Source organism: Halovulum marinum (genome assembly GCF_009697225.1).
GTDB classification, from domain to species: Bacteria; Pseudomonadota; Alphaproteobacteria; order Rhodobacterales; family Rhodobacteraceae; genus Halovulum; species Halovulum marinum.
In genome coordinates, this window is the sequence record NZ_WIND01000011.1 from 57672 (window position 1) to 112921 (window position 55250).

General features: G+C 68.9%; 56 protein-coding genes and 1 pseudogene (2 of these 57 cut by a window edge). 26 read left to right on the forward strand and 31 right to left on the reverse strand.

The features are described from left to right. Both GE300_RS13745 and GE300_RS13750 read right to left on the reverse strand, forming a co-directional pair. Nucleotides 1–1544, reverse strand: the 5' portion of a protein-coding gene (locus GE300_RS13745; protein ID WP_154447144.1) for a bifunctional sulfate adenylyltransferase/adenylylsulfate kinase. 163 nt of this gene lie to the left of the window's left edge; the window shows 1544 of its 1707 coding nt (coding positions 1–1544); its start codon is at nt 1542–1544; the stop codon falls past the left edge of the window. Nucleotides 1545–1775: 231 nt separating this feature from the next. Continuing rightward, complete coding sequence (locus tag GE300_RS13750; protein WP_233417018.1) at nt 1776–2288, reverse strand: hypothetical protein; 513 nt, start codon at nt 2286–2288, stop codon at nt 1776–1778. 302 nt (nt 2289–2590) lie between these two features. Here GE300_RS13750 and GE300_RS13755 point away from each other — a divergent pair, with 302 nt between their 5' ends. After that, nucleotides 2591–4456 carry a polysaccharide biosynthesis protein gene (locus tag GE300_RS13755; protein WP_154447145.1) on the forward strand — a complete coding sequence of 622 codons (1866 nt, stop codon included), beginning with the start codon at nt 2591–2593 and terminating at the stop codon, nt 4454–4456. A 15-nt stretch (nt 4457–4471) separates the two neighbouring features. Here the strand turns inward: GE300_RS13755 and GE300_RS13760 are convergent, their stop codons facing one another. Then, nucleotides 4472–4798, reverse strand: a complete 327-nt coding sequence (locus tag GE300_RS13760; protein WP_154447146.1) for a response regulator — start codon at nt 4796–4798, stop codon at nt 4472–4474. 295 nt (nt 4799–5093) lie between these two features. After that, complete coding sequence (locus tag GE300_RS13765) at nt 5094–6059, reverse strand: porin (protein ID WP_154447147.1); 966 nt, start codon at nt 6057–6059, stop codon at nt 5094–5096. A gap of 285 nt (nt 6060–6344) precedes the next feature. Between GE300_RS13765 and GE300_RS13770 the strand changes: the two genes are divergently transcribed. The 6 genes from GE300_RS13770 (at nt 6345) to mutS (ending at nt 14323) form a co-directional block, all read left to right on the forward strand. Next, on the forward strand, nt 6345–6818 hold the full coding sequence (locus GE300_RS13770; RefSeq protein ID WP_233417019.1) for a DUF3576 domain-containing protein: 474 nt from the start codon (nt 6345–6347) through the stop codon (nt 6816–6818). Between the two features lie 76 nt (nt 6819–6894). After that, on the forward strand, nt 6895–9483 hold the full coding sequence (leuS, locus tag GE300_RS13775) for a leucine--tRNA ligase (protein ID WP_154447149.1): 2589 nt from the start codon (nt 6895–6897) through the stop codon (nt 9481–9483). Then, the gene (lptE, locus tag GE300_RS13780) at nt 9470–9967 is read left to right on the forward strand and encodes an LPS assembly lipoprotein LptE (RefSeq protein ID WP_154447150.1); all 498 of its coding nucleotides are present in this window, start codon (nt 9470–9472) and stop codon (nt 9965–9967) included. Before leuS ends, lptE begins: the two co-directional genes overlap by 14 nt. Further along, the gene (gene holA / locus GE300_RS13785) at nt 9964–10986 is read left to right on the forward strand and encodes a DNA polymerase III subunit delta (RefSeq protein ID WP_154447151.1); all 1023 of its coding nucleotides are present in this window, start codon (nt 9964–9966) and stop codon (nt 10984–10986) included. Before lptE ends, holA begins: the two co-directional genes overlap by 4 nt. Nucleotides 10987–10999: 13 nt before the next feature. Next, complete coding sequence (locus GE300_RS13790; protein ID WP_154447152.1) at nt 11000–11602, forward strand: glutathione S-transferase family protein; 603 nt, start codon at nt 11000–11002, stop codon at nt 11600–11602. A 96-nt stretch (nt 11603–11698) separates the two neighbouring features. After that, nucleotides 11699–14323, forward strand: a complete 2625-nt coding sequence (mutS, locus tag GE300_RS13795) for a DNA mismatch repair protein MutS (protein ID WP_154447204.1) — start codon at nt 11699–11701, stop codon at nt 14321–14323. Between the two features lie 60 nt (nt 14324–14383). On the opposite strand, the gene grpE is transcribed toward mutS, so the two are convergent. Together grpE and hrcA are read right to left on the reverse strand one after the other, a co-directional pair. Continuing rightward, nucleotides 14384–14989 (reverse strand): nucleotide exchange factor GrpE, encoded by a 606-nt coding sequence (gene grpE / locus GE300_RS13800; protein WP_154447205.1) that lies wholly within the window; start codon nt 14987–14989, stop codon nt 14384–14386. A 43-nt stretch (nt 14990–15032) separates the two neighbouring features. Then, a complete protein-coding gene (gene hrcA, locus GE300_RS13805) occupies nt 15033–16103 on the reverse strand; it encodes a heat-inducible transcriptional repressor HrcA (RefSeq protein WP_154447153.1) in 1071 nt (356 codons plus the stop codon). 138 nt (nt 16104–16241) lie between these two features. On the opposite strand from hrcA, the gene rph reads away from it, so the two are divergent. The 3 genes from rph to hemW are packed head-to-tail and all read left to right on the forward strand — an operon-like array spanning nt 16242 to nt 18710. Further along, on the forward strand, nt 16242–16955 hold the full coding sequence (gene rph / locus GE300_RS13810) for a ribonuclease PH (RefSeq protein ID WP_154447154.1): 714 nt from the start codon (nt 16242–16244) through the stop codon (nt 16953–16955). After that, complete coding sequence (gene rdgB, locus GE300_RS23065; protein WP_233417020.1) at nt 16952–17569, forward strand: RdgB/HAM1 family non-canonical purine NTP pyrophosphatase; 618 nt, start codon at nt 16952–16954, stop codon at nt 17567–17569. The genes rph and rdgB overlap by 4 nt, the downstream gene beginning before the upstream one ends. Continuing rightward, a complete protein-coding gene (gene hemW / locus GE300_RS13815; protein ID WP_233417021.1) occupies nt 17559–18710 on the forward strand; it encodes a radical SAM family heme chaperone HemW in 1152 nt (383 codons plus the stop codon). The genes rdgB and hemW overlap by 11 nt, the downstream gene beginning before the upstream one ends. Before the next feature lie 18 nt (nt 18711–18728). On the opposite strand, the gene GE300_RS13820 is transcribed toward hemW, so the two are convergent. The 7 genes from GE300_RS13820 to hemJ form a co-directional block, all read right to left on the reverse strand. Beyond that, a complete protein-coding gene (locus GE300_RS13820; protein WP_154447156.1) occupies nt 18729–19616 on the reverse strand; it encodes a ParB/RepB/Spo0J family partition protein in 888 nt (295 codons plus the stop codon). A 10-nt stretch (nt 19617–19626) separates the two neighbouring features. Then, on the reverse strand, nt 19627–20427 hold the full coding sequence (locus GE300_RS13825) for a ParA family protein (protein WP_325063240.1): 801 nt from the start codon (nt 20425–20427) through the stop codon (nt 19627–19629). Then, the gene (gene rsmG / locus GE300_RS13830; protein WP_154447157.1) at nt 20414–21046 is read right to left on the reverse strand and encodes a 16S rRNA (guanine(527)-N(7))-methyltransferase RsmG; all 633 of its coding nucleotides are present in this window, start codon (nt 21044–21046) and stop codon (nt 20414–20416) included. Before rsmG ends, GE300_RS13825 begins: the two co-directional genes overlap by 14 nt. Beyond that, nucleotides 21043–22914 carry a tRNA uridine-5-carboxymethylaminomethyl(34) synthesis enzyme MnmG gene (mnmG, locus tag GE300_RS13835; RefSeq protein WP_154447158.1) on the reverse strand — a complete coding sequence of 624 codons (1872 nt, stop codon included), beginning with the start codon at nt 22912–22914 and terminating at the stop codon, nt 21043–21045. Before mnmG ends, rsmG begins: the two co-directional genes overlap by 4 nt. Before the next feature lie 2 nt (nt 22915–22916). After that, complete coding sequence (gene mnmE / locus GE300_RS13840) at nt 22917–24206, reverse strand: tRNA uridine-5-carboxymethylaminomethyl(34) synthesis GTPase MnmE (RefSeq protein WP_154447159.1); 1290 nt, start codon at nt 24204–24206, stop codon at nt 22917–22919. Between the two features lie 28 nt (nt 24207–24234). Next, complete coding sequence (gene rho / locus GE300_RS13845; protein ID WP_154447206.1) at nt 24235–25506, reverse strand: transcription termination factor Rho; 1272 nt, start codon at nt 25504–25506, stop codon at nt 24235–24237. Between the two features lie 163 nt (nt 25507–25669). Further along, nucleotides 25670–26113, reverse strand: coding sequence for a protoporphyrinogen oxidase HemJ (gene hemJ, locus GE300_RS13850; RefSeq protein ID WP_154447160.1), 444 nt, complete (start codon nt 26111–26113; stop codon nt 25670–25672). Nucleotides 26114–26575: 462 nt separating this feature from the next. Between hemJ and GE300_RS13855 the strand changes: the two genes are divergently transcribed. Genes GE300_RS13855 through dnaQ form a run of 5 tightly spaced genes read left to right on the forward strand, consistent with a single transcriptional unit; the run spans nt 26576 to nt 30122 of the window. Continuing rightward, on the forward strand, nt 26576–27400 hold the full coding sequence (locus GE300_RS13855; protein ID WP_154447161.1) for a pyruvate, water dikinase regulatory protein: 825 nt from the start codon (nt 26576–26578) through the stop codon (nt 27398–27400). After that, entirely contained in the window at nt 27397–28014 is a 618-nt protein-coding gene (locus GE300_RS13860; protein ID WP_154447162.1) for a Maf family protein, read from the forward strand. Before GE300_RS13855 ends, GE300_RS13860 begins: the two co-directional genes overlap by 4 nt. After that, nucleotides 28011–28847, forward strand: coding sequence for a shikimate dehydrogenase (locus GE300_RS13865; RefSeq protein ID WP_154447163.1), 837 nt, complete (start codon nt 28011–28013; stop codon nt 28845–28847). The genes GE300_RS13860 and GE300_RS13865 overlap by 4 nt, the downstream gene beginning before the upstream one ends. Next, on the forward strand, nt 28844–29443 hold the full coding sequence (gene coaE / locus GE300_RS13870) for a dephospho-CoA kinase (RefSeq protein ID WP_325063234.1): 600 nt from the start codon (nt 28844–28846) through the stop codon (nt 29441–29443). Before GE300_RS13865 ends, coaE begins: the two co-directional genes overlap by 4 nt. Continuing rightward, a complete protein-coding gene (gene dnaQ, locus GE300_RS13875) occupies nt 29436–30122 on the forward strand; it encodes a DNA polymerase III subunit epsilon (protein ID WP_154447164.1) in 687 nt (228 codons plus the stop codon). The genes coaE and dnaQ overlap by 8 nt, the downstream gene beginning before the upstream one ends. Before the next feature lie 204 nt (nt 30123–30326). Here the strand turns inward: dnaQ and secB are convergent, their stop codons facing one another. Beyond that, a complete protein-coding gene (gene secB, locus GE300_RS13880) occupies nt 30327–30851 on the reverse strand; it encodes a protein-export chaperone SecB (RefSeq protein ID WP_154447165.1) in 525 nt (174 codons plus the stop codon). A gap of 50 nt (nt 30852–30901) precedes the next feature. Beyond that, nucleotides 30902–31444 (reverse strand): FxsA family protein, encoded by a 543-nt coding sequence (locus GE300_RS13885; RefSeq protein WP_233417022.1) that lies wholly within the window; start codon nt 31442–31444, stop codon nt 30902–30904. Between the two features lie 104 nt (nt 31445–31548). On the opposite strand from GE300_RS13885, the gene GE300_RS13890 reads away from it, so the two are divergent. Continuing rightward, complete coding sequence (locus GE300_RS13890) at nt 31549–32211, forward strand: Tim44/TimA family putative adaptor protein (RefSeq protein WP_154447166.1); 663 nt, start codon at nt 31549–31551, stop codon at nt 32209–32211. Nucleotides 32212–32493: 282 nt separating this feature from the next. Then, entirely contained in the window at nt 32494–32862 is a 369-nt protein-coding gene (locus GE300_RS23710) for a Smr/MutS family protein (protein ID WP_325063235.1), read from the forward strand. A gap of 15 nt (nt 32863–32877) precedes the next feature. Here the strand turns inward: GE300_RS23710 and GE300_RS13900 are convergent, their stop codons facing one another. The 4 genes from GE300_RS13900 to GE300_RS13915 all read right to left on the reverse strand — a co-directional run bounded on the left by GE300_RS13900 (nt 32878) and on the right by GE300_RS13915 (nt 35460). Continuing rightward, nucleotides 32878–33426 carry a hypothetical protein gene (locus GE300_RS13900; protein ID WP_154447168.1) on the reverse strand — a complete coding sequence of 183 codons (549 nt, stop codon included), beginning with the start codon at nt 33424–33426 and terminating at the stop codon, nt 32878–32880. Nucleotides 33427–33564: 138 nt separating this feature from the next. Beyond that, nucleotides 33565–34119, reverse strand: a complete 555-nt coding sequence (locus GE300_RS13905) for an ActR/PrrA/RegA family redox response regulator transcription factor (RefSeq protein ID WP_154447169.1) — start codon at nt 34117–34119, stop codon at nt 33565–33567. A gap of 260 nt (nt 34120–34379) precedes the next feature. After that, nucleotides 34380–35228 (reverse strand): hypothetical protein, encoded by an 849-nt coding sequence (locus GE300_RS13910; protein WP_154447170.1) that lies wholly within the window; start codon nt 35226–35228, stop codon nt 34380–34382. 1 nt (nt 35229) lies between these two features. Beyond that, complete coding sequence (locus GE300_RS13915; RefSeq protein ID WP_154447171.1) at nt 35230–35460, reverse strand: DUF6471 domain-containing protein; 231 nt, start codon at nt 35458–35460, stop codon at nt 35230–35232. A gap of 102 nt (nt 35461–35562) precedes the next feature. On the opposite strand from GE300_RS13915, the gene GE300_RS13920 reads away from it, so the two are divergent. Then, on the forward strand, nt 35563–36531 hold the full coding sequence (locus GE300_RS13920; RefSeq protein ID WP_154447172.1) for an IS1595 family transposase: 969 nt from the start codon (nt 35563–35565) through the stop codon (nt 36529–36531). A 664-nt stretch (nt 36532–37195) separates the two neighbouring features. On the opposite strand, the gene GE300_RS13925 is transcribed toward GE300_RS13920, so the two are convergent. Together GE300_RS13925 and GE300_RS13930 are read right to left on the reverse strand one after the other, a co-directional pair. After that, a complete protein-coding gene (locus tag GE300_RS13925; protein ID WP_154447173.1) occupies nt 37196–37561 on the reverse strand; it encodes a PadR family transcriptional regulator in 366 nt (121 codons plus the stop codon). Nucleotides 37562–37633: 72 nt separating this feature from the next. Continuing rightward, nucleotides 37634–37780, reverse strand: a pseudogene (locus GE300_RS13930) (HNH endonuclease); the annotation flags it as partial. A gap of 20 nt (nt 37781–37800) precedes the next feature. Here GE300_RS13930 and GE300_RS13935 point away from each other — a divergent pair. Genes GE300_RS13935 through GE300_RS13945 form a run of 3 tightly spaced genes read left to right on the forward strand, consistent with a single transcriptional unit; the run spans nt 37801 to nt 42149 of the window. Continuing rightward, entirely contained in the window at nt 37801–38970 is a 1170-nt protein-coding gene (locus tag GE300_RS13935; protein WP_154447174.1) for a TIGR03862 family flavoprotein, read from the forward strand. A 49-nt stretch (nt 38971–39019) separates the two neighbouring features. After that, nucleotides 39020–41275 (forward strand): NADP-dependent malic enzyme, encoded by a 2256-nt coding sequence (locus tag GE300_RS13940; RefSeq protein WP_154447175.1) that lies wholly within the window; start codon nt 39020–39022, stop codon nt 41273–41275. A gap of 4 nt (nt 41276–41279) precedes the next feature. Then, nucleotides 41280–42149, forward strand: coding sequence for a CHAD domain-containing protein (locus tag GE300_RS13945; protein WP_154447176.1), 870 nt, complete (start codon nt 41280–41282; stop codon nt 42147–42149). A gap of 111 nt (nt 42150–42260) precedes the next feature. Here the strand turns inward: GE300_RS13945 and dnaJ are convergent, their stop codons facing one another. Then, nucleotides 42261–43418, reverse strand: a complete 1158-nt coding sequence (dnaJ, locus tag GE300_RS13950; RefSeq protein WP_154447177.1) for a molecular chaperone DnaJ — start codon at nt 43416–43418, stop codon at nt 42261–42263. A gap of 64 nt (nt 43419–43482) precedes the next feature. Beyond that, nucleotides 43483–45405 carry a molecular chaperone DnaK gene (gene dnaK / locus GE300_RS13955; protein WP_154447178.1) on the reverse strand — a complete coding sequence of 641 codons (1923 nt, stop codon included), beginning with the start codon at nt 45403–45405 and terminating at the stop codon, nt 43483–43485. A gap of 237 nt (nt 45406–45642) precedes the next feature. Between dnaK and GE300_RS13960 the strand changes: the two genes are divergently transcribed. Further along, a complete protein-coding gene (locus GE300_RS13960; protein WP_154447179.1) occupies nt 45643–46278 on the forward strand; it encodes an alpha-ketoglutarate-dependent dioxygenase AlkB family protein in 636 nt (211 codons plus the stop codon). On the opposite strand, the gene GE300_RS13965 is transcribed toward GE300_RS13960, so the two are convergent. Then, nucleotides 46256–46393: a hypothetical protein gene (locus GE300_RS13965; protein WP_154447180.1), complete on the reverse strand. Its 138-nt coding sequence runs from the start codon at nt 46391–46393 to the stop codon at nt 46256–46258. The genes GE300_RS13960 and GE300_RS13965 overlap by 23 nt on opposite strands. A 133-nt stretch (nt 46394–46526) precedes the next feature. After that, on the reverse strand, nt 46527–47135 hold the full coding sequence (locus GE300_RS13970; RefSeq protein WP_154447181.1) for a LysE family translocator: 609 nt from the start codon (nt 47133–47135) through the stop codon (nt 46527–46529). Between the two features lie 146 nt (nt 47136–47281). Between GE300_RS13970 and GE300_RS13975 the strand changes: the two genes are divergently transcribed. From GE300_RS13975 to GE300_RS13985, 3 genes are all read left to right on the forward strand, one after another. Beyond that, complete coding sequence (locus GE300_RS13975; RefSeq protein WP_154447182.1) at nt 47282–48136, forward strand: SDR family oxidoreductase; 855 nt, start codon at nt 47282–47284, stop codon at nt 48134–48136. 80 nt (nt 48137–48216) lie between these two features. Beyond that, a complete protein-coding gene (locus GE300_RS13980) occupies nt 48217–50301 on the forward strand; it encodes a YjbH domain-containing protein (protein ID WP_154447183.1) in 2085 nt (694 codons plus the stop codon). Continuing rightward, nucleotides 50292–51017 carry a YjbF family lipoprotein gene (locus GE300_RS13985; protein ID WP_233417023.1) on the forward strand — a complete coding sequence of 242 codons (726 nt, stop codon included), beginning with the start codon at nt 50292–50294 and terminating at the stop codon, nt 51015–51017. Before GE300_RS13980 ends, GE300_RS13985 begins: the two co-directional genes overlap by 10 nt. Before the next feature lie 8 nt (nt 51018–51025). Here the strand turns inward: GE300_RS13985 and GE300_RS13990 are convergent, their stop codons facing one another. From GE300_RS13990 to GE300_RS14000, 3 genes are all read right to left on the reverse strand, one after another. After that, entirely contained in the window at nt 51026–51958 is a 933-nt protein-coding gene (locus tag GE300_RS13990; protein WP_154447185.1) for a carbon-nitrogen hydrolase family protein, read from the reverse strand. 173 nt (nt 51959–52131) lie between these two features. Continuing rightward, complete coding sequence (locus GE300_RS13995) at nt 52132–52326, reverse strand: hypothetical protein (protein ID WP_154447186.1); 195 nt, start codon at nt 52324–52326, stop codon at nt 52132–52134. Between the two features lie 170 nt (nt 52327–52496). Then, nucleotides 52497–53165 (reverse strand): L,D-transpeptidase, encoded by a 669-nt coding sequence (locus GE300_RS14000; RefSeq protein WP_233417024.1) that lies wholly within the window; start codon nt 53163–53165, stop codon nt 52497–52499. 155 nt (nt 53166–53320) lie between these two features. On the opposite strand from GE300_RS14000, the gene dalA reads away from it, so the two are divergent. Next, a complete protein-coding gene (gene dalA / locus GE300_RS14005; protein WP_154447187.1) occupies nt 53321–53872 on the forward strand; it encodes a divisome-associated lipoprotein DalA in 552 nt (183 codons plus the stop codon). On the opposite strand, the gene GE300_RS14010 is transcribed toward dalA, so the two are convergent. From GE300_RS14010 to rlmN, 3 genes are all read right to left on the reverse strand, one after another. Further along, nucleotides 53856–54359, reverse strand: a complete 504-nt coding sequence (locus tag GE300_RS14010) for a L,D-transpeptidase family protein (RefSeq protein WP_154447188.1) — start codon at nt 54357–54359, stop codon at nt 53856–53858. The two genes, dalA and GE300_RS14010, sit on opposite strands and share 17 nt — an antisense overlap. Before the next feature lie 104 nt (nt 54360–54463). Next, nucleotides 54464–54865 carry a hypothetical protein gene (locus tag GE300_RS14015; protein WP_154447189.1) on the reverse strand — a complete coding sequence of 134 codons (402 nt, stop codon included), beginning with the start codon at nt 54863–54865 and terminating at the stop codon, nt 54464–54466. Between the two features lie 36 nt (nt 54866–54901). Then, nucleotides 54902–55250: the 3' portion of a 23S rRNA (adenine(2503)-C(2))-methyltransferase RlmN gene (gene rlmN, locus GE300_RS14020; RefSeq protein WP_154447190.1), read on the reverse strand. The gene runs 821 nt beyond the window's last position; 349 of the gene's 1170 nt are visible here — the last part of the coding sequence; the start codon falls outside the window, past its right edge; it ends in the stop codon at nt 54902–54904.

Here is a 55250-nt window from a genome sequence, read left to right on the forward strand (position 1 = left end):
GCGTACAGGCCCTTGCGGTCGCGGCGCTCGCATTCTTCCAGCGGCGTCGCGACGTGGATCTCGACGAAGGTGCCGTAGGCCTCGATCGCCTCGCGCACGGCGCGGCGGGTGGCCTGGTAGGGCGCGATCGGCGCGCAGATCGCGATGCCGCCGTTCTTGGTGATCTCGGAGGCGACATAGCCGATGCGGCGGATGTTCAGGTCGCGGTGTTCCTTCGAGAAGCCCAGCTCCGAGCTGAGGTTCTTGCGCACCACGTCGCCGTCCAGCAGCGTCACCGGGCGGCCGCCCAGCTCCATCAGCTTGACCATCAGCGCGTTCGCCACCGTCGACTTGCCCGACCCGGACAGGCCGGTGAAGAACACGGTGAAGCCCTGCTGCGCCTTCGGCGGCTTGGTGCGGCGCAGCTCCCTGACCACCTCGGGGAACGAGAACCACTCGGGGATCTCCAGCCCCTCGGACAGGCGGCGGCGCAGCTCCGTGCCCGAGATGTTGAGGACGGTCAGCCCCTCCTCGATCTCGTCGGCGGGCTCGTACTGGGCGCGCTCCTGCACATAGACCATGTGCTTGAAGTCGACCATCTCCAGGCCGATTTCTTCCTCGTGCTGGCGGAACAGTTCCTGCGCGTCGTAGGGGCCGTAGAAGTCCTCGCCGCGGCTGTTCTTGCCCGGACCGGCGTGGTCGCGGCCGACGATCATGTGCGTGCAGCCGTGGTTGCGGCGGATGATGCCGTGCCAGACGGCCTCGCGCGGGCCGGCCATGCGCATCGCCAGGTTCAGCAGGCTCAGCGAGGTGGTCGAGCTGGGGTACTTGTCCAGCACCGCCTCGTAGCAGCGCACGCGGGTGAAGTGGTCGATGTCGCCCGGCTTGGTCATGCCCACGACCGGGTGGATCAGCAGGTTGGCCTGCGCGTCCTTGGCGGCGCGGAAGGTCAGTTCCTGATGGGCGCGGTGCAGCGGGTTGCGGGTCTGGAACGCGACGATCCGGCGCCAGCCCATCTTGCGGAAATAGGCGCGCAGCTCGTTCGGGGTGTTGCGCAGGCCGCGGTAGTCATAGTGCACCGGCTGCTGGATGCCGGTGATCGGGCCGCCCAGATAGATCTTGCCGGCGGTGTTGTGCAGGTAGTTGACCGCCGGATGCGCGTCGTCGTCGGCGCCGAACACCTTCGCGGCCTCGTTCGCCTTGTCCGCGATCCACTTGTCCGACACCGACAGGATCGCCAGGATCACGCCTTCCTGGTCGCGCAGGGCGATGTCCTGTCCGGGCTCGACGCTGTCGGCGAAGGTCTGGTTGACGTCCAGCGTGATCGGCATCGGCCACAGCGTGCCGTCGGTCAGGCGCATGTTCTCGACGACGCTGTCGTAGTCGGCCTGCCCGAGAAAGCCGTTGAGCGGGAAGAAGCCGCCGTTCATCAGCAGTTCCAGGTCGCAGATCTGGCGCGGCGTCAGATCCCAGGACGGCAGCTCGGCGGCCTCCCGCTTCAGCTTCTCGGCACTGTCGTACGAGACGAAGAGCTCCCGGATGGGCATCGTGTTCGGAGTACTCATGGTATTTCCCGCGAATGAATGGGCGTGATGGCGCGCGTGTAGCAGCACCCCCCGATGCAGTCAAAGCCGTCCGGGCAAGGTTGCGGCGACGCGCGCGCAGACGCGCAACACTTAGCATTTTCCCGGTCGCCGCGTTGGCCGCAAACTGCGACATACCGAAGCATATCGGGTGCAGATCGCCCCGGCCGTTGCACGTCGCGCGCCCCTCAGATACGAGTGCTTGATTTTCGACTAGTCCACCGGCGCCGGGGCCGTGGCCGCCGGGTGACAGGGCGGCAGGCCATAGCCCCAGCGCCACGGCAGGCCGGTACAGGGCCCGCCGGCGGCGCGCACCGCCAGGTACATCGCCTCGGCCAGCGCGCCGGCGTCCGGCGACGATCTGGCGACGCAGGCCCGCAGCGCCTTGTCCGCCGCCAGCCGGGCGTCGAAACCGGCCCGCGCGGTCCGCGCGCCGCCCGCCGCGTGATAGCTGCGGTCATGGGCGGTGCAACAGGCCTGCCACGGGGGCTGATCGCCGATCCCGGAAAAGCGGATCCCGGCCTCGCGCCAGAGCGAGGACATGCCGCCGCTGCACCCGTCCGAAACGAAGGCCGCGGGCGCGGCGCCTGCCGATACCGCCGCAAGACGGCGGTGCGCCCACATCTCGGCCCGGCGCTCGAGGCCGTGGGCGTCGTGGCGCGCGGACAGGTGCAGCACCGCCGCCACCACCAGCGCCGGCGCGCCCAGCAGCAGCAACCCCGTCATCGCCCGCCACCGGGTCCGCCGTGCATTTGCCATCACTTCCACCCGGATCGCCTGCCGTTTACCACTGATAGCGCGGCATGGCGGACGCGCCAACGCGCCGGGTGACCGGCAGGGCTTGACCGCTGCGGCGGATTGCGCACAGCTTTTTGCAGACGCGACGGGCGGACCTTGGGAAAACAGGCACTTGCCGGCCCTGCCCGCGCCCCAAGACCGGAGTCGAGCCGATAGCCAACCGCCTCATCCGCACTGCAAAGGCACGCCTGCGGCCGGCTGTCCAGGCGGTCACGCAGTTCCAGAACGAGATGACCCGCAGCCAGAAGGCGATCGTGCTGCTGTCGCTCGACGGTCTGGCGATGCTGCTGGCGCTGCTGGTGGCGCTGCAGCTGCGGCTGGGCGATCCGTGGCCGGACCAGTACTTCGCGCAAGGCTACGGGTTGTTCGCGCTGGTTCCCGCTTTCGGCATGCTGATCAGCTGGATGATGGGCGTGCCGCGCATCGTGCTGCGCAGCTTCGAGCAGCGCGCGCTGTTCCGGCTGGTCGAGTTCGCCTTCATCATGTCGCTGGTGACGGCGGCGCTGAACACCGGGCTGCAGTTCGGCCTGCCGCGTTCGATCCCCGGCATCTGGGCGGCGGTGTTCCTGGCCTTCGCGCTGTTCAGCCGGCTGGTGCTGCTGGGTCTGGTCGAGCGGCTGAACATGCTGGGCAGCGCGCGCAAGAACGTGCTGATCTACGGCGCGGGCGGCACCGGGCAGCAGCTGGCGGCGGCGCTGCGCGGCTCGGCCGAGCACAACCCGGTGGGCTTTCTGGACGACAACCTGGCCCTGCGCCGGACCGAGGTGTCGGGGCTGCGGGTGTACCCGCCGTCCAGTCTCGGGCAGCTGGTGGCGCGCTACAACATCGCGCAGGTGATCCTGGCGATGCCCTCGGTGCGGCCGGTGGACCGGCGCGAGAAGCTGCGGATGCTGTCGAACCTGGGGCTCGAGGTGCTGACGCTGCCGTCGTTCAACGAACTGCTGGATGGCCGCCACCTGGCCGAGCAGATCCGGCCGGTGTCGCCCGACGAGCTGCTGGGCCGCGCCGCGGTCAACCTGCGCGGCCCCGAGGTCACCGGCGCCTATGCCGGGCGCACGGTGATGATCTCGGGCGCCGGCGGCTCGATCGGCTCCGAGCTGACCCGCCAGCTGCTGGTGGCGCAGCCCGCCCGCGTGGTGCTGTACGAGCAGAACGAGTTCGGCCTCTACGAGATCGAGAAGGAACTGCGCGCCGCCGGCCACCGGACCGAGATCGTCCCGGTGCTCGGCTCGGTCACCGATCCGCTGCGGGTCGCGCGCACGCTGGGCCAGCACGGCGTCGAGATCATCCTGCACGCGGCGGCCTACAAGCATGTGCCGATGGTCGAGGCGAACCCGCTGGAAGGGGCGCGCAACAACATCCTCGGCACCGCGACGGTGGCCGATGCGGCGCGCGCCGCCGGTGTGCAGCGGTTCATCCTGGTGTCGACCGACAAGGCGGTGCGGCCGACCAACGTGATGGGCGCGACCAAGCGCATGGCCGAACTGGTGATCCAGGACCGGCAGACCCGCGGCGACGGCGGCACGATCTTCGCCATGGTGCGGTTCGGCAACGTGCTGGGCTCGTCCGGCTCGGTGATCCCGCTGTTCCGCGAGCAGATCCAGGCCGGCGGGCCGGTGACGCTGACCCATCCGGACGTCACCCGCTATTTCATGACCATCCCCGAGGCGTCGCAGCTGGTGCTGCTGGCCGGGGCGTTCGCCACCGGCGGCGACGTGTTCCTGCTGGACATGGGGCAGCCGATCCGCATCGCCGACCTGGCGCGCAGCCTGATCGAGCTGTCGGGGCTGACGGTGCGCGACGCCGACAATCCCGGCGGCGACATCGAGATCCGCATCACCGGCCTGCGCCCTGGCGAAAAGCTGTACGAGGAAATGCTGATCGGCGGCGCGACGATCTCGACGCCGCACCCGAAGATCAGGCGCGCCGCCGAGGGCCGGCTGAGCCCCGAGGCGCTGGACGCGGCGCTGGACGGTATCGCCGCGGCGGTGCGCGACGGCGATGCCGGGCGGATGCTGCAGGTGCTCCGGCACGCGGTGCCCGACTACCGGCCGCCGCTCACCCTGGACGGCGGCATTGCGCTGCCGGCCGGCTGAGCCCGCGCGCCGCGGTCAGCCGACCGGCTCGCCCAGCACCTCGATCGCGACCACCCGGCGCACGAACGGCGCCATGCCCTTCGGCCCCGAGGTGCGGTCCTTCAGGTGAATCGGGATGTCCGGCCGCCGTGCGGCGATGATCCCGATCAGGTCGCCGCGGATCTTGTCGTCGAGCCCGGCGCCGATCACGACGCAGCGGATGTTCGGCTCGGCATCGAGCTGCCGCGCCACCTCGTCGCGGTCATGGGCGCCGAGCCACTGGATCGGCAGGTCTTCCAGCTGCCGGGCGACGTTCTGGATGACGTCCGGCAAGCGTCCGACCAACAGCACAACTGGTTTCATCGCGTCCTCCGGTTTGCCGGGACCGGCGGACGGTCCCGGGACGGCCATCATATCACAGCCAGGGGGCGTCGCGATGCCGGTCTGCGGGGAAGGGATGCGCGGCATGACCGCTGCCTGCATGGCCGCGGGCCGTCGCCGGTGCGCCCGCCGGCGCCTGGATCGGGCGCCGCAGGCCACAGGGCGCGGGGGCGGGGGCGGACGCGGGGGTCGGCGCGGGGCAGTCGCGGGGCAGTCGCCCAAAAAAGAAAGAGCGGGCGCAAGGCCCGCTCTTCCAATCAGAAGGTTCCGCGTTCGATCAGAACGAGAAGCCCAGACCGAAGCCGGCCCGCGTGGTCTCGACGCCACCGGAGTCAACCCACGAAGCGGCCGAAACGATCTCGGCGCCACCGCCCAGGTCGTAGGTCACATAGCCCTGGACCACGTCGCGATCCATGCCGAAGTCCGAGAACTCGTAACCGAGGGCGAATTCCCAGGGGCCGGTGTTGTAGGCGCCCGAGATGCCATAGCTTTCGCCATCGGTGGCCGAAGCCGAGGCCGAGTCGGTGTCGAACACTTCGACGACGCCGATGACTTCGAAGCTGCCGAAGCCGACGGTGGCCGAGCCACCGTAGACGTAGGCTTCTTCACCCATCAGCTCGGTGTACTGGATACCGGCGCCCAGGTCGAGGGTCGCGGCGCCGAAGTCGCCGCCGTAGGCGATACCCAGGCCGTAGACGTTGTCGGTCAGGTCGCCGTTGCTGCTGCCACCGGCTTCGTCGTTGAGCGGCATCTGGTCTTCCAGACCCAGCGAGGCCGACAGCACGACCGGACCGAACGCGTAGTCGTAGCGCAGGATCTCGGGGGCCAGGCCGTCGAAGCCCGTGGTGCCCGAAGCTACGTCGGCCTCGTCCGACAGGCCGCCGGCGTGGATGTTGCTCAGCGCACGGTCGTAGGCGCCGTCGATGTCACCCATCGACAGGGTGCCGAACGCGCCCGACACGAACACCGAGTTCTCGAAGTCCAGGTTGTCGCCGTCGCCGACTTCGTCCAGGTCGATGGTCGCACCGAAGGTCAGACCGTTGTCCGTGGCACCCGAGAGGGTGAAGGTGACGTCGATGTCGTTGTGGAAGACAGCGGTTTCGCTGTCACCCGCAGGATCGTCGATGTTTTCGTAGGTGATACCCATCTCGGCCGAACCAGACAGGCTCACACCGGCATCCTGGGCAAACGCAACACCCGCGAAGCCGACCAGGGCGGTGGTTGCGAAGAGAACGTTTTTCATCGTTTTCCCTCTATTGTGCAGTGTTTCAAGGTGCACCCCTATCCAGGTCCACCCGGACGAGTACGAAAGCTAAATGACCAGATCGACCGCGACGGTCAAGCATATGGCCGGGAAGCGGAATTGATGTGGCAAGCATTGATGCAGCAATGCCACATATCGCGAAACGGCAGGTTCGGCGGGCGGATACGGAAATCTCTTGTTCCCGAAGGCGGCAGATTATAGACCTTGCCGCACTGCGAGCGAAGAGACCGAAAGGACACCATGCGTGCCTGCTGCCACAGACCGTTGATACTCGGCGTCCTGCTGACGGCGCTGGCGGCGTGCTCTTCGGAGAACGAGGCCGAACGCACCGCCGCGACCGAACTGCAGCGCCAGCAGGTCGATGCGGTGCAGCGCCCGTCCGGCGGCACGATCTGGGATCTGTTCAACCGCCCCGACGAGAACGTCGACTTCGCGGTGAACAAGTATCTGTGGACCGCCGCGCTGGACGTGCTGTCGTTCCTGCCGCTGGAAGGCGCGGACCCGTTCTCGGGCATCATCACCACCGGCTGGGGCGGCGTCGCGGGCGCCAGCGTGCCCTACCGGGCCACGGTCTACGTGACCTCGCCGGCGCTCGAGGCGCGGTCGCTGCGGGTGGCGGTGTTCCGGCAGTCCGGCGGGCGCGCGGTGGCGGTCAGCGACGCGGTGGCCGAGCAGATCGAGGACGCGATCCTGACCCGCGCGCGACAGCTGCGCGTCGGCGTGGACAATCGCCGCTAGAACCCGCCGCAGCACCGCTTTATAGACTGGAGCCGGACCGCCGGGCGCGCGCGTCCGGCGGCGAAGGGGTGCAGCGATGACACGATACAACGCCCAGGCGGTCGAGCCGAAGTGGCAGCGGACCTGGGACGCGCAGCAGGTTTTCCGCGCCAGGCGCGACCAGGACAAGCCCAAGTACTACGTGCTCGAGATGTTCCCCTATCCCTCGGGGCGCATCCACATGGGGCATGTGCGCAACTACACGATGGGCGACATGATCGCCCGCTACAAGATGGCGCGCGGCTTCTCGGTGCTGCACCCGATGGGCTGGGACGCGTTCGGCATGCCGGCCGAGAACGCCGCGATGGAGCGCAACATCCACCCCGGCGACTGGACCTACCGCAACATCGACGACATGCGCGCGCAGATGAAGCCGCTGGGCTTCGCCATCGACTGGAGCCGCGAATTCGCCACCTGCGATCCCGAATACTATGGCCAGCAACAGGCGCTGTTCCTCGACTTCCTCGAGGCCGGGCTGATCACCCGCAAGAACGCCGTGGTCAACTGGGACCCGGTCGACATGACCGTGCTGGCCAACGAGCAGGTCGAGAACGGCCGCGGCTGGCGCTCGGGCGCGCTGGTCGAGCGGCGCGAGCTGACGCAGTGGTTCTTCAGGATCTCGGATTTTTCCGAGGAACTGCTGGAGGCGATCGACACGCTGACCGACTGGCCCGAGAAGGTGCGGCTGATGCAGGCCAACTGGATCGGCCGCTCGCGCGGGCTGCAGACCGCCTTCAGGCTGGACAATGCCCCCGAAGGCTTCGATGCGCTGGAGGTCTATACCACGCGCCCGGACACCCTGATGGGCGCCAGCTTCGTCGGCATCTCGCCCGATCACCCGCTGGCCAGGGCGCTGGAAACCAACCCGGAAATCAAGGCGTTCAACGAGGAATGCCGCCGCATCGGCACCTCGGAAGAGGCGCTGGAAAAGGCCGAGAAGCGCGGCCTCGACACCGGTCTGACCGTCAGCCACCCGATGGACCCGGACTGGCACCTGCCGGTCTATGTCGCGAACTTCATCCTGATGGACTACGGCACCGGCGCGATCTTCGGCTGCCCGGCGCATGACCAGCGCGACCTGGACTTCGCCCGCAAGTACGGCCTGCCGGTGCGCGACGTGTTCCACGCCCGCGGCTCGGACGAGGACGTGTCCGACACCGCCTTCGTGCCGCCCAAGACCGAACCCGTGACCTATGTCCGCGGCTTCGCCGGCGAGGCCGAGACGACCGGCGAGCAGGCCATCGACGCCGCCATCGACTTCTGCGAAGCCAGGGGCATCGGCCGGGGTGTCACCAAGTACCGCCTGCGCGACTGGGGCATCAGCCGCCAGCGCTACTGGGGCTGCCCGATCCCGGTGGTGCACTGCGACGACTGCGGCACCGTGCCCGAGAAGAAGGAAAACCTGCCGGTCGAGCTGCCCAGGGACGTCTCGTTCGACCGTCCCGGCAATCCGCTGGACCGGCATCCGACCTGGCGCGACGTGCCCTGCCCGAACTGCGGCAAGCCGGCGAAGCGCGAGACCGACACGATGGATACGTTCGTGGACAGCTCGTGGTATTTCGCGCGCTTCACCTCGCCGCGCGCCGAAACCCCGACCGACGCGGACGACGTCGCCTACTGGATGAACGTCGACCAGTACATCGGCGGCGTCGAGCACGCCATCCTGCACCTGCTCTACAGCCGCTTCTTCGCCCGCGCGATGCACAGGACCGGCCATCTGCCCGCCTCGGCGATCGAGCCGTTCAACGCGCTGTTCACCCAAGGCATGGTCACGCACGAGACCTACTCCACCCCCGGCCCCAGCGGCTCGCGCATCTGGCACACCCCGGACGAGATCGCCCGGACCGAACACGGCGCGACGCTGCCGGACGGCACCGCGGTCGAGGTCGGCCCGACGATCAAGATGTCCAAGTCCAAGAAGAACGTCGTCGACCCGCAGGACATCGTGGAACAGTACGGCGCAGACACCGCCCGCTGGTTCGTCATGTCCGACAGCCCGCCGGACCGCGACGTGGAATGGACCGCCGCGGGCGCCGAGGCGGCGTGGAAACACCTGCAGCGCGTCTGGCGCCTGACATCGGATGTGGCCGAGACGCCCGCCGACAGCACCCCGCTCGGCAACACCCCGCCCGGCGACGCCGCGCGGGAGCTGCGCCGCACCACGCACCGCATCATCCGCGACGTGACCGAGGACATCGAGGGCTTCGCCTTCAACAAGGCCGTCGCCCGGCTGTACGAATTCACCGCCGCGATCGCCCGGTGCAAGCCGGACCAGCCCGGCGCCGCCGCCGTGCGGCGCGAGGCGGTCGAGGTCATGGCCCGACTGATGATGCCGATGACCCCGCACCTGGCCGAGGAGATGTGGGCCGCGCTGGGGATGGAGGGTCTGGTCAGCCAGGCGGCGTGGCCGCAGGCCGATCCGGACCTGCTGACCGTCGACAGCGTCACCCTGCCGATCCAGATCAACGGCAAGCGGCGGGCCGAGATCTCGGTTCCCGCCGACGCCGACAAGGCCGCGATCGAGCACCTGGTGATGGGCGACGAGAAAGTGCAGCGCTATCTCGAGGGGCAGACGCCGCGCAAGCTGATCGTGGTGCCGGGCCGCATCGTCAATGTGGTCGTGTAGCCGCCGCCGCCTGCTGAGCCTGGCCGCCGCCCTGCCGGCGGTCTCGGCCTGCGGCTTCGCGCCGATCTACGGCGAGGGCGCGCCGGCGCGCCGGCTGCAGGGCGCCTTCGACATGCAGCTGGTGCCGAACCCGTTCGGCTTCGCGCTGAACGAGCGGCTGCTGCAGCGCCTCGGCGCGGCCAGCGCGCCGCGCTACCGGCTTGCGGTGACCAGCCAGATCACCGTGTCCGAGCGCGCGATCCGCGAGGACAATACCATCTCGCGCTTCAGCCTCGACGCCACCGCGGACTACGTGGTGACGCCGCTGGGCGGCGGGCCGGCCGCGACCAGCGGCCAGGTCCGCTCGATCACCGCCTATTCGGCCATCGGCTCGCCGCTGGCCACCCGCGCCGCCGAGGCCGACGCCCGCCGCCGGCTGGCGGTGACCCTGGCCGACCAGATCGTCACCCGGCTGGCCGCCACCGCGGGAAACTGGGACCGATGAAACTGTCGCCCCGCGACGCGACGCGATTCATCGCCAGACCGGACCCCGGCCGCGCCGGGATCCTGTTCTACGGGCCCGACGCCATGCGCATCGCGCTCAAGCGCGAAGACCTGGTCGCCGCCCTCGTCGGCCCCAGGGCCGCCGAGGAAATGCGCCTGACCCGGCTGCCCGGCGGCGATCTGCGCCGCGACCCGGCGGCGCTGGCCGACGCGGTGAAGGCGCGCGGCTTCTTCCCCGGCCAGCGCGCGGTGCTGGTCGACGACGCCACCGACGCCGCCGCGCCCGCGGTCGCCGCCGCGCTTGACGACTGGGCCGAGGGCGACGCCTTCGTCGTCGTCACCGCCGGGCAGCTGAAGCCCTCGTCGGCGCTGCGCAAGTACTTCGAGACCTCGCGCACCGCGCTGGCCGCGCCGGTCTACACCGACCCGCCGGGCCGTAACGAGATCGAGGCGACGCTACAAAAGGCGGGGCTGAGCGCGGTCTCGCCCGAGGCGATGCGCGACCTGACCGACCTGGCGAACGCGCTCGACCCCGGCGATTTCCGCCAGACGGTCGAGAAGCTGGCGCTCTACATGCACGGCAGCGGGCAGGACGCCACCCCGGCGGACGTCGCCGCGATCGCCCCGGCCACCACCGATACCGCGGTCGACGCGGTGGTGGGCCAGTGCGCCGACGGCGCGGTGCCGGCGCTGGCGCAGTCGATGCCGCGCCTGGCCGGGCAGTCGATCCAGCCGGTCGCGGTGTGCATCGCCCTGCAGCGCCACTTCCGCCAGCTGCACGCCGCCGCAGCACACCCGCAGGGGCCGGAACAGGGGCTGACCCGGATGCGCCCGCCGGTGTTCGGTCCGCGCCGCGAGCAGATGCTGCGCCAGGTCCGCGCCTGGGACCGCCAGAAGCTGGAGGAGATGCTGGCGCAGATCATGGACACCGACCTGGCGCTGCGCTCGGCCCGGCCGGTGCCGCACTGGGCGCTGGTCGAACGCCTGATGATGCGCATCGCCATGAACCGCCCGAAGTAGCCGGAGTCCCCCAATGTATACCGTCATCGGCCACCCCCGTTCCCGCACCCTGCGCGTGCTTTACGCTCTCGAGGAAATGGGTCTCGACTACACGCTCGACCCGCAGATGCCGCGCTCCGATCGGGTGATGGCGCTCAACCCCTCGGGGAAGATCCCCGTGCTGATGACCGACGAGGGGCCGATTACCGACTCCGTCGCGATAATGACCTACCTCGCCGACAGGCACGGCCAGCTGACGCACAAGCCGGGCACCTACGCGCGCGCCCGTCAGGACGCCATGACCCAGTTCCTGGTGGCCGAAATCGACGCCGCGCTCTGGACCTACGCCAAGCACAGCTTCGCGCTGCCCGAGGATCTGCGCGTTCCCGAGGTGAAGCCGACAGCGCAGAAGGAATTCGCCCGCGCCATCGGCCTCGTCGAGCAGATGAAAGGCGAGCAGCCCTTCCTTGCCGGTGAACGGATCACCCTGCCCGACCTGATCCTCTGCCAGTGTTCCGGCTGGGCGCTGCGCGCCGGTTTCGACGTTCCGGATGGCGCGTTCGGCGACTGGCTCAAGGGGTTGGCCCGCCGCCCCGCCATGCAACGTGCCCTGAAGCAGATCGAGGCACTCGGCTAGACCGGCACCCCCTTCTATCCGCTGCCCGGCGGCGATAAGGTGCGCGCCGGGCAGCAGGCGGGGACAGGCGTGAGCGGCACGGGCGAAGTGACGCCGATGATGGCGCAGTATCTGGAGATCAAGCAGCGCTATCCCGACGCGCTGCTGTTCTACCGGATGGGCGATTTCTACGAGCTGTTCTTCGAGGACGCCGAGGCCGCCGCCGCGGCGCTCGACATCGCGCTGACCAAGCGCGGCAAGCACCTCGGGCAGGACATCGCCATGTGCGGCGTGCCGCACCACGCCGCCGAGGGCTACCTGCTGACGCTGATCCGCAAGGGCTTCCGCGTCGCCATCGGCGAACAGCTGGAAAGCCCGGCCGAGGCGAAGAAGCGCGGCTCCAAATCCGTGGTGAAACGCGACGTGGTGCGGCTGGTGACCCCCGGCACCCTGACCGAGGACAGCCTGCTGCAGGCCCGCGCGCACAACTACCTGGCCGCCTGGGCGCAGGTGCGCGACGACTGCGGCTTCGCCTGGGTGGACGTCTCGACCGGCGACGTGACGGTGACGCCGGCCACGCCCGCCGGTCTGGGCCCGTTGCTGGCCCGCGTCGCGCCTAGCGAGCTGCTGGTCGCCGAAGGCGCCGCCGCCGAGGTCTCGGCGGCAGCGGCGGACATGGGCGTGACGCTGACCGCGCGCCCCGGCGGCGGCTTCGACAGCGCCGCCGCCACGGACCGGATCGCCGCCCTTTACAAGGTCGACAGCGCCGACGCCTTCGGCACCTTCGGCCGCGCCGAGCTGGCGGCGCTCGGGGCGGTGATCGACTATCTCGAACTGACCCAGCGCGGGCGCCTGCCGCTGCTGCGCCCGCCGGTGCGCGAGCGCGCCGGCGGCACGATGCAGATCGACGCCGCCACCCGCGCCAACCTGGAGATCACCCGCACGCTGTCGGGCAACCGCGACGGCTCCTTGCTGGCTGCGGTGGACCGCACGGTGACCGGCGCCGGCGCGCGGCTTCTGGAGGCGCGGCTCACCAGCCCGTCGACCGATCTGGCACAGATCGCCGCCCGGCTCGACGCGGTGCAGGCATTCGCCGAGGACGCGGCGCTGACCGCGCAAGTCCGCGACGCCCTGCGCAAGGCGCCGGACATGGAGCGGGCGCTCGGCCGTCTCGGCCTCGGCCGCGGCGGCCCGCGCGATCTGGCGGCGCTGCGCAACGGCCTGGGCCGCGCCGCCGACCTGTCGCGCATGCTGGCGCCGCTGGATCTGCCGCAGGCGCTGCGCGGCGCCGCCGCCGACCTGGCCGGCCACGACGACCTGCTCGAAGAGTTCGAGGCCGCGCTGGTGGCCGAGCCGCCGCTGCTGGTGCGCGACGGCGGCATGGTCGCCGCCGGCTACAGCGCGGATCTGGACGAAACCCGCCGCCTGCGCGACGAGGGGCGCGGCGTGATCGCCGGCCTGCAGGGCGAATACGCCAGGACCAGCGGCATCAACGCGCTGAAGATCAAGCACAACAACGTGCTGGGCTACTTCGTCGAGACCCCCGCCGGCCACGCGCAGAAGATGATGGCCCCGCCGCTGAGCGAGACCTTCATCCACCGTCAGACCACCGCCAGCCAGGTCCGCTTCACCACGGTCGAACTGTCGGAACTCGAAACCCGCATCCTCAACGCCGGTGCCCGCGCGCAGGAACTGGAGCGCGAGGTCTTCGACCACCTTGCCGGTCTGGTGCTGGCCCGGGCGGCACGCGTGGCCAACGCCGCCCGCGCGCTGGCAACGCTGGACCTGCACGCCAGCCTTGCCGACCTCGCCGCGCAGGAAGGCTGGGCGCGGCCGAAGGTCGACGACAGCCGCGCCTTCACCGTTGCCGCCGGGCGCCACCCGCCGGTCGAGCAGGCGCTGCGCCGCGCCGGCGGCCCCGGCTTCGTCGCCAACGACTGCGACCTGACGGCGGACGGCACCGCCGCGCGCCCGCTGTGGCTGCTGACCGGTCCGAACATGGCCGGCAAGTCGACCTTCCTGCGCCAGAACGCGCTGATCGCGCTGCTCGCGCAGGCCGGCAGCTTCGTGCCCGCCGAGGCCGCACATGTCGGCGTGGTGGACCAGCTGTTCAGCCGCGTCGGCGCGGCGGACGATCTGGCCCGCGGCCGCTCCACGTTCATGGTCGAGATGGTCGAGACCGCGGCGATCCTGAACCAGGCCGGCCCCCGCGCGCTGGTGATCCTGGACGAGATCGGCCGCGGCACCGCCACCTACGACGGCCTGTCGATCGCCTGGGCGACGCTGGAACACCTGCACGACGTGAACCGCTGCCGCGCGCTGTTCGCCACCCACTACCACGAACTCACCGCGCTGGCCGGAAAGCTCGCGGGCCTGCGCAACGCGACGGTGGCGGTGCGCGAATGGGAGGGCGAGGTCGTGTTCCTGCACGAGGTGACGGACGGTGCCGCGGACCGCTCCTACGGGGTGCAGGTCGCCCGGCTCGCCGGCCTGCCCGAGGCGGTGATCGCCCGCGCCCGCACCGTCCTCGACGCGCTCGAGGAAGGCGACCGCGGCCAGGGCGGCAAGGCCAGGGCGCTGGTCGACGACCTGCCGCTGTTCTCTGCCGCGCCGCCGCCCCCCGCCGCGTCGAAACCCTCGCCGGTCCTCGACCGCCTGGCCGATGTGCTGCCCGACAGCCTGTCCCCGCGCCAGGCGCTCGAGCTGATCTACGAACTCAAGGCGCTGGCTGAAAAGGACTGAGGCGCGCCCGGCCGGGCGCGCCCCTTCCACTGTCTCCAGACATCCCCGCCGGGGCTCTGGTCATGCCGGCGCGCCCGAGGACACGCCGACCTTGGCCGGCCGCAGCAGCCGGTCGCCGATCACGAAGCCGGTGGCCATCACCTGGATGACGCAGCCCTGGGCGACGTCCGGCACCGGCGCCTCGAACATGGCCTCGTGCAGCTTCGGGTCGAACTTGTCGCCCGGCTGCGGCTCGATCTTCTCGATCTTGTGCTTCTGGAACGCGGCCAGCAGATCCTTCTGCGTCAGCTCGATGCCCTCGACCACCGGACCGGCATGGGCGCGCAGATCGTCGTCGATCGCCTCCAGCGCGCGGCCCAGGTTGTCGTGCACCGACAGCAGATCGCGCGCCAGCCGGACGCCGCCGTAAAGCTCGGCATCGCGCCGGTCCCGGTCGGCGCGCTTGCGCAGGTTCTCGGTCTCGGCCAGCGCCCGCAGCAGGCGGTCCTTCAGCTCGTCGCGCTCGGCGCGAAGCGCCTCCAGCTCGGCCTCGACCGGGCCCTCGTCCCGCGCGGCCTCGGCGGCCTCGACGCCGGCCTGCTCGGCAGCCTCCAGCTCCGCCGCCTCGGCGGCGTCCTGTTCCGCCGCGATCGTCTCGGGATCGTCGAGGAAGGTTTCGTCGTCCATCTTCACGTTCCGGTCTTTGCCCATCAGATCCTACCGTTTTGCGTCAGCCGCCGCGGCGCGCGATCATGCGCCCGACCAGCTGCGCCGTGTAGTCGACGATCGGCACCACGCGGCCGTAGTTCTGCCGCGTCGGCCCGATCACGCCGACGGCGCCCACGATTCGTCGTTCGGCGTTCATATAGGGAGACACCACCAAAGATGAACCCGAAAGCGAGAAAAGCTTGTTCTCCGAGCCGATGAAGACGCGCACGCCATCGCCGGCCTCGGTCAGGTCCAGCAACTGCGCCAGATCGCGCTTGCGCTCGAGGTCGTCGAACAGCGACCGGACCACCTCCAGATCGGCCACGGTGCCGTCGTCCAGCAGGTTGGCGCGCCCGCGCACGATCAGCCGCGCCTCGTCGCTGCCGGCGCTTTCGGACCAGACCGCGGCGCCGTCCTCGATCAGCTTGGCGGCCAGCCCGTCCAGCTCGTTCCGGCGGCGGTCGATCTCGCTGGCGACGACGCGCTTCAGATCGCTCAGCGTGCGGCCCTCCAGCGCGGCGTTCAGGAAATTCGCCGCCTCGCGCATCGCCGAGGGGGTCAGGCCCAGCGGCGGGGTGAACAGCCGGTTCTCGACGTTGCCGTCGGCGAACACCAGCACCACCAGCACCTTCTCCGGCGACAGCGAGACGAACTCCACATGCTTGATCGGCGCCTCGGACTTCGGGGCCAGCACCAGGCTGGCGCCGTGGGTCAGCCCGGACAGCAGCGAGCCGGCGCGGTCCAGCATCGCGGCGATGTCCGGCTCGTTGCCCTCGAGGTTGCGCTCGATCTCGCTGCGCTCGGCCTCCGAGATCTCGCCGACCTGCAGGAAGCCGTCCAGGAACAGCCGCAGCCCCAGTTGCGTCGGCACCCGGCCGGCGGACACATGCGGGCTGTCCAGCAGCCCCAGATGCTCCAGGTCCTGCATGGTGTTGCGGATCGTCGCCGGCGACAGGTGATCCTCCAGCTTGCGCGACAGGGTGCGCGAGCCGACCGGATCGCCGGTTTCCAGATAGCTTTCCACCAGCCGCCGGAACACGTCGCGGCTGCGCGCATCCAGGTCGAACGCGGGCATGGTCCTTGGATCTGACATGGAACGAGCGCTTGATCCTTTCATCAGCGCACCAGATGTAAGACGCCCCCGCCGGCGGGTCAATCTTGCGCGCGCCCGCACCGCTGGACGGCCACCGGCGAACGCGATAAGGCCGGGCCAGAAACTTGGAGGACGGCCATGCGCCCATCTGGCAGACAACCCGGCGATCTGCGTCCGGTGACGATCGAGACCGGCATCATCAAGCACGCGGCGGGGTCCTGCATGATCCGTTGCGGCGATACGCACGTTCTGTGCACCGCCTCGCTGGAGCCGCGGGTGCCGCCGTTCCTGAAGGGCTCGGGGCTGGGCTGGGTGACGGCGGAATACGGCATGCTGCCCGCCGCCACCAACACCCGCAACCGCCGCGAGGCGCAGGCCGGCAAGCAGTCCGGCCGCACGCAGGAGATCCAGCGCCTGATCGGCCGCGCGCTGCGCGCCAGCGTCGACCGCGTGGCGCTGGGCGAGCGGCAGATCACCATCGACTGCGACGTGATCCAGGCCGACGGCGGCACCCGCTGCGCCTCGATCACCGGCGGCTGGGTGGCGCTGCGCCTGGCGGTCGACGCGCTGAGACAGGCCGGCGAGCTGAAACACGACCCGATCACCGACCACGTCGCCGCCGTCAGCTGCGGCATCTGGGGCGGTGTGCCGGTGCTGGACCTCGACTACGCCGAGGACAGCGAGGCCGGCACCGACGCCAATTTCGTGATGACCGGCTCGGGGGGCATGGTCGAGGTGCAGGGCTCGGCCGAGGGCGCGCCGTTCAGCCGCGACGAGCTGAACGCGCTGCTGGACCTGGCCGACAGCGGCATCGCCGGGCTGGTGAGCGCGCAGAAGGCCGCGCTGGCATGAGCCCGCGGCGGCTGGAGGGGACCGACCTGGTGCTGGCGTCGCACAACGCCGGCAAGCTGCGCGAGATCCGCGCGCTGGTGCAGCCGTTCGGCTTCACGGTCCGCTCCGCCGCCGAATTCGGCCTGACCGAGCCGGCCGAGACCGAGGACAGCTTCGCCGGCAACGCGCGGATCAAGGCGCACCACGCGGCAAGCGCGACCGGCCTGCCGGCGCTGTCCGACGACAGCGGCATCGAGGTTGAGGCGCTGGGCGGCGCGCCCGGCGTCTACACCGCCGACTGGGCCGAGACCGCCGATGGCCGCGACTTCGCACTGGCGATGGAGACGGTCTGGTCCAGGCTGGAGACGATGGACGCGCCGCAGCCGCGCCGCGCCCGCTTCGTCTGCACGCTGTGCGTCGCCTGGCCCGACGGCCACGACGAAATCTACCGCGGCGAGGCGCCCGGCCATCTGGTCTGGCCGCCGCGCGGCACGCACGGCTTCGGCTACGACCCGATGTTCGTGCCCGACGGCGAGACCCGGACCTTCGGCGAGATGGACCCGGCGCACAAGCACGCGATCAGCCACCGCGCCGACGCCTTCGCGCAGCTCGTGGCCGGCAGCCTTGGGCGCTGAGCCGATCGAGGGCGGCTTCGGCCTCTACGTGCACTGGCCGTTCTGCGCCGCCAAGTGCCCCTATTGCGACTTCAACAGCCATGTCCGGGCGGCGGTGGACCAGCGGCGCTGGACCCGCGCGCTGCTGGCCGAGATGTCCTGGCACGCCGCGCGCACGCCGGGGCGGCGGCTGGACAGCATCTTTTTCGGCGGCGGCACGCCGTCGCTGATGGACCCGGCGACGGTCGCGGCGGTGATCGACGCCGCCTCCGGCCACTGGAACCTGGCCGACGCGGCCGAGATCACGCTGGAGGCCAACCCCACCTCGGTCGAGGCCGGCCGCTTCGCCGGATACGCCCGCGCCGGGGTCAACCGGCTGTCGCTGGGCGTGCAGGCGCTGAACGATCCGGACCTGAATGCGCTCGGGCGCCTGCACAGCGCCACCGAGGCCCGCGCCGCGTTCGATATGGCCCGCACCATATTCCCGCGGATCAGCTTCGATCTGATCTACGCCCGGCAGGGCCAGTCGCTGGCAGCATGGGAGGCCGAGCTCGACGCGGCGCTGGGCATGGCGGCGGATCATCTGTCGCTGTACCAGCTGACGATCGAGGCCGGCACGCGGTTCGGCGAACTGCACGCCCGCGGCCGGCTGCGCGGCCTGCCGGACGACGATCTGGCGGCGGACATGTACGCGCTGACGCAGCAGCGCTGCGCGGCGGCAGGGCTCGCCGGCTACGAGGTCTCGAACCATGCGCGGCCGGGCGCCGAAGGGCGGCACAACCTGGTCTACTGGCGCTATGGCGAATACGTCGGCATCGGCCCCGGCGCGCACGGCCGCTATGTCCGCGACGGACAGCGCCTGGCGTCCGCGACGGCGCTGCACCCCGAAACCTGGCTGGCCGCCACCGAGACGCGCGGAGAAGGCCTGTCCGCGGACGACCCCATCCCGCCCGCGGAACAGGCCGAGGAATACCTGATGATGGCGCTGCGGCTGGCCGAGGGCGCGTCGCTGGCGCGCCACCGGCGTCTGGGCGGGGCGCCGCTGTCCGCGCTGGGCGATCTGCAGGCCGAGGGGCTGCTGAGCCGCGATGCGGACCGGATCGCGGTCACCGATCGCGGCCGCCCGGTGCTGAACGCGGTGCTGCGGGCGCTGCTGGCCTGACGCCGCGCGGCTCGGGCCTCAGCCGCCCGACAGCGTGCCCAGCAGACGGTCGAGATCGTCCAGCGACCGGTACTTGATCTTCATCGTGCCGCCGTCGTTGCCCGGCGCGTGGTCGATGCTGACGCGCATCTTCAGCTGCGCCGACAAATCCGCCTCGATGGCGCGGGTGTCCGCATCCTTCGGCTCTATAACCCGTTGTTTTACAATGTTTTTATCTTTCTCGGCACGCACCAGCGACTCGGTCTGGCGCACCGACAGGCCCTTGGCGATGACCTCGCGCGCCAGCGCGGCGGGATCCTGTGCCGGGATCAGCGTACGGGCGTGGCCGGCGCTCAGCCGCCCGGCGCGCAGATGCTCGATCACCTCGGCGGGAAGGTTCAGCAGCCGCAGCGTATTCGCGATGTGGCTGCGGCTCTTGCCCAGCGCCTCGGCGATGGTTTCCTGGCCGTGGCCGAAGCGGTCCATCAGCTGCTTGTAGCCCTGCGCCTCTTCCACCGCGTTCAGGTCGACGCGCTGCACGTTCTCGACGATGGCGACTTCCAGCACTTCCTCGTCGCTGAGCTCGCGCACCACCACCGGCACTTCGTGCACCTGCGCCCGCTGCGCGGCGCGCCAGCGGCGCTCGCCCGCGACCAGCTGGTAGGTGTCCGGGTCGTCCGGGTCCGGGCGCACCACCAGCGGCTGGATGATGCCGTTGCGCCGGATCGAGGCCGCAAGCTCGTTCAGCTCGTCCTCGCCGAAGCTGCGGCGCGGCTGATCGGGGTTCGCCTGGATCCGATCGATGTCGACCGTCAGCCCGGTGACCCGCGGCGCGGCCGCGCCCTCGGCGGCTTCGGGGTCGGCGGTGTCGGCCAGAAGCGCGGACAATCCCCGCCCCAGCCCTTTGCGATCGGTCTTTCGCGCCATTACGTCTCCCTCATGCGGTCTGGCGTGCACGCACGCGCCTGCGCAGCTCGCGCGCCAGCGCCACATAGGCCTGGCTGCCACTGCTGCGCGGATCATAGGCCAGCGCCGGAATCCCGTGCGACGGCGCCTCGCTGAGCCGCACGTTGCGCGGGATCACCGTCTTGAACACCAGCGCGCCCAGGTTTTCGCGCACGTCCGTCTCGACATCCGAGGTCAGGTTGTTGCGCTGGTCGTACATCGTCAGGATGATGCCCTGGGTGATCAGCGCCTTGTTCGAGGACTGCCGGATCTCGCCCACCGTGCGCAGCAGCTGGGTGATGCCCTCGAGCGCGAAGAACTCGCACTGCAGCGGCACCAGCACGCCGTCGGCCGCGACCAGCGCGTTGACCGTCAGCAGGTTCAGCGATGGCGGGCAGTCGATCAGCACATAGTCCTGGCGACCGAGATCTGCGTCGCGCAGGGCGTTGCGCAGGCGGGTGATGCGGTCGCGCTCACCGGCAAGCTCGAGGTCGATCGAGCTCAGGTCCGGCGTGGCGGGAATGATCGACAGGCCGGGGGTGGCGGTGGGCAGGATCGCCGCGCCCGCCGTCTCGTGGCCCATCAGCACGTCGTAGGAGGTGATGTCCCGGGCCGCCTGCCCGATGCCCAACCCGGTGGACGCGTTTCCCTGCGGATCCATGTCGACCAAAAGCACCCGCTCGCCCATCAGGGCCAGCGAGGCGCCGAGGTTGATCGTGGTCGTCGTCTTGCCGACGCCGCCCTTCTGGTTGGTGATGGCGATGATCCGCGGTGGTCGCTCAGACACGCTTATAGTCTCCGATCTCCAGGAGGACGGAGGCCGGATCGGTCTGGCTCGGCACCGCCTTGCACGCTACATGCCAGAACCGCTTCGCCTCCGTCAATTCCTCGCGGTAGGTCCGGCCCTTCGGAAACAGGCAGACCGTGCCGTCATGGCCATGTCGGTCGGCGAAATCCAGCAATCGGACCAGCGGCGCAAGGGCGCGGGCGCTGACCACGTCGGCGGATTGCGGCGCAGCGGATTCGATCCTGTCGATCAGGATCTGCGCGTTCAGGTCCAGCTCGCGCGCGCACGTCTGCAGGAACACCCCCTTGCGGATGTCCGATTCGAGCAACACGACCTCGAGGTCCGGTCGCAATTCGGCGGCGATGATCCCGATAACGACCCCGGGCAGCCCGCCGCCGGAACCCATGTCCAGCCACTTCCGCGCCGAGCGAGGCGCCGCGGTCCAAAGCTGCGCGCTGTCGAGAATATGACGCGCCCACACATGTTCCACCGTATTTGCGCTGATCAGGTTGATCTTGCGGGTCCACTTGGTCAACAACGCGACATATGCCTCTAGCCGGTCGGTTGTTTCACGTGAAACACCCAGGCGCTCCCGCAGGATCAGGCAGGTTTCACTGCGATTCATGCGGATTTGCGACGATGGCGGCGCAATTCCCCAAGGATCAGGGTCAGCGCCGCAGGCGTCATCCCTTCGATCCGACCCGCCTGAGCCAGCGTTTCCGGCCGAATCCGCGCCAGCTTTTCGCCCAGCTCGGACGACAGCCCATGCACCGAATGGTACGGAAAGTCCTGCGGCAACACTGTAGATTCTTCTTTCCGCAGGTCCGCCGCATCGCGAGCCTGCCGGTCCAGGTATCCGGCATATCGCGCATCACGTTCCAGCTGGGCGACGATCTCCTCCGCCACATCACCAAGTTCCGGCCAGACATCACACAGATCGGCCCAGGAGACGTCGCGATAGGACAGGAGTTCCAGCGCGGTGCGCCGCTGGCCATCCTCGTTGACTGCCAGCCCCTTTGCCCGGGCCTGGCTTGGCGTCACCGACAGCACCCCGGACAGGTTCCGCGCCTTGGCAAGCGCCTCCATCTTGCGCTCGAAGGCGGTGCGTCGCTGCTCGGATACGCAGCCCAGGTCCACGGCTTTCGGCGTCAGGCGTTGGTCAGCATTGTCGGCACGCAGCGACAGGCGAAACTCCGCCCGCGAGGTGAACATCCGATAGGGCTCGCTGACCCCCCGTGTCACCAGATCGTCGACCAATACGCCGATGTAGGCCTCCGCACGATCGAAGGTGACGATATCCTGCCCCAATGCCAGCCGCGCGGCGTTCAGCCCGGCAACAAGGCCTTGCGCCGCGGCCTCCTCGTAGCCGGTGGTGCCGTTGATCTGTCCGGCCAGGAACAACCCCGGGCAATCCTTCAGTTCCAACGTGTGGCGCAGGGCCCGCGGATCCACATAGTCGTACTCGATCGCATAACCGGGCTGCAGGATCCGTGCGGTTTCCAAGCCCTTGATCGAGCGAACGTATTCCTCCTGTACATCGACGGGCAGCGACGTCGAGATGCCGTTTGGATAGACCGTGGCGTCGCTCAGTCCCTCCGGTTCCAGAAAGATCTGGTGCGCGCCCTTGTCGGAAAATCGCAACACCTTGTCCTCGATCGACGGGCAATAGCGTGGGCCGACCCCGTCGATATGTCCGCCGTACATCGCCGAGCGGTCCAGATTCCGCCGGATGATGTCGTGCGTACGCTCGTTGGTATGGGTGATCCCGCAGTCCACCTGCCGGTTCACCGGCGCGCCAGAAAGGAACGAAAACAACACCGGTTCCTCGTCGGCCGGTTGCATCTCCAGCCCGGACCAATCGATGCTTCGCCCGTCCAGGCGCGGCGGCGTGCCTGTCTTCAGCCGACCCAGCGGCAGTCCCATTGCCTCGATCCGCTGGCCCAGCGCGTTCGCGGGTCGATCGCCCATGCGGCCGCCCGGCTGCTTGCGATCGCCGATATGGATCACGCCGCGCAGGAAGGTGCCGGTCGTCAGAACAACCGCCGCGGCGCGCAGTTGGGTGCCATCGGACAGTCGCACGCCCACCGCACGCTCCTGCTTCTGGATCAGATCCTCGACCTCTGCCTCCAGAACGGTCAGCCCGTCGGTTCCGGTGAACTCGCGCTGCATCGCGGCGCGGTACAGCGCCCGATCCGCCTGCGTGCGCGGCCCCTGCACCGCAGGGCCCTTGCGACGGTTCAGCAGACGGAACTGGATACCCGCGGCATCGGCGACGCGGCCCATGACACCGTCCATCGCGTCGATCTCGCGCACCAGGTGGCCTTTCCCCAGGCCGCCGATCGCGGGATTGCAGGACATTTCGCCCAGCCGGTCGAATCGATGCGTCACCAGTAACGTGCGCGCGCCCGCCCGCCACGAAGCCTGCGCGGCCTCGGCTCCGGCATGGCCGCCGCCGATCACGATCACATCGATCTCATGTTTCACGTGAAACATCCTCACTTGCCCAGGCAGAAACTTGCGAAAATGTCGTCGAGCAGCGCCTCGACGTCCACCTTCCCGATCAGGCTGTCCAGCCGCCGCACGGCCACTCGCAGATCCTCGGCCGCCAGATCCGATGCATCCGGCATGTCTTGTACATGAAGCCGCGCCGATTCCAAAGCCGCAACCGCACCTTCGACCGCCTGACGGTGCCGCAGGCGGATCATCACCGACGACCCGGCGAGTCGCCCGGAAAGCTCTGCGGTCACTGCCTCCAGCAGCTTGGAAACACCGGCTCCGGTCAACCCGGACACCGCCAGATCCGCGTTCCCGGCACCCAGATCCGCCTTCGGATGCACCAGCAGGTCGCCCGGCCGCCACAGCCCCTCGACCGGCGCGGCGCCCAGAAAGATCCGCAGGTCGGCATGCAGCGCCCGCTCCCGCGCCCGCGACACGCCCAGCGCCTCGACCCGGTCGTCGGTGTCGCGCACGCCGGCCGTATCGAGCAGCGTCACCGCCAGACCGTTCAGATCCATCCGGACCTCGATCACATCCCGCGTCGTTCCCGCCACGTCCGAGGTGATCGCCGCCTCGCGCCCGGCCAGCGCGTTCAGCAGCGTCGACTTGCCGACGTTCGGCGCTCCGACGATCGCAACCTCGAAACCCTGCCGCACCCGTTCGGCACTGTCGGACCCGGCCAGCTGGTCGCGCAGCTCCCGCAGCACCCCGTCGATCCGCGCGTGCGCCTCGTCCGCCAGACCGCCGGGCAATTCCTCGTCGGCAAAGTCGATCGTCGCCTCGACCAACGCCGATGCGCGGATCAGATCCTTCCGCCAACCTGCCGCCAGCGTACCGATGGCGCCGCGCATCACCGTCAGCGCCTGCCGGCGCTGCGCTTCGGTTTCGGCCACGACCAGGTCGCTCAGGCCCTCGACCTGCGACAGATCCATGCGCCCGTTTTCCATCGCTCGGCGGGTAAACTCGCCCGGCTCCGCAAGCCGCACGGCGTCATCCGACAGCAGCCCGCGCAGCACGGCCGTTTCCACCGCAATACTTCCATGTATTTGAAATTCAACGGTTTTTTCGCCGGTAAAGCTCTGCCCGTCGGCAAAGGCAATGACCAGCGCCTGATCCAGAACCTCACCCGTGCCCGGATCCCGCAAGACCCGCACCCGGGCGGTGCCGACCGCCGGCAAGGTGCCCGCCAGCGCCGCGCCCACGCGAAAGGCCTCGGGGCCCGACAGGCGGACCACCGCGACGCCCGCCTGGCCGCGGGCCGTGGCTACGGCTGCAATCGTGTCGGACATCGCGAAAGCGCCCCACGGCGCGGCGCATCTAGCTGTTCATGGAATCGAAGAATTCGGCGTTCGACTTGGTCTGCTTCAACTTGCCGAGCAGGAACTCGATCGCGTCGGTTGTGCCCATCGGGTTCAGGATCCGACGCAGGACGAACATCTTGGTCAGATCCGCCTTGTCGACCAGCAGATCCTCCTTCCGGGTGCCGGACTTGAGGATGTCGATCGCCGGGAACACGCGCTTGTCCGAGATCTTGCGGTCCAGCACGATCTCCGAGTTGCCGGTGCCCTTGAACTCCTCGAAGATCACCTCGTCCATGCGGCTGCCGGTGTCGATCAGCGCGGTGGCGATGATCGTCAGGCTGCCGCCCTCCTCGATGTTCCGCGCCGCGCCGAAGAAGCGCTTCGGCCGCTGCAGCGCGTTGGCGTCGACACCGCCGGTCAGCACCTTGCCCGAAGACGGCACGACGGTGTTGAAGGCGCGCCCCAGACGGGTGATCGAATCCAGCAGGATCACCACGTCGCGCTTGTGCTCGACCAGACGCTTGGCCTTCTCGATCACCATTTCGGCGACCGCCACGTGCCGCGTCGCCGGCTCGTCGAAGGTCGACGAAACCACCTCGCCCTTGACCGAGCGCTGCATGTCGGTCACCTCCTCGGGCCGCTCGTCGACCAGCAGCACGATCAGGAAGCACTCGGGGTGGTTCTTCTCGATCGAGGCGGCGATGTTCTGCAGGATCACCGTCTTGCCGGTCCGCGGCGGCGCCACGATCAGGCCGCGCTGGCCCTTGCCGATCGGCGACACCAGGTCGATAATCCGCGCCGACTTGTCCTTGATCGTCGGATCCTCGACCTCCATCCGCAGCCGCTCGTCCGGATACAGCGGCGTCAGGTTGTCGAAATGCACCTTGTGCCGCGCCATCTCCGGATCCTCGAAGTTGATCCGGCTGACCTTCACCAGGCCGAAATAGCGCTCGTTATCCTTCGGCGCGCGGATCACGCCCTCGACCGTGTCGCCGGTGCGCAGCGAGTATTTCCGGATCTGGTTCGGGCTGACGTAGATGTCGTCCGGGCCGGGCAGATAGTTCGCCTCGGGGCTGCGCAGGAAGCCGAAGCCGTCCTGCAGCACCTCCAGAACGCCGTCGCCCGAGATCTCGACCCCTTCCTCGGCCAGTTCCTTGAGGATCGCGAACATCATGTCGCCCTTGCGCATGGTCGACGCGTTCTCGATCTCCAGATCTTCAGCCATGTCGATCAGGTCGGCAGGGCTTTTTGCCTTCAGATCAGCCAGTGAAAGCTCGTCAAAGTCCATCAGTGTCAACAACCGGTCTTGTGGGGGTGATCAGGGTTCGGCGCTACGCGGCCGCAGGGCCGAAGGAAGCCGTCTGTTGGGAAGTGCGGCAAAGGATTCCACCGCGATTGCACTGAATATGGGGAGAAGCGGGCCGGAGTCAATTCCAAACCGGATCACGCCCTCAGAACGGTTTCACCACCACCATGATCACGATGATCAGCAGCAGCAGCGTCGGCACCTCGTTGACGATGCGATAGGTCCGCCCGCTGCGGGTGTTGCGGCCCTCGGCGAATTCCTTGCGCCGCAGCGCCAGCCAGTGATGCAGGACGGTCAGCGCGACCACGGCCGCCAGTTTCACGTGCAGCCAGCCATCGGACAGCGCCGCGACCCCGGGAGTGAACACCAGCACCAGCCCCAGCGCCCAGGTCGCGATCATCGCCGGGTTCATGATCACCCGCAGCAGCTTGCGTTCCATCACTGCGAATGTCTCGGCCATCTCGCTGCCGGGCTCCGCCCGCTCGGCGTGATAGACGAAAAGTCGCGGCAGGTAGAACAGACCGGCCATCCAGGTCACCACGGCGATGATGTGGAATGCCTTGATCCAGGGATAGAGAACGGACAGCATCGTTTCCCGGAAAACCTTTTGCACGGACCTGGGGATTTCCCCCTTCTCTTAATTGATTATGAAAGGAAAGATAGGGGTGGTTGTAGTGCTGTGGATAACGAGGATTACCGTTTTCCCACCGCTGTCCCCAGGTCCGCATTTCCGCACATATCGCAATGTGGAAATCTTTGACGGAACCTTTCTGAATCGGCGGAGAGACGAAATTCATCATGTCATTACAGATACTTGCCCTGGGCAACCCGCAGAACGACTCTGTGCATAACTCGTGGGAAACTTTCGCTTGCGCCGTGTGACGGGCGATTCCTTCACAACCGGTTTTCGGCGCCCGGGATTCCGCGCACAGGGGACAACGACTTGCCAACCGTGGGAAAACGGGGTCATACCCCGGTCGGAACCGCGCCGGCTGTGGATCATGTGCCGGTTTTCCCGCGTTTCTCCACATCGACCAGGGGAGGAATCGCCATGACGAAGCCTGCCGAGCGGATCTCGATCCTGCTCGTCTCCGATTCCACCGGCGAGACGGTCAGCGCCGCGGTCCGGGCCGCGATCAGCCAGTTCGGCTGCGTCGAGCCCCATCTCGATCTCTACCCCTTCGTGCGCAGCCGCGCCGATCTCGACCGGATCGGCCCCGAGGTGCGGGCCCGCGCGTCGCTGCTCGCCTTCACCGTGGTCGACCCCGATCTGAAGCAGGCGGTGGTCGAGCTGGGCCAGGCGGCCGCGATCCCCTGCGTGCCGCTGCTCGACCCGCTGTTCGACGGCATCGCCCGCGTGCTTGGCGTGGCGCCGTCGATCCGGCCGGGGCGGCAGTACCAGGTCGACACCGAATATCTCGACCGGATCACCGCCATCGACTACGCGATCTCGCACGACGACGGCGTGACCGAGGACTATCTGCTGTCCGCCGACGTGATCCTGGTCGGTGTCAGCCGCACCTCCAAGACGCCGACCTGCATCTATCTCGCCTACCAGGGCATCAAGGCGGCGAACGTGCCGCTGGTGCCGGCGCAGGATCCGCCGCAGGAACTGATGACCGCGCTGCGCGCCGGGGTACCTGTGGTCGGGCTCATCGCCAGCGCGGCGCGGCTGGCGCAGGTCCGGCAGACGCGGCTGCGCGCCCTCGGCCAGCCCGCCAGCCGCGATTATTCCGAGCGCGAGCGCATCGAGGAGGAACTGGTCGCCGCCCGCCTGTTCTTCGACCGCTACCAGGTGCCGGTGATCGACGTCACCCGCCGCTCGATCGAGGAAACCGCGGCCTCGGTCCGCCAGATGATCGGCGCGCGGCGATGACCGGGCCCGCGACACCCGGGCGCGAACTGGTGCTCGCCTCGGGCTCGGCGGCGCGCGCGGCGATGCTGCGCGCCTGCGGCGTGCCGCTGCGGGCGCAGCCGGCGCGCGTCGACGAGGCCGCCGTCAAGGCCGCGATGCTGGCCGAGGACGCCCCGGCCCGCGACATCGCCGACACCCTGGCCGAGCTGAAGGCGCAGCGCGTGGCGCAGAAGCACCCGGACGGGCTGGTGCTGGGCGCCGACCAGGTGCTGGTGCAGGGCGGCACGCTCTACGACAAGCCGGCGGATCTCGACGCGGCGCGGGCGCAGCTTCAGGCGCTGCGCGGCAAGGCGCACGAGCTGCTGTCCGCGGCGGTGGTCTACGAGGCCGGCCGCCCGGTCTGGCGCCATATCGGCCGCGCGCAACTGGTGATGCGGGAGTTCTCCGACGCCTTTCTGGATGCCTATCTCGACCGGCACGGCGATGACCTGCTTGCCACAGTCGGGTGCTATAAGCTCGAGGCCGGCGGGGCCTGCCTTTTCTCCCGTGTGCAGGGTGATTATTTCTCGGTCCTGGGACTGCCCCTGCTCGAGGTGCTGCAGTTCCTGAGAACGAGGGGAGTGATGCAGGAATGACAGACAGCGCGCCGCCACTGGCCGGCGTGGTCGGGTGGCCCATCGCTCACAGCCGATCGCCCGTCCTGCACAATCACTGGCTGCGCCGCTATGGCATCGACGGATACTACATCCCCATCGGTCTGCATCAGCAGAATTTCGAGGACGGCATCCGCGCACTGCCGAAGCTGGGCTTTCGCGGCGTCAACGTGACGATCCCGTACAAGGAAACCATCCTGGCGCTGGCCGACACCGTGTCCGACCGCGCCTCGCTGATCGGCGCCGCGAACACCGTCACCTTCCGCGAGGGCGGCGCGATTCACGCCGACAACACCGACGGCGCCGGCTTTCTGGAAAGCGTCCGCGCCGGCGCGCCCGACTGGTCGGCGAAATCCGGACCGGTGCTGGTGCTGGGCGCCGGCGGCGCGGCGCGGGCGGTGGTCTCGGCGCTGCTGAACGCCGGCGCGCCCGAGGTGCGCATCGCCAACCGCACCCGGCAGAAGGCCGAGATGCTGGCCGAGCATTTCGGCGGCCGCATGGTCCAGGTCGACTGGGAACGCGCCGCCGACGCCGCCGACGGCGCGCGGCTGATCGTCAACACCACGGCGCTGGGGCTGACCGGCAAGCCGCCGCTGAACCTGTCGCTCGACGCGGCCCCCGACGGCGCGTCGGTGGTGGACATCGTCTACAATCCGCTGGAAACCGCGTTCCTGGCCCGCGCCCGCGCCCGCGGCCTGAACGCGATCGACGGCCTGGGGATGCTGCTGCACCAGGCCGCGCCGGGGTTCGAAAGCTGGTTCGGCGTCAAGCCCGAGATCGACGACGCGCTGCGCCGGGCCGTGCTGCCGGCGTGAGCCGCCGGCCGTTCCGCCTGGGCCTGACCGGCTCCATCGCCATGGGCAAAAGCACCACCGCGCAGATGTTCCGCGACGCCGGGGTGCCGGTCTGGGACGCGGATGCCACCGTGCACCGGCTGTACCGCCCCGGCGGCCCGGCGGTCGCGCCGGTCGCGGCGCTGGTGCCGGCGGCGCTGCGGGACGGCGGCATCGACCGCGACGCGCTGTCGGCGGAACTCCGGCGCGACCCGGCCCTTCTGCCCCGGCTGGAGCGGATCGTGCACCCGCTGGTGCGGCGCGACCGCGGCGCGTTCGTCGCCGCCGCCACCGCCGACGTGGTGGTGCTCGATATCCCGCTACTGTACGAGACCGGCGCCGAGGCGGACTGCGACGCCGTCGTCGTCGTCACCGCACCCGAGGCGGTGCAGCGCGCCCGCGCGCTGGCCCGTCCCGGCATGACCGTCCAGCGGTTCCGCGCGCTGCTGCAGCGGCAGATGCCCGACGCCGACAAACGCGCCCGCGCCGATTACGTCATCGACACCGGCCGGGGCCTTGCAGCCGCGCGTGCAGACGTCCAGTCTGTGCTGCAGAACATCAGGGGCAGCCATGCGTGAGATCGTCCTCGACACCGAAACCACCGGCCTGAACCCGGACGAGGGCCACCGTATCGTCGAGATCGGCGGGGTGGAACTGTTCAATCACATGCCCACCGGCAACACCTATCACCAGTACATCAACCCGCAGCGCGACATGCCCGAAGAGGCCTTCGCGGTGCACGGCATCAGCGCCGAGTTCCTCGCCGACAAGCCGGTCTTCACCGAGATCGCGCAGCAGTTCCTCGACTTCATCGGCGACGCGAAGCTGGTGATCCACAACGCCGCCTTCGACGTGCGCTTCCTGAACGCCGAACTGGGCTGGTGCGGCAAGCGCCGGCTGGCGCCCGATGTCGCCCTCGATACGCTCGAGATCGCCCGCAAGCGCTTTCCGGGCGCGCAGAACTCGCTGGACGCGCTGTGCCGGCGGTTCGCGATCGACAATTCGAACCGCACGCTGCACGGCGCGCTGCTCGATTCCGAGATTCTCGCCGAGGTGTATCTGGAGCTGATCGGCGGCCGCCAGCCGGGCCTGGTGCTCAGCGTGGTCTCGGGCGGCGGCGGCACGGCCGACGCCGGCCGCGACTACACCCCGCCGCCGCGGCCGCGCCCGCTGCCGCCGCGCGGCACCGAGGCCGAGGCCGCCGCGCACGCGGCCTTCGTGGCCGATCTGGCCGAGGGCGGGCTCTGGCCGGGCTGAGCCGCGGTCCGACGGTCGCCATGTTCGACTGCCCGGCGCCGTCGATTTCCACGACCTGAAATACCGGACCCGTGCTGCACCGGCATCCTTCGCCGCACAATCCGCACGCCGCCGCGATCGGAACCCCGAACGCGACCGGGCCGCAGGCGTATCGCCCGCGGCCCGGTCGCGTATCGCCGCGTGCCGTCGCGGACCGGCCCCGGCCTACTGCTGTGGCGTGTCGGGGCCGTTGCCGTCGGCCTTCTGCGCCGCCTGCCGGCGCATCAGGTCCTGCACGTACAGTTGCTGGAAATCGATGTTGTCGACGTTCAGCGGCGGATAGCCGCCGTCGCGGGTGATGTCGCCGATGATCCGGCGCACATAGGGAAAGATCATCCGCGGGCACTCGATCAGCAGGTAGGGGTGCAGCTGGTTGTCGGGCACGTTCTCGACCCGGAACTGGCCGCCGTACTCCAGCTCCATCACGAACACGACCGCGTCCTGGGCCTTGTTCTCGACCTTGGTCTTCAGGATCACCTCGTACTGGCTGTCGCCGGACTTCTTGGCGTCCAGCGCGACCTGCACCTGCACCTGGGGCTGGCCCTCGATCTTCTGGCCCTTCTGGATCGCGATGTTCTCGAACGACAGGTCGCGAATGTACTGGGCCAGCACCTGCATCTTCGGGCGGGCCGGCTGCTGACCGGGCTCGGCGCCGGCGGGCTGCTGCGGGGCGGTGTCTTGTTCGGCCATGGGTTCCTCGCGGATACAGTGTAAACTCGCTCGCCTCGCGGTCTATCGCCCTAGCGCTGCCGCGTCCACCCGCTGCTGCCGCGCGGGCCGTCCTCGTCCACCTCGTCGGGGTCCAGCCGCTGGTATTCGGCGTCGATCGGGCCGTCGCTGCCGTCACCGGCACCCGGATGCGCGCCCGGCCCCGGGCCGGCGGGTCCGCCGCCGGTGCGGAACACCGCGACCTTCCCCGAGATGTTCGCGGCGGCGCTGCGGATGATCGACGCGCGCACCGGCGGCAGCAGCAGCAGGAAGCCGACGGTGTCGGTGAAGAAGCCCGGCGTCAGCAGCAGCGCGCCGGCGAACAGGATCATCGCCCCGTGCGCCAGCGTCGCGGTGGGGTTCTCGCCGGCGTTCATCCGCCGCTGCAGCTCGGCCAGCGTCGCCAGCCCCTGCGCGCGCATCAGCGCCGTGCCGGCGATCGCGGTCAGCACCACCACGGCCAGCGTCGGCCACAGGCCGATCCAGCCGCCGACCTGGATGAAAAGCGCGATCTCGACGATCGGAACCGCGACGAAGGCCGCGAACAACAGCGCGGTGAACCTGCCTCGTGCCAAATTGCCTCCCCTCTGCCAATGGACTTGGCCTGACTGACCCCCTACATAGGTAACATGGCGTCCCGTCGCCACCGTTCAGCCACGCGAAACACGAAAGGGCACTTATGGGCTCGCAATTGATCCAGATCCTGGTCCTGGCGGGTGTTGCCCTGTTCCTGATCCTGCGGCTGCGCGACGTGCTGGGCACGCGCGGCGGCTTCGAGAAACCGCTGGGCGGCCGCACCAAGCCCGAGGTCGAGCGGTCACGCAGCTTCGAGGTCATCGACGGCGGCGGCACCGATCACGACATCGCCGATCACGTCGATCCGGAAAGCCCGGCGGCGCAGGCGCTGGCGCAGATGAAGCAGGCCGAACCCGGGTTCTCGGTGTCGGAATTCGCTCACGGCGCGCGCCAGGCCTACGAGCTGATCCTGATGGCCTACGAGAACGGCGAGCTGGACACGCTGGAGCAGTTCCTCGCCCCCGAGGTGTACGAGAGCTTCTCGTCGGCGGTGTTCGCCCGTGCCGACAGGGGCCTGACCGTCGATGCGAATTTCGTGGGCATCCGCGAGCTGAAGATCGTCGGCGCCAATTTCGACCCCGACACGCGCGAGGGCGACGTCTCGGTCCGCTTCGTGGGCGAGCTGACCTCGGTCGTGCGCAACCCCGACGGAGAGGTGGTCGAGGGCGACCCGCAGGAGATCAAGCGCCAGAAGGACGTCTGGACCTTCAGCCGCGTGATGGGCAGCGACAGCCCCAACTGGTTGCTGGTCGCCACCGGCGGCTGACCCCGTGGGATGGCGTCCGGGCGCAGAAAACCCCGCCGACGTCTGACCGAGGACGAACGCGCCCTCTGGGACCGGTTCAGCGCCACGCTGACGCCGATCGAAAAGCGCCGGCGCGACACAGGCGCAGGCACCGGCGTGCCCGAGCCGCGGAACCGTCCCTCACCCCCCGAAGCGACGACGCCGCCGCGGGCCGAGCCGCCGCCACTGCCACCGCCACAGATCCCGCGCCCGCAACAGACGCCGGCGAAAGGCCGCGTCCGCGTCAGCCTCAGCCCCGATCCGATGGACCGCCTGCGCACCGCGCCGCCGCGCATGGACGCCAAGACCTTCGGCCGGCTGAAACGCGGCAAGCTGGCGCCCGAGGCGCGGATCGACCTGCACGGCATGTCCGCGCAGCGTGCCCACGCGGCGCTGCGCATGTTCCTCGCCGATGCCTATGCACGGGAAATGCGGCTGGTGCTGGTAATCACCGGCAAGGGCCGGCGCGACCATCCGATGGACCCGCCCGCGCGCCAGGGCGTGCTGCGCAACGAACTGCCGCACTGGCTGGCGCAGCCGCCACTGTCGGCGCTGGTGCTGCAGACTTCCCCGGCGCATGACCGGCACGGCGGCGGCGGGGCCTATTACGTGTATCTCAGGCGGCGACGCTGAGCGCGCCTCGGCGGCCTACATCACCGCGTGCAGCGCGGACTGCCGCGGATCGTGCACCGGCCGGAAGCCCAGCGCCTCGGCAAGCCGCGAGCCCTGCGGCGTGACCGGGTTGGTGAAGATCGGGCACTCGTTCCAGCCGCACAGGTCCAGCCAGGTCGCCACCTTCAGCAGCGCCGCCTTGGCCTTGCCGCGCAGCACGAAGCACCAGGCGAAGATCGCCACCACCGATTGCGGGTTGTCGGCCAGATGCGCCATGTCGGGGGCGCGGGCGTCGAAGCGGTCCTCGTGCAGGGCCTTCAGCCCCGCGTCGTTCAGGAACAACAGCGCGAACACGCCCGAGGTCTTGCCCTTGCCGTCCTCGACCTTCCAGATGCTGAAGCCCTGCTTGGCATGCACGTCGCGCACGGTCTCGACCGAGGCGATGCCGTCGCCAAGGACGTCCGAGATGTAGCGGTGCAGATCCGCGATCTCGACGCTGTTCGCCGGCGTGACGTTGATGTCGACGGTGCGGCGGCGATAGCTGGAGAGCGTGCGGATCTTGGGGATCGAGTCCCGCGTGGACATCGTTTCCACATTCGGCATTAGGATGCTGCCCCCGAAATACTTTCCGCACGTTTACACTAAAGTCATCGGTTGTGTCACGCGATTCGAAAATGCCTCAGACGCGAAGCGTGCGGATTGCAACACCCGATCGCGGCGATCTCAGCGCGGCGAACGTTTCGCCAGGATGCGCTGCAGCGTGCGCCGGTGCATGTTCAGCCGCCGCGCGGTTTCACTGACATTGCGGTCGCACAGCTCGAACACCCGCTGGATGTGCTCCCATTTCACCCGGTCGGCGGACATCGGGTTCTCGGGCGGCGGCGGCTTGTCCTCGCCGCGGGCCAGCAGCGCGTTGGTGACGTCGTTGGCGTCGGCCGGCTTCGACATGTAGTCGGTGGCGCCGATCTTCACCGCCGCGACCGCGGTGGCGATGGCACCGTACCCGGTCAGCACCACGATGCGGCTGTCGGGGCGCTTCTCGCGCAGCGCCTCGACCACGTCCAGCCCGTTGCCGTCCTCCAGCCGCAGGTCGATGACCGCGTAGGCCGGCGGGCGGGTGGCGGCGACCGACTTGCCCTCAGCCACGGTCTGCACCGCGGTGGGCTCGAAGCCCCGCTTCTCCATCGCACGGGCGAGCCGGCGCAGGAACGGCTCGTCGTCGTCGACCAGCAGCAGGGACCGGTCCGGGCCGAGGTCGCTGAATTCGGTGTCGGGCATTGTTGTTATCCTTTGCCGTTTACGGATCATTATGCGCCGCGGCCGGCAGCGTCAAAGGGAATGGCGCCTGCGCCGGCGGCCGGCGCTGCGGCGGTGGAACGCCGCATCCTTGCGCCGCAGCCAGCGGATCAGCGCCGCAAGCTGCGGATGCGCGCGCAGCGCCCCGGGCGTGGCGTAGTCGCGCGCCAGTTCGGCCTCGGTCAGCGTGGCGTGGATCTCGTTGTGGCAGATCTGCGGACTTATGTAGCAAACGCACCAAGCTATTCGTCGCGCAGATTGCTTTCGTGGATTTCGACAACCGTGTAACCCTTGGGGTCTCCATCAATTCGCTGAACGTGCACATCCACAACAAACACCAGATTGAGCGGGTTTTCCTCGCCCTGCATCATCTTTTCTTTCAAGTCTTGGATGCTTTGACGGAAATATACCGGCAGAATTTTATCTGACACCTCAGGGATGCGCCCGCGATCACCTGTCCTGCCCTTCTCTTTGCCGGGGCCGCGGTTCGCTTGCTCTAAGAACAGCATCACCTCACTACGGATACCGCTTTCGGTTGGGTCTGGTACTACTTTTGGTGCTGGCAGTGCGATGGCCTGCTCCATGTTAATGGACGCTTTGTTTATTTCAGCTTCATCGAAATTGTATTCGACAACCGTGCGCTTATCGCCATCGATCTTATCGTAACGCGCATGTTTGACGCCTAGCCGCGCGCCCGTTTTGCCCGTGAGGGGCTTCATAAACTCTTTAAGGTCTGCGGCGTCCTCTTTCGTCGGCGGTTCCAGTTTTTGAACTTCATCGCGCTTGCCAGAAAAGTAGCTGATGCCTCGCCAGACGCGGTTCGCAAAATCTGTAACGATCATGCCGCCATCCATCAGGGCAATGCCGCCCATCATAATTCCGTAGGGGGCAATCTCAGCAATAACAGACCCTGTTTCCAGCCGCGTGACGAACAATTTGGGCGCTGCCTCATCATTGCTGCGGTAGTGCCGCTCGTACATTCGGGCCAGAGAGGCAAAGCTGTCCGCGAGGTCTCCCAATCCGACTGGCTCACCTGGATCAAGTGTGATTACAAGCCGGTCCCCATGTTCTTCAACATCGTAAGAAACCATTTCAGAGCCTCACTTCTGTGACCTCAATTGCAGCCATACATTGCAGAAAGAAAGCCATAGTAAAAACGCCACGGCTGATCTTGTTCGCAATGTTTTTTTCGTTCTCCTGAACGCCAATTTTTTCAAGTAAATCAGATAATTGGGCGTATGTCACACCCTTTCTCTTGAGTTCGGACCTAAGTAAATTCTTAGCTCGGCTCGACCATTCTGCGTCTGTTTGCGCTTTCGGCATATCACTACCTCGGTGGTTAAATCCCTATTTATAGGGATATAGCCCTTGTAATGATGCTTTGTAACCCCTATTTATAGGGTATAGGCATCATAGGTAATGATAATGGCACAGCACTTCCTTCTCAGCGCAGCCGCCCGGACGCTTTCCCTGAAAGCGATCTACAAGGCGGGCGAGGAAGCTGCTTACGAGACGTTCAAGAACATCCGCTGGGCTTCTACCGGCGGCGAGGCTGTTTGCCCCCGCTGCGGTTGCTGTGAGGCTTATGAGATTGCCACCCGCCGCAAGTTCAAGTGTCGCGCCAAAGAGTGCCGTCACCAGTTTTCCGTGACCTCGGGCACCATCTTCGCCAGCCGCAAACTGGACTTCGTGGATCTGCTGGCCGCGATCTGCATCTTCGTCAGCAACGCCAAGGGCATGTCCTCGGTTCAGTTCTCCCGCACCCTTGACGTCCAGTACAAGACGGCTTGGGTTCTGGCCCACAAGCTGCGCGAGGCGCTGGCGGGTGAGATTGCAGACGCCCGCCTGGATGGCGAAGTTGAGATTGACGGCGCGTACTTCGGTGGCCACGCCCGCCTGGAGAACCGCAAGGAAGACCGCAAGGACCGCCGCCGGACCGAGAACCGTCCGACCACCCGCCGCGTGGTTGTCGCCCTCCGTGAGCGCATGGGCCGCACCCTGCCGTTCGTTCGCAAGCAGGAAGCCGAGGGCGTGGAAATCGCCTTCGACAAGCTGGACCCCGCCGCATCGATCTACGCCGACGAGGGCCACCACTGGGACACTCTGGAAGACACGTTCGGCGGTGGCCGCGTGAACCACTCGGTCGAGTACAGCGCCGGTCACGGCAAGCACACCAACTGGGTGGAAAGCTACTTCTCCCGCCTGCGCCGCATGGTGTCGGGCCAGCACCATTGGGTTTCGCCCAAGTACCTGCACCAGTACGCCAACCACGCCGCTTGGCTGGAAGATCATCGCGAGACGGGCAACAAGGGCCTGACATTGCGCGCCCTCGGCAATGCTCTGGCCGCGCCGGTTAGCCGGGACTTCAAGGGCTACTGGCAGCGTGCGGTTTAACGAAAAGAATCAAGACGAGACTCAAATCGCAATTATTGTCAACGATAAAATCATAGACCGGGTGGCATTATCTGCTATACTCTGATTCGTGGAGAATGCGGTAAAGCCCACGTCCGCCATCATTGGCCGAAAGGCCTTTGGGTGCTTAGGGGAGCTTGTGGGTCCCCCTCCACCTACTTGAAATATCCGATTTTACTGAAATCTCGAAGAACCTCCGCGCCCCGCAGTTTGGAACGGCTCATCTTACTTGTCCTGTAGAACGTCCGTAAGAAAATTCCGGTGTCTGCATCATCCCTTGCCATGACAGCATAGTGGCATCGCTTTGGCTGGGGGTGATCATGCAATACACCAACTATTTGCATGGGCGCTCCCCTGTCGTGTTGCCTATAAAAGTCTCCATACTTTACCAAGTTCTTTATAATTAAAGCACTTTCTGGAGACATGGAGTGATCTGCGTGGTGCCGAATTTTCATCGCGTCTCTGTGAGATACCAGCACTCGACTAGATGCCCAGCCGAGCTTTATCCTGACTTCGGATGGTATCCGCCCGATGTGCACTAAGGATTCAGGCGGGAGCCGCCCGCAGAAGAGACTAAAAAGACTTTGGTCGTCTGGATCGATGTGAAGCACAGGTTGTGGATATCACTAAAACTACTAAGAGTCTCCTAGACTTGACACCACACCCGCCCCTCATGCGTCACCAGCCCCGCGCGCTGCATAGCGTGTAGCGCCACATACACCCGCTTGTAAGCCTGCTTGTACATCAGGCCGGGGCTCTGCGCCGCCACTGCCCGCGCCAACTCTGGCCCGGTCTTTGGGCCTTCCCTCAGTTCCCCTAGCAGCGCCGTGCGCAGCTTGTTGCGGGCGAAGTGCTTGGGCACCTTCTGCGGGACGTAGTAGTCGCCGGGGTCCACGCCACGAAGGCGCAACAGGGCCTCCACGTGCGCAAGCCCGTCCTGGCCCTCACGGATTATCTCGGCCCGCAGGTGCAGTAGCGCCGTTGTGATGCTAGTATCGGATATGCGGCCCAAGCGGATGTTTTCCATAGGCCGATATTGGCATATCGGTATGCGCCGCGCTTGGTGCTTTTGCTACATAAGGCCGCAGATCTGGTGCAGCAACACCGTCGGCCCGCCCTTGCCGCCCTTCAGCTTCGGCACCAGGTGATGCACGCTTTGTTTCGCGTGCGGCGGGATCGGCCGGCCGCACAGCGCGCAGATCGGATCGTCCTGCTGCTGGTCATCCGTCATCGCTCTGTTATACGCGCGCCATGGGCGAGCGGATCAAGACCGATGTCTGCGTGATCGGCGGCGGGCCGGCGGGGCTGATGGCCGCCGAGGCCGCCGCCGGGCAGGGTGCGCGCGTGCTGCTGGCCGAGCAGAAGCCGACGCTGGGCCGCAAGTTCCTGATGGCCGGGAAATCCGGGCTGAACCTGACCATGGACGAGCCGGACCCCGCGTTCCGCGCCCGCGTCAGCGCCGGCATGGCGCTGGACCGGGCGCTGGCCGATTTCGGCCCGGCGCAGGTGCAGCAGTGGGCGCGCGGCCTGGGGCAGGCGGTGTTCACCGGATCGTCGGGGCGGGTGTTTCCTTCGGCGATGAAGGCCTCGCCGCTGCTGCGCGCCTGGATCGCCCGGCTGGAAGGCGCGGGCGTCGATCTGCGCACCCGCTGGCGCTGGACCGGGGGCCGGGCCTTCGACACGCCCGGAGGCGTTCGGGAGGTGGCGGCAGGCGCCGTCGTTCTGGCGCTGGGCGGCGCAAGCTGGGCGCGGCTGGGCAGCGACGGGCGCTGGGCCGGGCTGCTGCCGGGCGTGCCGCTCAGCCCGTTCGGCCCGTCGAACGTCGGCTTCGCGGTCGACTGGTCGCCGCACATGGCCCGGCATTTCGGTTCGCCGGTGAAACCCGTCACGCTGACGGCGGGCGATGCGTCGGTGACCGGAGAGTTCGTCGTCTCGGCCCGCGGCATCGAGGGCAGCGCGGTCTATGCCGTCGCGCAGCCGCTGCTGGCCTCGGGCAGGCTGTTGCTGGACCTGATGCCGGGGCAGGGCGCGGCGCAACTGGCCGAACGCCTGTCCCGCAGGCGCGGCAAGGCCAGCCTGGCGAACCACCTGCGCCGCGCGATCCGGCTGCAGGGGGTGAAGGCCGCGCTGCTGCGCGAGTCGGGGCCGCTGCCCGACGCCCCCGCGGCGCTGGCCGCGCGCATCAAGGCGGTGCCGCTGGCGGTCAGCGGTCCGCGGCCGCTGGACGAGGCGATCTCGACCACCGGCGGCGTGCCGCTGTCCGAACTGACCGAGGATCTGATGCTGCGCGCCCGTCCCGGTACCTTCTGCGCCGGCGAGATGATCAACTGGGACGCGCCCACCGGCGGCTACCTGATCACCACCTGCCTGGCCACCGGGCGGGTGGCCGGTCTCGCCGCCGCACGCGCGGCCTTGCCCTGACTGGGGGCCCGCGTAAGGTGGGCGAAAACACCGGGAGGGATCGCCGATCATGGCAAGCCGCAAGTACACGCGCGACGAGGCGCTGAGCTACCACCTCGAACCCACGCCCGGAAAGCTCGAGGTGCGCGCCTCGGTGCCGATGGTTACCCAGCGCGACCTCAGCCTGGCCTATTCGCCCGGCGTCGCCGTCCCAGTCGAGGAGATCGCCCGCGATCCCGGCCTGGCCTACGACTACACCTCGAAGGGCAACATGGTCGCCGTGATCTCGAACGGCTCGGCGATCCTGGGGCTGGGGAACCTGGGCGCGCTGGCCTCGAAGCCGGTGATGGAGGGCAAGGCCGTCCTGTTCAAGCGTTTCGCCGACGTCAACGCGGTGGACATCGAACTGGACACCGAGGACGCGGACCAGATCATCCAGGCCGTGCGGCTGATGGGACCCAGTTTCGGCGGCATCAACCTCGAGGACATCAAGGCGCCGGAATGCTTCATCATCGAGCAGACGCTCAAGGAGCAGATGGACATCCCCGTCTTTCACGACGACCAGCACGGCACCGCGGTGATCTGCGCGGCCGGGCTGATCAACGCGCTGCGGATCTCGGGCAAGAAGATCGAGGACTGCCGGATCGTGCTGAACGGTGCCGGCGCCGCCGGGATCGCCTGTCTCGAACTGCTGAAGTCGATGGGCGCGCGGCACGAGAACTGCATCATGTGCGACACCAAGGGCGTGATCTGGCAGGGCCGCACCGAGGGCATGAACCAGTGGAAGTCGGCGCACGCGGTCAAGACCGGGCTGCGCACGCTGGCCGAGGCGATGGAGGGGGCGGACGTGTTCCTGGGCGTCTCGGCCAAGGGCGCGGTGACGCCCGCGATGGTCGCGTCGATGGGCCCGAACCCGGTGATCTTCGCGATGGCCAACCCCGACCCGGAAATCACCCCCGAAGAGGCGCGCGAGGTCCGCGACGACGTGATCGTCGCGACCGGCCGGTCGGACTATCCGAACCAGGTGAACAACGTGCTGGGCTTTCCGTACCTGTTCCGCGGCGCGCTGGACGTGCATGCCCGCGCGATCAACGACGAGATGAAGATCGCCTGCGCCGAGGCGCTGGCCCGGCTGGCGCGGCAGGACGTGCCCGACGAGGTGGCGATGGCCTATGGCCGCAAGCTGACCTTCGGGCCGGACTACATCATCCCGACGCCGTTCGATCCGCGGCTGATCTACACGATCCCGCCGGCGGTGGCGAAGGCCGGCATGGACACCGGCGTCGCCCGTCGCCCGATCATCGACATGGAAGGCTACGAGCATGCGCTGAAGGCGCGGCTGGACCCGACCGCCTCGATCCTGCAGGCGCTCTATGCCCGCGCCCGGCGCGAGCAGGCCCGGATCGCCTTTGCCGAGGGCGACGACGAACGGGTGGTGCGCGCCGCGGTCGCCTTCGCCCGCGCCGGCCTGGGCACCCCGGTGGTGGTGGGACGCCCCGAGCAGGTGCGCGAGTTCCTGGCCGCCGCCGGCATGCCCGAGGCGGTCGACGAGATCGAGGTCGTCAACGCCGCCACGGTTGACGACCTGCCGGCGATGACCGGCACGCTGTACGCGCGGCTGCAGCGCCAGGGCTTCGACCAGCGCGACTGCCACCGGCTGGCGTCGCGCGACCGGCATGTGTTCTCGTCGCTGCTGGTGCACCACGGGCTGGTCGACGGCATGGTGACCGGCGCGACGCGGAAGTCGGCGCAGGTGCTGTCGCTGGTCGGGCACGTGTTCGACGTCGACCCGGGCCACGGCGCGGTCGGGATCACCGCCGTGCTGCTGGGCGGGCGGCTGGTGCTGATCGCCGACACCTTGGTGCACGAATGGCCCGAGGAAGAGGACCTGGCCAACATCGCCGAACGCTCGGCCGCCGTCGCCCGCACCCTGGGGCTGGAGCCGCGCGTCGCCTTCGCCAGCTTCTCGAACTTCGGCTATCCGGTGTCCGAGCGCGCCGAGAAAATGTCCCGCGCCAACGAGATCCTGATCGAGCGCGGCGTGGATTTCGAGCACGACGGCGAGATGACCGTGGACGTGGCGCTGAACATGGACGTGATGCGGCAATACCCGTTCTGCCGGCTGTCCGAGCCGGCAAACATCCTGGTGGTGCCGGCCCGGCATTCGGCCTCGATCAGCGTCAAGCTGCTGCAGGAACTGGGCGGCGCCACCGTCATCGGTCCGATCCTGACCGGGATCGACAATCCGGTGAAGATCTGCGCCATCAGCTCGACCGTCAACGACATCCTGAACATGGCGGTGATGGCGGCGTGCAAGGTGGGCTGAACCGATGGCATACCGCCTGAAGCGCAAGGAGTCGGCGCAGAAGGCGCTGCGCCGGATCGCGGCCGAGCAGCTCTGCAAGGGGCTGGACGAGCTGCGCGACGACGCGCTCGGCCGCGATGCGGCGGTGCACCAGGTGCGCAAGCGCTGCAAGAAGCTGCGCGGCCTGTTCCGGCTGATGCGCGGCGCGATGGACCCGGACGACTTCGACCGCGAGAACGCGCACTACCGCGACACCGCCAGGCTGGTCGCGGGCCTGCGCGAGGCGGCGGTGGCGATGAAGACCCTGGACGCGCTCGAGCCGGCCGCGGACCCGGACCAGCGGGTCGCGCTGCTGCGCGCCCGCGAGGCGCTGCCGCAGCCCGACGACACCGGCGGCGACGACGCGCAGGCGCAGCTGGACGCCTTCGCCGCCGCGCTCGAGGCCGGCCGCGCCCGGCTGGGCGGCATCTCGCTGTCGGCCCGGCGCTTCGACGCGGTGGCGCCGGGGCTGCGCCGGACCTACGCCCGTGGCCGGAAGGAAATGCGCGCCGCCCGCGACAGCCGCGCGGTCGGCGACCTGCACGACTGGCGCAAGCGGGTGAAGTACCACTGGTACCACGTCCGGCTGTTGCAGAACCTCTGGCCCGAGCCGATGCACGCGCGCCGCCGCGAGATGTCGCGGCTGTCGGACCTTCTGGGCGACGATCACGACCTTGCCGATCTGGACGCCGCGCTGCCGGACGACACCGGGCTGGACCCGCTGCGCGGGCTGATCGCCGGCCGCCGCCGCAGCCTGCAGGACGCCGCCTTCACCCTGGGCGCGCGGGTGTACGCCGAGACGCCGAAGGCGCATGTGGCGCGGATGCAGGGCTACTGGCAGGCCTGGCGCGGCTGAAACCGGCGGCCGGTGAGGGCCGCGACCGGGCCGCAACCGGGCCCTGGCCAGAAAAAAACCGCCGGCGGGGGGACCTGCCGGCGGTTTGCTTTGCTCTCGGGCCGGGGCGCGTCAGGCGCCCTTCATGCCTTCCCAGAAATTGCGGACCTTGGAAAAGAAGTCCTGGCTCTCGGGGCTGTTGTTCTTGCCGCCGGCCTCGAACTCCTTCAGCAGGTCCTTCTGCTTCGGCGTCAGGTTCACCGGCGTCTCGACCGCCAGCTCGATGTAAAGGTCGCCGAACCCGGTGCCGCGCAGCATCGGCATGCCCTTGGCGCGCAGCCGCAGCTGCTTGCCGGACTGCACGCCTGCGGGCACCTTGACCCGGCTGCGGCCGCCGTCGATGTTCGGCGCCTCCAGCTCGCCGCCCAGCGCGGCGGTGGTCATCGACACCGGGATCCGGCAGAACAGATTCGCCCCGTCCCGCTCGAAGATCGGGTGATCCTCGACCTCGATGAAGATGTAGAGGTCCCCGGACGGCCCGCCGCGCAGCCCGGCCTCGCCCTCGCCGGCCAGCCGGATGCGGGTGCCGGTCTCCACCCCCGGGGGGATGTTGACCGACAGCGAGCGGTCCTTCTCGACCCGGCCGGCGCCGCCGCAGGCGACGCACGGATCCTTGATGATCTGGCCCTTGCCGGCGCAGGTCGGGCAGGTGCGCTCGACGGTGAAGAAGCCCTGCTGCGCGCGCACCTTGCCCATCCCCGAACAGGTCGGGCAGGTGGCGGGCTCGGACCCGCCCTCGGCGCCGGTGCCCGCGCACACGTCGCAGGCGATCGAGGTCGGCACGCTCAGCCGGGTCTGCTTGCCGCGATAGGCGTCCTGCAGGCTGATCTTCAGGTTGTAGCGCAGGTCCGCGCCGCGCCGCGCGCGCTGGCCGCCGCCCGGACGCCCGCCGCCGCTGGCGAAGTTGCCGAACAGATCGTCGAACACGTCCGAGAAGGCGCTGGCGAAATCCGCCCCGCCGGGGTGGAAGCCGCCGCCGGCGCCGCGCGGCCCGTTCGAGCCGTTCTCGAACGCGGCATGACCGAACCGGTCGTAGGCCGCCTTCTTCTCGGCGTCCTTCAGCACGTCGTAGGCCTCGTTGACCTCCTTGAACTGCGCCTCGGCGTTCGGGTTGTCCGAATTGCGGTCGGGGTGAAGCTCCTTCGCCTTGCGGCGATAGGCCTTCTTCAGCTCGTCCGCGTCCGCATTCCGGCCGACGCCCAGGATGTCGTAGTAATCAGGCTTCGCCATTCAGCTGCTCCGTGAACGGAAAACCGGCCCGCCTCGCGGGCGGGCCGGCGCTCCGGATTCAAGCTCAGGACGACTTGCGCTCTTCGCCGTCGACATCCTCGTACTCGGCGTCAACCACATCGTCGTCGCTTTCGTCCACCGGCGAGGGTTCGTCGGTCGCGGCCTTCTCGGCCTCTTCCTGCTGCGCCTTGTAGATCGCCTCGCCCAGCTTCATCGACGCTTCCATCACGTCCTGGCTGCGGGTCTTGATCTTCTCGGCGTCCTCGCCCTCAAGCGACTCCTTGAGGTTCTTCAGCGCCATCTCGATCGCCTCGACGGTGGTCGGATCGACCTTGTCGCCATGCTCCTCGACCGATTTCTCGGTGTTGTGCACAAGGCTCTCGGCCTGGTTCTTCGCCTCGACCAGCTCGCGGCGGCCCTTGTCGGCCTCGGCGTTCTCCTCGGCTTCCTTGACCATGCGCTCGATGTCGTCGTCGGACAGCCCGCCCGAGGCCTGGATGGTGATGTTCTGTTCCTTGTTGGTGCCCTTGTCCTTCGCGCTCACGGACACGATGCCGTTGGCGTCGATGTCGAAGGTCACCTCGATCTGCGGCACGCCGCGCGGCGCGGGCGGGATGTCCTCAAGGTTGAACTGGCCCAGCAGCTTGTTGTCCGCGGCCATCTCGCGCTCGCCCTGGAAGACGCGGATCGTCACCGCGTTCTGGTTGTCCTCGGCGGTCGAGAACACCTGGCTCTTCTTCGTCGGGATCGTGGTGTTGCGGTCGATCAGCCGGGTGAACACGCCGCCCAGGGTCTCGATGCCCAGGCTCAGCGGGGTCACGTCCAGAAGCACCACGTCCTTGACGTCGCCCTGCAGCACGCCGGCCTGGATCGCCGCGCCCAGCGCGACCACCTCGTCCGGGTTGACGCCCTTGTGCGGCTCCCTGCCGAAGAACTTGGTCACTTCCTCGACCACCTTGGGCATGCGGGTCATGCCGCCGACCAGCACCACCTCGTCGATGTCCGAGGTCGACAGGCCGGCATCCTTCAGCGCCGCCTTGCACGGGTCCATCGAGCGCTTGATCAGGTCGCCCACCAGGCTTTCCAGCTTGGCGCGGGTCAGCTTCAGCACCAGGTGCAGCGGCTGCCGGGTCTCCGGGTCCATCGAGATGAACGGCTGGTTGATCTCGGTCTGGCTCGACGAGGACAGCTCGATCTTGGCCTTCTCGGCGGCCTCCTTCAGGCGCTGCAGGGCCATCTTGTCCTTGGTCAGGTCGACGCCGTTCTCCTTCTTGAACTGCTCGGCCAGGTACTCGACGATGCGCATGTCGAAGTCCTCGCCACCCAGGAAGGTGTCGCCGTTGGTCGATTTGACCTCGAACAGGCCGTCGTCGATCTCCAGGATGGTGATGTCGAAGGTGCCGCCGCCAAGGTCGTAGACGGCGATGGTCTTCGACTCCTTCTTGTCCAGCCCGTAGGCCAGCGCGGCCGCGGTCGGCTCGTTGATGATGCGCAGCACTTCCAGGCCGGCGATCTTGCCGGCGTCCTTGGTCGCCTGGCGCTGGGCGTCGTTGAAGTAGGCGGGTACGGTGATCACGGCCTTGTCGACCTTCTCGCCCAGATAGGCCTCGGCGGTTTCCTTCATCTTCTGCAGGATGAAGGCCGAGATCTGCGACGGCGCGTAGTTCTCGCCCTTGACGCGCACCCACGCGTCGCCGTTGTCGCCCTCGACGATCTCGTAGGGCACCATGTCCTTGTCCTTCGCCACGACGGGGTCGGACAGGCGGCGGCCGATCAGGCGCTTGATCGCGAACAGCGTGTTGGTGGGATTGGTGACGGCCTGGCGCTTGGCGGACTGGCCGACCAGACGCTCATCGTCGGTGAACGCGACGATCGAGGGCGTGGTCCGCGCCCCTTCCGAATTCTCGACGACCTTGGCCTGGCTGCCGTCCATGATGGCGACGCAGGAGTTGGTGGTTCCAAGGTCGATCCCGATGACTTTCGACATGACTTTCCTCTTCCGGCGATTGCGAGGCCGGATCCGCGGTGCGGCCCCCGGACCTCATCCCTGATGTTTTCAGGGGTTTGCCACGGTGGCGACACCCCTGATCCGGTCCGGTATATAGGGACCGCCGTTCGGCCCTGCAACAGCGGCCGCCGCGCGCCGGGGGCACTTTTTTCACGGGAATGTGACGCGCGGCGGCGACGGGCTAGACTGTCCGGGACGTAGCGGGCGGGAGCATGCATGGCCGGAAGCGACATCGCGGGCGAACCGATCGCGCTGCCCGGCGGGCTGGCGGGGGTGGTGCTGCACCGCGGACTGCTCGACCGCACGGCGCAGGCGGCGCTGGTCGAGGAGTTGCGGCAGGTTGTGGCGCGGGCGCCGCTGTTCGCGCCGCTGACGCCCTGGGGCAAGCCGATGAAGGTGCGCATGACCTCGGCCGGGCGGTTCGGCTGGTACACCGACCGCAAGGGATACCGCTATATCGACGCTCACCCGTCGGGCGCGCCGTGGCCGCCGATACCCCAGGGCGCACGGGCGGTGTGGAGGCGGGTCGCGCCGGACGCCCGCGCGCCGGAATGCTGCCTCGTCAACCGCTACGGCGAGGCGGCGCGAATGGGCCTGCACCAGGACCGGGACGAAGCCGACTTCTCGCAGCCGGTGGTGTCGATCTCGCTGGGCGATCCGGCGACGTTCCGCATCGGCGGGCTGCAGCGCGGCGGTCCGACCACTTCGGTCCGGCTCGAGTCCGGCGACGTGCTGGTGATCGGCGGCGCGGCGCGGCTGGTGCACCACGGCATCGACCGGATCTTCTTCGGACGTTCGGATCTGCTGACCGATGGCGGGCGCATCAATCTCACGCTGCGCGTGGTGACCTGAGCCGGTCGGCGCGCCGGTGCAGGGCGCGGCTGATGGTGACGACGATGGCGCAGGCGATCAGGCCCGGCAACCGCTCCGGCAGCCCGTCGATCGCGGCCGAAACCAGCAGGAACACAGGCGCCAGAACCGCCCGGCCAGACGAGGATCAGAAGCAGTTAGGGCCGCTTGCGGTCGGGCCGGGCGCATCTTCCGTGAGAACGCACCACGGCAACGGCCGGGGCGCACATGCGGTTCCCCGCCGCGCACGGTCAGCGCCGCTCCAGCGCCAGCCCCGCGGCCAGGCCCAGGAACAGGCCGCCGCTGCCCCAGCGCACCGCGCGGGCGCGGGCGAACCCCCGCCCGAGCCGCCCCGCGAAGCCGCCGACCAGCGCGTTGACCACCGCGCCGCCGGCCATCAGCACGCTGCCGAACACCAGGAACTGGCCCAGCACCGGCCCGGCCTCGGGGCGGATGAACTGCGGCACCAGCGCCAGCATGAAAATCGCCACCTTCGGATTGAACAGGCACACCAGCGCGCCCTCGCGCAGCGCCCGGCCGGCGCTGAACCGCGGCGCCGCGCCGGCCTGCGGCGCCGGCGCGCGGAACGCCTGCACGCCGATCCACGCCAGATACGCCACCCCGGCCCAGCGCACCGCCTCGAACGCCAGCGGATAGGCCTCGAGCAGCGCCGCCAGCCCCAGCCCGGCCGCCAGCGCGTGCGCCATCCCGCCGACCGCCACGCCCAGCGCCGCCGCGATCCCCGCCCGCGGGCCCGAGCGCATGCCCTGGCCGAGGCAGAACAGCATGTCCGCGCCCGGCGTCAGGTTCAGCGCCAGCGCCACTGGCACGAAGATCAGCAGGGTCTGGGCGTCGGGCATCGGGCCTCCGGAACCTGCGGCCAGAAAGACGCCGGGCGCGGCGCGCGTCAAGCCCCCGACGCCGCCCCGCCTCCGCCGCGTCCCGTCCCTCGCAACCGGCCCGGCGTTGCGCTAGACAGGACGGCGGACAGAGACGGAAGGAACCCATGCCGCATCTGCTGTGCCTCGGCTTCGGCTTCACCGCCCGCGCGCTGACCGGCGCGCTGGGGCCGGGCTGGCGCGTCACCGGCACCACCCGGCACGCCGCCGGGCTGGACGCGGTGCGCGCCGCCGGCGCCGAGCCGCTGCTCTGGCCGGGCGAAGAGCTGACGCCGGCGCTGGCGCAGGCGACGCACGTGCTGTCCTCGGTGCCGCCGCGCGACGCGGGCGATCCGGCGCAGGCGCTGATGGCCGCGCATCTCGGCCGCATGCCACGGTTGGAATGGCTCGGCCTGCTGTCTACCACCGGCGTCTACGGCGATCACGGCGGCGGCTGGGTCGACGAGGACACGCCGCTGGTGCCGGCCACCCACCGCGGCGGGCTGCGCGCGGCGCAGAACGCCGCCTGGATGGATCTCTGGCGGCAGCACGGGCTGCCGGTGCACATCTTCCGGCTGGCCGGGATCTACGGGCCGGGCCGCTCGGCCTTCGACAAGCTGCGCGACGGCAGCGCGCGGCGGATCGTCAAGCCGGGGCAGGTGTTCAGCCGCATCCACGTCGACGACATCGTGCAGGTGCTGCGCGCCTCGTTCGCGCGGCCGCACCCGGGCCGCGCCTACAACGTCGCCGACGACGCACCCGGCCCGCCGCAGGACGTGATCGAGCACGCCGCCAGGCTGCTGGGCGTGCCGGTGCCGCCCGACCAGCCGTTCGATCAGGCCGAGCTGACGCCGATGGCGCGCAGTTTCTACGCCGACAACAAGCGGGTTCGGAACGACCGGATCAAGAACGAACTTGAAGTGCGGCTGAAGTACCCGGACTACCGCGCCGGTCTGGCGGCTGTGCTTTCCGCGCACGGATAGCCGGCAAAAATCCCACGGGGCTTGTCACCGCGCCGCGCCTCGTGGAAGAAAAACGCCAAAACAGGCGAGGAATACGCACGGTGAGGCACGGGGTTTTCGCGGTGACGATGGCGGCGGCGGTGGCGGCGCTGACGGGCGGCGCGGCGCGGGCGCAGACGCTGAATCTCTATGGCAACCCCGGCCTGCTCGACCTGCCCACCGCCGAGACCCTGCCCGACGGCGAGGTGACGGCGACCTACGGCCAGATCCAGCACTCGCAGCGCAGCTCGATCGGCTTCCAGCTGCTGCCGCGGGTATACGGCACCATCCGCCTGTCGGAAATCCAGGACGTTCCCGGCGGTCCCTCGGTCTCGGCGCGCGGCTTCGATCTGCGCTTCCAGCTGCTGGAGGAGGACGGCCTGCTGCCCGGCGTGGCGCTGGGCCTGCGCGACTTCCTGGGCGACGGCCCCTACGGCGCGGAATACCTGGTCGCCAGCAAGACCGTCATCCCCGGGCTGACCCTGACCGGCGGCATCGGCTGGGGCCGGCTGGGCGGCGAGGCCAGCCTCGGCAAGCCGTTCGGCGACCGCGGCGCGGTCACCGATCCCACCGGCCAGCTGCAGTTCGACCGCTATTTCCAGGGCGACGCGGCGGTGTTCGGCGGCGTCGCCTGGGACACGCCGATCGACGGGCTGCGGCTGATGGCGGAATACTCCCCCGACAGCTACGATGCGGAAGAGGCCGGCGGCTTCGACCGCGCCTCGCCGTTCAACATCGGCGCGGCCTACAGCCCGAACGACCATGTGCAGCTGTCGGCGGCATGGATGTACGGCTCGGCCTTCGGCTTCCAGGTCAGCTTTTCGGGCAACCCGAACGATCCGCTGGCGCCGCAGGACCTGGGCACGGGCCCGGCCCCGGTGCGCGCCCGCGCCGCCGACGCGCCGATGGGCACCGCCTGGGCCGACAACCCGGACTCGCAGCGCCAGCTGCTGGCGGCGCTGTCCGAGGTGCTGGCGGCCGACGGCATCGGCATCGACGAGGCGCGGATCACCGGCACCAGCATCGACCTCTACCTGGTCAACACCCGGATCCAGCGCCGCGCCAAGGCGATCGGCCGGGTGACGCGGGTGCTGGCGCTGGCGATGCCGCCGTCGGTCGAGACCTTCAACATCACCCTGCTGAACGACGGCCTGCCGGTGACCACCGCGCAGATCCGCCGCTCGGACGTCGAGGCGCAGGTCGACCGGCCCGGCGCGGCGCTGGACAGCTGGCAGAGCACGCGGCTGACCGACGCGCGCGCGCAGATCGCGGGCGAGGGCGTCTACCGCCGCCCGATCGCGCCGCGCTTTTCCTGGGGCATCGGGCCGACGATCCCGATCAACCTGCTGGACGTCGACGACGGCTTCAAGCCGGACGTGCAGATCAACGCCACCGCGACCTACCAGTTCAGCCGCGGCCTCAGCGTCTCGGGCGAGCTGTCGAGCTTCGTCATCGGCACCGAACAGAAGACGGTCTCGACCTCGACCAGCCCGCTGCCGCATGTGCGCAGCGACAGCGACCTGTACTATTCGGGCCGCGACATCGACATCGAGCGTCTGACCGCCGACTACGTGTTCAAGATCGCGCCGAACCTCTACGGCCGCACCTCCGCCGGCATTCTCGAGCGGATGTTCTCGGGCGTCAGCACCGAGGTGCTGTGGGCGCCGGTCGACGCCGACCTGGCGCTGGGCGGCGAGGTGAACTACGTCCGCCAGCGCGACATCGACGATCCGTTCGAGCTGCAGGACTACGACGTCGTCACCGGCCACGCCTCGGTCTACTGGGACACCGGCTGGAACGGGGTCGAGGCGCAGCTCGACGCCGGCCGCTACCTGGCCGGGGACTGGGGCGCGACGCTGTCGCTGTCGCGGCGCTTCGCCAACGGCTGGGAGGTGCGCGCCTACGCCACCGGCACCGACGTCAGCTTCGAGGATTTCGGCGAGGGCAGCTTCGCCAAGGGCGTCGAGATGACGATCCCGCTGCGCTGGGGCGCGCCGTTCGAGACCAAGTCCGAGGTGCGGGCCGAGCTGATCCCGACCGAAAGCGACGGCGGCGCGCGGCTGGACGTTCAGGGCCGGCTGTACGGCCGGGTCCGGGATCTGGACCGCGCCTCGCTGCGCGATGGATGGAGCGCGTTTTGGCAGTAAGACCGATGCTTCTGGCGGCGGCGCTGGCCGCCGCGCTTTCCGGCTGCGGCAGCCAGCAGGCGGAAAGCGGGCGGATCGTGAAGCAGGCGCTGGCCGGCTTCTTCCCCGGCGGCGGCGGCGCCGAAACCGCGCCCAGCCCGGCGCAGCAGGCCACCGTCGCCGCCGCGCCCGCCGGGCTGACCCGCGCCCAGGTCGACGCCAGCGGCGTCGCCATGATCCGCGCCCGGCTGGCGTCCGAGACCGCGCGCTCGGTGCTGACCGGCGCCTCCGAGAACGACGGCTACGTCAGCTATGTCTCGCGCTTCGGCCAGATGCTGACCCTGCGCGGCAGCCTGGTCACCGCCAGCCGCGGCCTCGGCTACGATCTGCTGTCGCTGAGCCCCGGCGCCGACGATCCGCTGGTGCGCCCGCGCCCGGTGGGGGCCTGGCCGGCGCGGGTGACGCGCACCTACCGCTTCCCCGGCCGCGGCCCCGGCGGCCGCGCGCTGAGCGTGCAGTGCACCTACGTTCCGGGGCAGACCCGCCGGATCGAGATCGTCGAGGTCGTCCACACCGGCATCCAGGTCGAGGAACGCTGCGCCGGCGGCGGCGTGGCGTTCAGCAACTACCATCTGGCCGACGCCCGCAGCGGCTTCGTCTGGCGCAGCCTGCAGTGGCTGGGCCCCGAACAGGGCTTCATCGACCTCGAGGTGCTGGAGCCGTTCACCGGCGACTGAGCCCGCGCTCAGGTGAACGCGATCGGCGTCTGCCGGGTCCGGTTCACCCGCAGCGTGAACACGTCGGGCCGCGCATAGTGGCCGCAGGCGTCGAACTTGCGGCGCGACGCGGCGGCGGCGGCCGGGTCGATCTCGGTCACCAGCAGCCCCTTCTCGCGCCGCATCGGCCCGGCCTGCACGCCGCCGAACGGCCGGTACACCACCGCGTCGCCGGGGTTCAGGTATTCGTCCGCGTCCGGAAACAGCTCGTCGCGGTAGGGGATCGATTGCGGAATGTCGGCGGCCTCGATCGAGGTCGCGCAGCCGATCACCCAGCAGCCGCCCTCGCGGGCGATGTGCTGCATCGTCGCCAGCCAGATATCGCCGCTGTCCCAGGTCGGCGCGACGTAGATGTCGATGTTCTGGGCGTAGAGCGCATAGCGCGCCAGCGGCATGTAGTTTTCCCAGCAGATCAGCGCGCCGATGCGCCCCACCGCGGTCTCGACCACGTTCAGCGTCGAGCCGTCGCCAAATCCCCAGACCATCCGCTCCGGGTTGGTCGGCATCAGCTTGCGGTGGTTGTTCAGCACCCGCCCGTCTGCGTCGATGATCGCGACGCTGTTGAACAGCGTGCTGCCGCTGACCGCGTTGTCCACCTCCTGGTGACCGATCACCACCACCATGGCGTGTTCGCGGGCGGCGGCACGCACCGGGGACAGGTCGTCCCGGCTCATGTCGACAGAGTTCGCCTGCGACAGCGCGAACAGCTCGTCCGTCTTGCGCATCCCCGCGCCGGGCGGCAGCCGCCACACGAAGGTCGGATAACCCGGCAGCCAGACCTCGGGGAAGACGATCATCGCGCAGCCCTGCGCCGCCGCCTCGGCGATCAGGTCGACCGCGCGCGCGATCGACGCCGCCTTGTCCAGATAGACCGGCGGCTGTTGTACGACGGCTGTTTTCATCGGCGGGCCTCCGGATGCGTCCGGAAGCATGCAGCACACGCGGCCGCGTGGCCAGAAGTTCCTGCCCCGGCCGGCGCGCCGCGGCGACCGCCGCGCCGGTCCGCGCGAAGGAACCCTCGAAAGAAAACGGGCGCCGCGGCGCCCGTTTCCTGAAACCTCGGATCCGTCCGGGATCAGTCGGAGGCGATCGCGATGCCGGCGCCGACGATGACCAGCGCCACCAGGGGCACGACCCAGCCGGCGTTCGAGCCGCCCATCGGGGCCTCTTCGACCACGGGCTCCGGCGGAGCGACGAAAACTTCGACGGTACCGGCGAAGGCAGGCGCAGCGGTCAGCAGGGCGGCTGCGGTCAGAGCGATCTTCTTCATTTTGGTCTCCTATGGCCAAAGTGGTGCGCGTGCCCCAGCACGATCAGGGCGGTGCAAATCACGCGTACGAGCAAAGCTGTATTTTTTCAACGCCGTGGCAAATAGATACGCATCGATTCTCGCCAGCTGTGCCATAGTTGCAATAACAGCGCGCAAAAAATGCACGGTCGTCAGACCACCAGTACCTGCATGCCGACAGTCGCCCTGTCGAACAGCTCGGCGATGTCCTCGTTGTACAGGCCGATGCAGCCGTTCGATGCCCGCCGCCCGATCTTGCGCGTGTCGTTGGTGCCGTGGATCCGGTAATACTGCCAGCTCAGGTACAGCGCGTGGGTGCCAAGCGGGTTCTGCGGGCCGGGGCCGACATAGGCCGGCAGCGACGGGTCGCGCTTGAGCATGTTCGGCGTCGGCCGCCAGTCCGGGCCCACGCGCTTGCGCACGATCGAGGTGCGGCCGCGGCGGGTCATGTCCTCGGTCAGCGGCACCGAGGTGGGGTAGATCTTGTAGGTCTGGCCGTCGCCGGACCAGAAATGCAGCGCCCGGGCGTTGGTGTCGACCAGGATCGCGCCATCGTTGAGCGAAACGAAATGGTCCTGCCAGCGGCGCGCCGCAAAGCCCGAGACGCGGCGCTGCAGCCCGGCCTCGCGCACGCCCAACAGCTGCCGGTTGTCCAGTTCCAGGCCGCTGACCGGCCGGTCCGCGGCCTGGCTGACGGTGGCGTAGCGGTCCATCAGATCCGCGGCGCGCGGCGCGCAGGCGCCGGTGGCCAGACCGGCGCCGGCCCCGAACAGAAGCCGCGCGGCCTGCCGGCGGCTGATCGGGTGGGAAGAATGTGCCATGTCGAATACGCTCCGATTGAGTGATCGGGGTGCAAGACCCTGAAACAGCTTGCATCGAAAAGTTATAGATCAATCCCCCCGTCCTTCAAACAGGGTTTGAACCCGGACAACGGGAACGCTAGGTATTCGTTGCGTTGATGATCGGAACGGAAAGCATGTCGTACATTCGCGGATTCCTCCTTTTGCTGTCGCTCGGGCTCCTGGCGGCCTGCACCACGCCGCCCCCCGAACAGGTCGGCGGGGTGCAGATGATCCGCGAGGCCGACACCCAGGCGGTGATGACCAGCCATGTCGACGCGCTGAACGCTTACCGCGCCACGCGCGGCCTGCGGCCGGTGACGCTGTCGGCGCGGCTGACCGCCGCCGCCCGCACCCACGCCCGCGACATGAGCGTGCAGGAGCGCGCCTGGCACTTCGGCTCCGACGGCACCTCGCCCCGCGACCGGGCCGAGCGCGCCGGCTTTGCCGGCCGGGTGCTGGGCGAGAACATCTCGGAATCCTTCGACGACGAACTGCAGGTGCTGCAGAGCTGGATCGACGATCCGGTGACCCGCAGCGTCATGCTGAGCCCCGAAGCCGACAGCGTCGGCCTCGGCTGGTTCCAGGAATCGGACGGCAAGCTGTGGTGGGTCCAGCTGCTGGGCCAGTCCTCGGCCCCGCTGATCGCCTCGCGCGCCGGTTTCGCGCCGCCTACGCCAGAATCGTGACCGGCGTGCCCAGCGGCACGCGCGAATAGATCTCCTCGATCTCGGCGTTGGCGACGGCGATGCAGCCGGCGGTCCAGTCCTGCTTTTCCGGCCGGTAGCCGTTGTTCGGCTGGCCGTGAAAGAAGATGTCGCCGCCGGGTTCGACCCCCATCGCCTGGGCGCGGGCCAGCTGCTCGGGGGTGGGATAGTTGATCCCCACACTCAGGTGATAGCTGGACTTCGGGTTCTTGCGGTCGACGAAATAGCGCCCCTCGGGGGTGCGTCCGTCGCCTTCCTGCTGTTTCTGGCCCTGCGGCGCGAAGCCCAGCCCGACGCGGAACTCGCGCACCGGCTTCTGCTGCTGGAACAGCAGCAGGCGGCGTTCGGCCTTCAGCAGCATCACATGATCCGCCGGCGGAAGCGCGGCGTAGTTGCGGCCGCACGCGGATAGACCCGCCGCGGCCAGACCCAGAACGACCGCGCGACGCGGCCGGCAAATGCCTGTCATCGTTTCTTGCCCTTTACGACCTGCTCGAACCGCCTCTGCGAGCGGTTTTCCGCCGCCGAGCGTACCTCAGCAACCCCCCTTGCGGCAAGGCCGCGTTGCCGGGCTCAGCCGTCGCCGCCGCTGCCGCCGCCGCCGCCGCCGTCGCCCGGGCCGCCGTAGCCGCCGGGCAGCCGGGTCATGCGGCGGATGTCCTCGATCGTCTGGCGGGCCTGCAGACGCGCGACCTCGTCCATCTTGCCGTCGAGCATCCGCAGCGTCGTCTCGGCTTCGCGGCTGACGGATTCAAGCTGCATCCGCAGCCCGTGGATCTGCGCGACCAGCGCGGACGTCACCTTGCCGTGCATCTCGCCGGCCGACTGCACCTCGTCATAGGGGGCCGGCGCGCCCCGCCGCGCGGCAACCGCGGCGTCCAGCGCCGCGCTCAGTCCCTTGCCGCCGAGATATTCCCGCGCGAACGCCTCCAGCGCCGGATCGTCCGAGTCGATCTGATCGAACAGCTTTCCCATTGCGCAGCCTCCCCGCGGGTACCGCGCAGGATGATATCAGACCTGCGCGCCGGCTTCCGCCGCGATTTGCGCGCGCGACTTGCGGGCGCGTTCGCTCGCGGACTTCAACTGGCCGCAGGCGGCCATGATGTCCTCGCCGCGCGGGGTGCGCACCGGGCTGGCATAGCCGGCGCGGTTCACGATCTCGGCGAAGGCCTCGATCCGGCCCCAGTCGCTGCGCTCGTAGGGCGCGCCGGGCCAGGGGTTGAACGGGATCAGGTTGATCTTGGCCGGGATGCCGGCGATCAGCTGCACCAGCCGCCTGGCGTCGGCGTCGCTGTCGTTGACGCCCTTCAGCATCACGTACTCGAAGGTGATCCGCTCGGCGTTGCTCAGGCGCGGGTAG

What these genes read in the sequence shown, in the direction of transcription:
- GE300_RS14010 (WP_154447188.1), bottom strand. Translation starts at nt 54,359, where the DNA reads ATGACAGGCATTTGCCGGCCGCGTCGCGCGGTCGTTCTGGGTCTGGCC.
- GE300_RS13940 (WP_154447175.1), top strand. Translation starts at nt 39,020, where the DNA reads ATGGCAAGCCGCAAGTACACGCGCGACGAGGCGCTGAGCTACCACCTC.
- GE300_RS13865 (WP_154447163.1), top strand. Translation starts at nt 28,011, where the DNA reads ATGACAGACAGCGCGCCGCCACTGGCCGGCGTGGTCGGGTGGCCCATC.
- dnaK (WP_154447178.1), bottom strand. Translation starts at nt 45,405, where the DNA reads ATGTCGAAAGTCATCGGGATCGACCTTGGAACCACCAACTCCTGCGTC.
- GE300_RS13995 (WP_154447186.1), bottom strand. Translation starts at nt 52,326, where the DNA reads ATGAAGAAGATCGCTCTGACCGCAGCCGCCCTGCTGACCGCTGCGCCT.
- leuS (WP_154447149.1), top strand. Translation starts at nt 6,895, where the DNA reads ATGACACGATACAACGCCCAGGCGGTCGAGCCGAAGTGGCAGCGGACC.
- GE300_RS14000 (WP_233417024.1), bottom strand. Translation starts at nt 53,165, where the DNA reads ATGGCACATTCTTCCCACCCGATCAGCCGCCGGCAGGCCGCGCGGCTT.
- GE300_RS23710 (WP_325063235.1), top strand. Translation starts at nt 32,494, where the DNA reads ATGGACCGCCTGCGCACCGCGCCGCCGCGCATGGACGCCAAGACCTTC.
- hrcA (WP_154447153.1), bottom strand. Translation starts at nt 16,103, where the DNA reads ATGTCAGATCCAAGGACCATGCCCGCGTTCGACCTGGATGCGCGCAGC.
- holA (WP_154447151.1), top strand. Translation starts at nt 9,964, where the DNA reads ATGAAACTGTCGCCCCGCGACGCGACGCGATTCATCGCCAGACCGGAC.
- rho (WP_154447206.1), bottom strand. Translation starts at nt 25,506, where the DNA reads ATGGACTTTGACGAGCTTTCACTGGCTGATCTGAAGGCAAAAAGCCCT.
- GE300_RS13790 (WP_154447152.1), top strand. Translation starts at nt 11,000, where the DNA reads ATGTATACCGTCATCGGCCACCCCCGTTCCCGCACCCTGCGCGTGCTT.
- GE300_RS13915 (WP_154447171.1), bottom strand. Translation starts at nt 35,460, where the DNA reads ATGCCGAAAGCGCAAACAGACGCAGAATGGTCGAGCCGAGCTAAGAAT.
- GE300_RS13935 (WP_154447174.1), top strand. Translation starts at nt 37,801, where the DNA reads ATGGGCGAGCGGATCAAGACCGATGTCTGCGTGATCGGCGGCGGGCCG.
- GE300_RS13860 (WP_154447162.1), top strand. Translation starts at nt 27,397, where the DNA reads ATGACCGGGCCCGCGACACCCGGGCGCGAACTGGTGCTCGCCTCGGGC.
- rsmG (WP_154447157.1), bottom strand. Translation starts at nt 21,046, where the DNA reads ATGAATCGCAGTGAAACCTGCCTGATCCTGCGGGAGCGCCTGGGTGTT.
- GE300_RS13910 (WP_154447170.1), bottom strand. Translation starts at nt 35,228, where the DNA reads ATGGTTTCTTACGATGTTGAAGAACATGGGGACCGGCTTGTAATCACA.
- GE300_RS13945 (WP_154447176.1), top strand. Translation starts at nt 41,280, where the DNA reads ATGGCATACCGCCTGAAGCGCAAGGAGTCGGCGCAGAAGGCGCTGCGC.
- GE300_RS13755 (WP_154447145.1), top strand. Translation starts at nt 2,591, where the DNA reads ATGACCCGCAGCCAGAAGGCGATCGTGCTGCTGTCGCTCGACGGTCTG.
- GE300_RS13890 (WP_154447166.1), top strand. Translation starts at nt 31,549, where the DNA reads ATGGGCTCGCAATTGATCCAGATCCTGGTCCTGGCGGGTGTTGCCCTG.
- GE300_RS13975 (WP_154447182.1), top strand. Translation starts at nt 47,282, where the DNA reads ATGCCGCATCTGCTGTGCCTCGGCTTCGGCTTCACCGCCCGCGCGCTG.
- GE300_RS13960 (WP_154447179.1), top strand. Translation starts at nt 45,643, where the DNA reads ATGGCCGGAAGCGACATCGCGGGCGAACCGATCGCGCTGCCCGGCGGG.
- mnmE (WP_154447159.1), bottom strand. Translation starts at nt 24,206, where the DNA reads ATGTCCGACACGATTGCAGCCGTAGCCACGGCCCGCGGCCAGGCGGGC.
- rdgB (WP_233417020.1), top strand. Translation starts at nt 16,952, where the DNA reads ATGAGCCCGCGGCGGCTGGAGGGGACCGACCTGGTGCTGGCGTCGCAC.
- hemJ (WP_154447160.1), bottom strand. Translation starts at nt 26,113, where the DNA reads ATGCTGTCCGTTCTCTATCCCTGGATCAAGGCATTCCACATCATCGCC.
- grpE (WP_154447205.1), bottom strand. Translation starts at nt 14,989, where the DNA reads ATGGACGACGAAACCTTCCTCGACGATCCCGAGACGATCGCGGCGGAA.
- rph (WP_154447154.1), top strand. Translation starts at nt 16,242, where the DNA reads ATGCGCCCATCTGGCAGACAACCCGGCGATCTGCGTCCGGTGACGATC.
- lptE (WP_154447150.1), top strand. Translation starts at nt 9,470, where the DNA reads ATGTGGTCGTGTAGCCGCCGCCGCCTGCTGAGCCTGGCCGCCGCCCTG.
- GE300_RS13905 (WP_154447169.1), bottom strand. Translation starts at nt 34,119, where the DNA reads ATGCCCGACACCGAATTCAGCGACCTCGGCCCGGACCGGTCCCTGCTG.
- GE300_RS13990 (WP_154447185.1), bottom strand. Translation starts at nt 51,958, where the DNA reads ATGAAAACAGCCGTCGTACAACAGCCGCCGGTCTATCTGGACAAGGCG.
- dnaQ (WP_154447164.1), top strand. Translation starts at nt 29,436, where the DNA reads ATGCGTGAGATCGTCCTCGACACCGAAACCACCGGCCTGAACCCGGAC.
- dalA (WP_154447187.1), top strand. Translation starts at nt 53,321, where the DNA reads ATGTCGTACATTCGCGGATTCCTCCTTTTGCTGTCGCTCGGGCTCCTG.
- GE300_RS13750 (WP_233417018.1), bottom strand. Translation starts at nt 2,288, where the DNA reads ATGACGGGGTTGCTGCTGCTGGGCGCGCCGGCGCTGGTGGTGGCGGCG.
- mutS (WP_154447204.1), top strand. Translation starts at nt 11,699, where the DNA reads ATGATGGCGCAGTATCTGGAGATCAAGCAGCGCTATCCCGACGCGCTG.
- dnaJ (WP_154447177.1), bottom strand. Translation starts at nt 43,418, where the DNA reads ATGGCGAAGCCTGATTACTACGACATCCTGGGCGTCGGCCGGAATGCG.
- GE300_RS13970 (WP_154447181.1), bottom strand. Translation starts at nt 47,135, where the DNA reads ATGCCCGACGCCCAGACCCTGCTGATCTTCGTGCCAGTGGCGCTGGCG.
- GE300_RS13820 (WP_154447156.1), bottom strand. Translation starts at nt 19,616, where the DNA reads ATGGCGCGAAAGACCGATCGCAAAGGGCTGGGGCGGGGATTGTCCGCG.
- GE300_RS13900 (WP_154447168.1), bottom strand. Translation starts at nt 33,426, where the DNA reads ATGTCCACGCGGGACTCGATCCCCAAGATCCGCACGCTCTCCAGCTAT.
- mnmG (WP_154447158.1), bottom strand. Translation starts at nt 22,914, where the DNA reads ATGTTTCACGTGAAACATGAGATCGATGTGATCGTGATCGGCGGCGGC.
- GE300_RS14015 (WP_154447189.1), bottom strand. Translation starts at nt 54,865, where the DNA reads ATGGGAAAGCTGTTCGATCAGATCGACTCGGACGATCCGGCGCTGGAG.
- GE300_RS13765 (WP_154447147.1), bottom strand. Translation starts at nt 6,059, where the DNA reads ATGAAAAACGTTCTCTTCGCAACCACCGCCCTGGTCGGCTTCGCGGGT.
- GE300_RS13920 (WP_154447172.1), top strand. Translation starts at nt 35,563, where the DNA reads ATGGCACAGCACTTCCTTCTCAGCGCAGCCGCCCGGACGCTTTCCCTG.
- secB (WP_154447165.1), bottom strand. Translation starts at nt 30,851, where the DNA reads ATGGCCGAACAAGACACCGCCCCGCAGCAGCCCGCCGGCGCCGAGCCC.
- GE300_RS13855 (WP_154447161.1), top strand. Translation starts at nt 26,576, where the DNA reads ATGACGAAGCCTGCCGAGCGGATCTCGATCCTGCTCGTCTCCGATTCC.
- GE300_RS13760 (WP_154447146.1), bottom strand. Translation starts at nt 4,798, where the DNA reads ATGAAACCAGTTGTGCTGTTGGTCGGACGCTTGCCGGACGTCATCCAG.